Annotated in this window: 41 protein-coding genes, 2 tRNA genes and 1 pseudogene; 29 read left to right on the top strand and 15 right to left on the bottom strand. The window is 66.1% G+C overall.

Annotation, left to right across the window (positions count from 1 at the left end; all coding sequences use genetic code 11):
- The 3 genes from carB to ACFE7K_RS12095 all read left to right on the top strand — a co-directional run.
- Positions 1-1,529 (top strand): carbamoyl-phosphate synthase large subunit (carB, locus tag ACFE7K_RS12105; protein ID WP_375398448.1); only part of this gene is annotated, 1,529 nt, incomplete at its 5' end.
- 81 nt (positions 1,530-1,610) lie between these two features.
- A complete protein-coding gene (greA, locus tag ACFE7K_RS12100; RefSeq protein ID WP_375398447.1) occupies positions 1,611-2,087 on the top strand; it encodes a transcription elongation factor GreA in 477 nt (158 codons plus the stop codon).
- An 11-nt stretch (positions 2,088-2,098) separates the two neighbouring features.
- Complete coding sequence (locus ACFE7K_RS12095) at positions 2,099-2,734, top strand: rhomboid family intramembrane serine protease (protein ID WP_375398446.1); 636 nt, start codon at positions 2,099-2,101, stop codon at positions 2,732-2,734.
- Between the two features lie 41 nt (positions 2,735-2,775).
- On the opposite strand, the gene ACFE7K_RS12090 is transcribed toward ACFE7K_RS12095, so the two are convergent.
- The 5 genes from ACFE7K_RS12090 to ACFE7K_RS12070 are packed head-to-tail and all read right to left on the bottom strand — an operon-like array spanning position 2,776 to position 4,794.
- Positions 2,776-3,009 (bottom strand): DUF4170 domain-containing protein, encoded by a 234-nt coding sequence (locus ACFE7K_RS12090; protein ID WP_375398445.1) that lies wholly within the window; start codon positions 3,007-3,009, stop codon positions 2,776-2,778.
- Between the two features lie 38 nt (positions 3,010-3,047).
- Complete coding sequence (locus tag ACFE7K_RS12085) at positions 3,048-3,506, bottom strand: hypothetical protein (protein WP_375398444.1); 459 nt, start codon at positions 3,504-3,506, stop codon at positions 3,048-3,050.
- A 33-nt stretch (positions 3,507-3,539) separates the two neighbouring features.
- Positions 3,540-3,818 (bottom strand): hypothetical protein, encoded by a 279-nt coding sequence (locus ACFE7K_RS12080; RefSeq protein WP_375398443.1) that lies wholly within the window; start codon positions 3,816-3,818, stop codon positions 3,540-3,542.
- On the bottom strand, positions 3,815-4,174 hold the full coding sequence (locus ACFE7K_RS12075) for a phage holin family protein (protein WP_375398442.1): 360 nt from the start codon (positions 4,172-4,174) through the stop codon (positions 3,815-3,817). Before ACFE7K_RS12075 ends, ACFE7K_RS12080 begins: the two co-directional genes overlap by 4 nt.
- Positions 4,175-4,200: 26 nt before the next feature.
- Complete coding sequence (locus tag ACFE7K_RS12070; protein ID WP_375398441.1) at positions 4,201-4,794, bottom strand: hypothetical protein; 594 nt, start codon at positions 4,792-4,794, stop codon at positions 4,201-4,203.
- 145 nt (positions 4,795-4,939) lie between these two features.
- Here ACFE7K_RS12070 and eno point away from each other — a divergent pair, with 145 nt between their 5' ends.
- Entirely contained in the window at positions 4,940-6,217 is a 1,278-nt protein-coding gene (gene eno / locus ACFE7K_RS12065; RefSeq protein ID WP_375398440.1) for a phosphopyruvate hydratase, read from the top strand.
- 44 nt (positions 6,218-6,261) lie between these two features.
- On the top strand, positions 6,262-6,576 hold the full coding sequence (locus ACFE7K_RS12060; RefSeq protein WP_375398439.1) for a septum formation initiator family protein: 315 nt from the start codon (positions 6,262-6,264) through the stop codon (positions 6,574-6,576).
- Here ACFE7K_RS12060 and ACFE7K_RS12055 read toward each other — a convergent pair.
- Complete coding sequence (locus ACFE7K_RS12055) at positions 6,532-7,422, bottom strand: alpha/beta fold hydrolase (RefSeq protein ID WP_375398438.1); 891 nt, start codon at positions 7,420-7,422, stop codon at positions 6,532-6,534. The genes ACFE7K_RS12060 and ACFE7K_RS12055 overlap by 45 nt on opposite strands.
- A 121-nt stretch (positions 7,423-7,543) precedes the next feature.
- Here ACFE7K_RS12055 and ACFE7K_RS12050 point away from each other — a divergent pair, with 121 nt between their 5' ends.
- Positions 7,544-9,280: a DUF885 domain-containing protein gene (locus ACFE7K_RS12050; protein WP_375398451.1), complete on the top strand. Its 1,737-nt coding sequence runs from the start codon at positions 7,544-7,546 to the stop codon at positions 9,278-9,280.
- 54 nt (positions 9,281-9,334) lie between these two features.
- On the opposite strand, the gene ACFE7K_RS12045 is transcribed toward ACFE7K_RS12050, so the two are convergent.
- Positions 9,335-10,774, bottom strand: coding sequence for an MFS transporter (locus tag ACFE7K_RS12045; RefSeq protein WP_375398437.1), 1,440 nt, complete (start codon positions 10,772-10,774; stop codon positions 9,335-9,337).
- Positions 10,775-11,194 (bottom strand): cupin domain-containing protein, encoded by a 420-nt coding sequence (locus ACFE7K_RS12040; RefSeq protein ID WP_375398436.1) that lies wholly within the window; start codon positions 11,192-11,194, stop codon positions 10,775-10,777.
- A gap of 376 nt (positions 11,195-11,570) precedes the next feature.
- On the opposite strand from ACFE7K_RS12040, the gene ACFE7K_RS12035 reads away from it, so the two are divergent.
- Entirely contained in the window at positions 11,571-11,906 is a 336-nt protein-coding gene (locus ACFE7K_RS12035; protein WP_375398435.1) for a WYL domain-containing protein, read from the top strand.
- Between the two features lie 34 nt (positions 11,907-11,940).
- On the opposite strand, the gene ACFE7K_RS12030 is transcribed toward ACFE7K_RS12035, so the two are convergent.
- Positions 11,941-14,250 carry an ATP-dependent helicase gene (locus ACFE7K_RS12030; RefSeq protein WP_375398434.1) on the bottom strand — a complete coding sequence of 770 codons (2,310 nt, stop codon included), beginning with the start codon at positions 14,248-14,250 and terminating at the stop codon, positions 11,941-11,943.
- A 112-nt stretch (positions 14,251-14,362) separates the two neighbouring features.
- On the opposite strand from ACFE7K_RS12030, the gene ACFE7K_RS12025 reads away from it, so the two are divergent.
- The 9 genes from ACFE7K_RS12025 to ACFE7K_RS11985 all read left to right on the top strand — a co-directional run bounded on the left by ACFE7K_RS12025 (position 14,363) and on the right by ACFE7K_RS11985 (position 26,917).
- On the top strand, positions 14,363-15,628 hold the full coding sequence (locus tag ACFE7K_RS12025; RefSeq protein ID WP_375398433.1) for an MFS transporter: 1,266 nt from the start codon (positions 14,363-14,365) through the stop codon (positions 15,626-15,628).
- Positions 15,629-15,687: 59 nt separating this feature from the next.
- The gene (locus ACFE7K_RS12020; RefSeq protein WP_375398432.1) at positions 15,688-17,334 is read left to right on the top strand and encodes an inorganic phosphate transporter; all 1,647 of its coding nucleotides are present in this window, start codon (positions 15,688-15,690) and stop codon (positions 17,332-17,334) included.
- 93 nt (positions 17,335-17,427) lie between these two features.
- Complete coding sequence (locus ACFE7K_RS12015; RefSeq protein ID WP_375398431.1) at positions 17,428-18,063, top strand: CerR family C-terminal domain-containing protein; 636 nt, start codon at positions 17,428-17,430, stop codon at positions 18,061-18,063.
- Complete coding sequence (locus ACFE7K_RS12010) at positions 18,060-19,184, top strand: HlyD family secretion protein (RefSeq protein WP_375398430.1); 1,125 nt, start codon at positions 18,060-18,062, stop codon at positions 19,182-19,184. The genes ACFE7K_RS12015 and ACFE7K_RS12010 overlap by 4 nt, the downstream gene beginning before the upstream one ends.
- Before the next feature lies 1 nt (position 19,185).
- Positions 19,186-20,787, top strand: a complete 1,602-nt coding sequence (locus tag ACFE7K_RS12005) for a DHA2 family efflux MFS transporter permease subunit (protein ID WP_375398429.1) — start codon at positions 19,186-19,188, stop codon at positions 20,785-20,787.
- Positions 20,788-20,789: 2 nt separating this feature from the next.
- Entirely contained in the window at positions 20,790-22,283 is a 1,494-nt protein-coding gene (locus ACFE7K_RS12000) for an efflux transporter outer membrane subunit (protein WP_375398450.1), read from the top strand.
- 396 nt (positions 22,284-22,679) lie between these two features.
- Positions 22,680-23,996, top strand: coding sequence for an EAL domain-containing protein (locus tag ACFE7K_RS11995; protein WP_375398428.1), 1,317 nt, complete (start codon positions 22,680-22,682; stop codon positions 23,994-23,996).
- A gap of 44 nt (positions 23,997-24,040) precedes the next feature.
- The gene (locus ACFE7K_RS11990; RefSeq protein WP_375398427.1) at positions 24,041-26,470 is read left to right on the top strand and encodes an ATP-binding protein; all 2,430 of its coding nucleotides are present in this window, start codon (positions 24,041-24,043) and stop codon (positions 26,468-26,470) included.
- Between the two features lie 63 nt (positions 26,471-26,533).
- The gene (locus tag ACFE7K_RS11985; protein WP_375398426.1) at positions 26,534-26,917 is read left to right on the top strand and encodes a response regulator; all 384 of its coding nucleotides are present in this window, start codon (positions 26,534-26,536) and stop codon (positions 26,915-26,917) included.
- Between the two features lie 46 nt (positions 26,918-26,963).
- On the opposite strand, the gene ACFE7K_RS11980 is transcribed toward ACFE7K_RS11985, so the two are convergent.
- From ACFE7K_RS11980 to ACFE7K_RS11960, 5 genes are all read right to left on the bottom strand, one after another.
- Positions 26,964-28,337 (bottom strand): DUF3526 domain-containing protein, encoded by a 1,374-nt coding sequence (locus ACFE7K_RS11980; RefSeq protein WP_375398425.1) that lies wholly within the window; start codon positions 28,335-28,337, stop codon positions 26,964-26,966.
- Positions 28,334-29,737 (bottom strand): ABC transporter permease subunit, encoded by a 1,404-nt coding sequence (locus tag ACFE7K_RS11975; RefSeq protein ID WP_375398424.1) that lies wholly within the window; start codon positions 29,735-29,737, stop codon positions 28,334-28,336. Before ACFE7K_RS11975 ends, ACFE7K_RS11980 begins: the two co-directional genes overlap by 4 nt.
- Positions 29,734-30,474 carry an ABC transporter ATP-binding protein gene (locus ACFE7K_RS11970; protein WP_375398423.1) on the bottom strand — a complete coding sequence of 247 codons (741 nt, stop codon included), beginning with the start codon at positions 30,472-30,474 and terminating at the stop codon, positions 29,734-29,736. The genes ACFE7K_RS11975 and ACFE7K_RS11970 overlap by 4 nt, the downstream gene beginning before the upstream one ends.
- Positions 30,471-32,810, bottom strand: coding sequence for a TonB-dependent receptor (locus tag ACFE7K_RS11965; protein ID WP_375398422.1), 2,340 nt, complete (start codon positions 32,808-32,810; stop codon positions 30,471-30,473). The genes ACFE7K_RS11970 and ACFE7K_RS11965 overlap by 4 nt, the downstream gene beginning before the upstream one ends.
- Before the next feature lie 317 nt (positions 32,811-33,127).
- Positions 33,128-33,201 (bottom strand) — tRNA-Cys (locus ACFE7K_RS11960).
- 181 nt (positions 33,202-33,382) lie between these two features.
- Here ACFE7K_RS11960 and ACFE7K_RS11955 point away from each other — a divergent pair.
- The 8 genes and pseudogenes from ACFE7K_RS11955 (at position 33,383) to ACFE7K_RS11920 (ending at position 44,250) form a co-directional block, all read left to right on the top strand.
- On the top strand, positions 33,383-34,048 hold the full coding sequence (locus ACFE7K_RS11955) for a protein-L-isoaspartate O-methyltransferase (RefSeq protein ID WP_375398421.1): 666 nt from the start codon (positions 33,383-33,385) through the stop codon (positions 34,046-34,048).
- A 47-nt stretch (positions 34,049-34,095) separates the two neighbouring features.
- Positions 34,096-35,565: a TolC family outer membrane protein gene (locus ACFE7K_RS11950; RefSeq protein ID WP_375398420.1), complete on the top strand. Its 1,470-nt coding sequence runs from the start codon at positions 34,096-34,098 to the stop codon at positions 35,563-35,565.
- Between the two features lie 34 nt (positions 35,566-35,599).
- Positions 35,600-36,130 (top strand): DUF2497 domain-containing protein, encoded by a 531-nt coding sequence (locus tag ACFE7K_RS11945; protein WP_375398419.1) that lies wholly within the window; start codon positions 35,600-35,602, stop codon positions 36,128-36,130.
- A 94-nt stretch (positions 36,131-36,224) separates the two neighbouring features.
- A complete protein-coding gene (locus tag ACFE7K_RS11940) occupies positions 36,225-38,276 on the top strand; it encodes a prolyl oligopeptidase family serine peptidase (protein WP_375398418.1) in 2,052 nt (683 codons plus the stop codon).
- Between the two features lie 229 nt (positions 38,277-38,505).
- On the top strand, positions 38,506-41,202 hold the full coding sequence (locus tag ACFE7K_RS11935; protein ID WP_375398417.1) for a valine--tRNA ligase: 2,697 nt from the start codon (positions 38,506-38,508) through the stop codon (positions 41,200-41,202).
- A pseudogene (locus tag ACFE7K_RS11930) lies at positions 41,144-42,565 on the top strand (MATE family efflux transporter); the annotation flags it as partial. The gene ACFE7K_RS11935 and the pseudogene ACFE7K_RS11930, both read left to right, overlap by 59 nt.
- Positions 42,566-42,724: 159 nt before the next feature.
- Entirely contained in the window at positions 42,725-43,714 is a 990-nt protein-coding gene (gene hemB, locus ACFE7K_RS11925) for a porphobilinogen synthase (protein WP_375398449.1), read from the top strand.
- Positions 43,711-44,250, top strand: a complete 540-nt coding sequence (locus tag ACFE7K_RS11920) for a GNAT family N-acetyltransferase (protein WP_375398416.1) — start codon at positions 43,711-43,713, stop codon at positions 44,248-44,250. Before hemB ends, ACFE7K_RS11920 begins: the two co-directional genes overlap by 4 nt.
- 9 nt (positions 44,251-44,259) lie before the next feature.
- On the opposite strand, the gene ACFE7K_RS11915 is transcribed toward ACFE7K_RS11920, so the two are convergent.
- Positions 44,260-44,757 (bottom strand): hypothetical protein, encoded by a 498-nt coding sequence (locus ACFE7K_RS11915; protein WP_375398415.1) that lies wholly within the window; start codon positions 44,755-44,757, stop codon positions 44,260-44,262.
- An 83-nt stretch (positions 44,758-44,840) separates the two neighbouring features.
- Between ACFE7K_RS11915 and ACFE7K_RS11910 the strand changes: the two genes are divergently transcribed.
- From ACFE7K_RS11910 to ACFE7K_RS11890, 5 genes are all read left to right on the top strand, one after another.
- Positions 44,841-44,917: transfer RNA gene (locus tag ACFE7K_RS11910), tRNA-Arg, on the top strand.
- Positions 44,918-44,958: 41 nt separating this feature from the next.
- The gene (rpiA, locus tag ACFE7K_RS11905; protein WP_375398414.1) at positions 44,959-45,708 is read left to right on the top strand and encodes a ribose-5-phosphate isomerase RpiA; all 750 of its coding nucleotides are present in this window, start codon (positions 44,959-44,961) and stop codon (positions 45,706-45,708) included.
- Positions 45,709-45,793: 85 nt separating this feature from the next.
- Complete coding sequence (tkt, locus tag ACFE7K_RS11900) at positions 45,794-47,878, top strand: transketolase (RefSeq protein WP_375398413.1); 2,085 nt, start codon at positions 45,794-45,796, stop codon at positions 47,876-47,878.
- Positions 47,878-49,005: a transaldolase gene (gene tal, locus ACFE7K_RS11895; RefSeq protein ID WP_375398412.1), complete on the top strand. Its 1,128-nt coding sequence runs from the start codon at positions 47,878-47,880 to the stop codon at positions 49,003-49,005. Before tkt ends, tal begins: the two co-directional genes overlap by 1 nt.
- A gap of 68 nt (positions 49,006-49,073) precedes the next feature.
- The coding region (locus ACFE7K_RS11890) for an NADP-dependent phosphogluconate dehydrogenase (RefSeq protein WP_375398411.1) at positions 49,074-49,716 on the top strand (643 nt) is incomplete at its 3' end.

Raw genomic sequence — 49,716 nt, 5'->3', positions numbered from 1 at the left:
GGATCGGGCAGGGGATCGAGTTCGACTATTGCTGCTGCCACGCCTGTTTCGCGCTTCAGGACGCAGGCTATGAGACGATCATGGTCAACTGCAATCCGGAGACGGTGAGCACCGATTACGATACCTCCGACCGGCTATATTTCGAGCCGTTGACCATCGAGGACGTGCTGGAGATCCTGGCGGTCGAGCAGCAGAACGGCACGCTGGTCGGCGTGATCGTCCAGTTCGGCGGGCAGACCCCGCTCAATCTGGCGCGGGGACTCGAAAAGGCGGGTATTCCGATCCTGGGCACCAGCCCCAATTCGATCGACCTGGCCGAGGATCGCGAGCGGTTCGCGGCCCTGGTCAACCGGCTCGGCCTGCTCCAGCCGGCCAACGGCATCGCCCGCAGCTGCGACGAGGCGATCGCGGTGGCGGAGCGGATCGGTTACCCCGTGCTGATGCGCCCCAGCTACGTGCTCGGCGGGCGCGCGATGGAGATCGTCGACGGGCGCCCGCAGCTGGAGGAATATATCCAGACCGCCGTCCAGGTATCGGGCGACAGCCCCGTGCTGATCGACCGGTATCTGCGCGACGCGATCGAGGTCGATGTCGACGCGATCTGCGATGGCGCCGAGGTCGTTTTGGCGGGCGTGCTCCAGCATATCGAAGAGGCCGGGGTCCATTCGGGCGACAGTGCCTGCTCGATCCCGCCTTATTCGCTGGCGCCGGGGATCATTGCCGAGATCGAGCGCCAGACGGTGGCGCTTGCCCATGCGCTGTCGGTCGTCGGGCTCATGAACATCCAGTTTGCGGTCAAGGATGGGCTTGTCTTCCTCATCGAGGTCAACCCGCGCGCCAGCCGTACCGTACCGTTCGTCGCCAAGGCGATCGGCGCGCCGGTCGCCAAGATCGCCGCGCGCGTGATGGCCGGCGAGAAGCTGGCGAACCTGCCCGCGATCGATCGCGCGATCCGCTATTCGGCGGTCAAGGAAGCGGTATTCCCGTTCAACCGGTTCCCCGGCATCGATCCCGTGCTGTCGCCCGAGATGAAGTCGACCGGCGAGGTAATGGGGATCGACAACGACTTCACCATGGCCTTTGCCAAGGCGCAGCTTGGCGCGGGCACCATCCTGCCGCGCGGCGGCACCGTCTTCGTCAGCGTCAAGCAGGACGACAAGCCCGTGGTCCTGCCCGGCGTTCGCCTGCTCGCCGAGCATGGCTTCGCCATCGTCGCGACGGGCGGGACCGCCGACTTCCTGGCCGCCAACGATGTTCCCGTCGACCATGTCAACAAGGTCGCGCAAGGGCGTCCGCACATCGTCGACCGGATCAAGGACGGCGGGATCGACATGATCTTCAACACCACCGAGGGGTGGCAGAGCCTGAAGGATTCGCAGCCGATCCGCGCGTCGGCGCTGGCACAGAAAATTCCCTATTTTACCACGGCATCCGCCAGCGTCGCCGCGGCGCAGGCAATTATCGCGCTGACCACCCGAAGCCTTGAAGTTCGGCCGCTACAATCCTATCATTTACGCTCGCACAATTGATCCCGCGACAATCGAGCGTGTGTACGGGCGGACCTTGTGGGGCCGCGTGAGAACGAAAACTGACGAAGGACGACAGGGGTTATGGCGACCGTCGAGAAGATGCCGATGCTGCACGAGGGCTATGAAAAGCTCAATGCGGACCTGAAGCGCCTGAAAGCGGAACGCCCGATGATCGTCGACGCGATCGAGGAAGCGCGTGCGCATGGCGACTTGTCGGAAAACGCCGAATATCATGCCGCCAAGGAGCGGCAGGGCCAGATCGAGGCGTCCATCGCCGACATCGAGGACAAGCTGAGCCGTGCGCAGATCATCGACCCGACCGAATTGTCGGGCGACAAGGTCGTCTTCGGCGCGACCGTCACGCTGATCGACGAGGACGAAAAGCCGGTGACCTATCAGATCGTCGGGCAGACCGAGGCCGACGCCAAGACCGGTCGCATTAGCTACAATTCGCCGCTGGGCCGCGCCTTGATCGGCCGCAGGGTCGAAGACGAGGTGGAGGTATCGGTGCCCGCGGGCGATCGATATTATCTGGTATCCAAGATCGCCTTTATCTGAGGCGGCACGCAATGCGCTTCGACGATGCGCGCGCAACCCATGTCATCGCCGTTCTGACTTTCACCGCCTCGGCGCTGATCCTGATGCTGGGCTGGGATAATCAAGCGGCGCTGGGCGGGGGCTTCATCCCGGCGCGAGCTGGCGGTGCGATCATGCCGCCCGATTTTGGTCCCGTGGCGCCGACGTGGCTCACGCCTCTGACAGCAACGTTGATCCACGGAAACTTCATCCACCTGCTCTTCAACGGGGTGATGCTGGTCTATTGCGGCCGGGAGAGCGAACGCGCGCTGGGGCCGACCAACATCGGCATCCTGTATCTTGTCGGTGCCTATGTCGCCGCGCTCGGCCAGTGGCTGCAGGATCCGATGTCGACCGCGCCGATGATCGGGGCGAGCGGGGCAATCTCGGCGATCGTCGCCGCCTATGCCTTGCTCTATGGGCGCAGCCGGACACGGGCGATCGGGCCGGTGCCGGCCGCCTTGGTCCACGCGCTGTGGCTGGCGGCGGCCTGGACCGTCATCAACCTGCTGATCGACTTTGCCACCAGTGGCGGAGCGCGCGTCGCGATCGGCGCGCATATCGGCGGCTTCCTTGCCGGCCTGGTTCTTACCCGGCCGCTGCTGTTGTGGCGATATCGCCGGGCGTAAGCCCTGATACGGCGCGAGATGGCGGTAAAAGACCGTCCGCCCTACGAGTCGGGCATTGCCGAAGGTTGCCGGTCGGGTTCCAGCAGACGGTGCAGGTGAACGACCACATACTTCATCTCGGCATCATCGACCGTACGCTGCGCTGCGGCGCGCCATGCCTTTTCCGCCGCGCCATAATCGGGAAAGATGCCGACGACCTCGATCGCGGCGGGATCGAAGTCCAACGTCTGCGGATCGTGCACCCGACCGCCGAAGACGAGGTGAAGCTTGCTCATCGATCCCGCATAGCGCGCCGCCCGGCGGCGTTGAAGTGCTATTCGCCGCGTTTCGCCTCGATGCTCTTCATTGCCGCCTGACTGGCGACGTTGACCGCGCCGGCGACCTGGTCGAACAGCTTCGTCGCCTGCTCGCGTGCGGCGTCTCTGGTCAGCGGCAACCCGCCTAATTCGCCCTGCGCCGCGTCCCGCGCGGCAACGATCGCCCCGGTCGTGGCCGCGGTCAGCCGCTTGCCGAGCGGCGCGAGCAACTCGGTCTCCCGTTTCGACCTGGGGACCAGCGCGCCGACCACCGCGCCAAGCGCGATCCCGCCGACCAGCAGCGAGAAGGGGTTGCCCTCGATAGCATCGGCGGTGCGGCGTGCGGCGGCCCTGGCATTTTCGCGGGTCGTGTCGATCGCCTCGCCGGCGGTCTCGCGTACGCTGGTCAGCGCCTTTTCGATCCGCCCGGCCTTGGCGGTGGGCGCGGTATCGATGGCATCGGACGTATCGGTCATCGGTCGGTTCCTTTGGACAGGTCGTGAACTGAATCAGGCGTCTTCGGACTTGCGATCGAACAACCTGGCGATCGGCCGCCGCGCCAACACCGCCAGGACGAGCGCTGCGGCACCAATGGCGGGCAGCGGGTGGCGCTTCACCCGATCGACGCCGATCCGCCCGAGCTCGGCGCCCGCATCCTTGATCTCGTCGGCCGCGTCACGCGCCAGCACCGCGGGCTTCAGCCGCAGCTGGATCGCGCGCAGCGTCGCCATCAGCCGCTCCTTGGCGGCCTCCGCCTGGTGCTTGGCGATCGCCAGTTCCTTGCTCATGCCGACTTGTCCTTCGGTTCGAACACCGCGGTCGCACGGCGGAACTGGACATAACCCAACGCGGCCAGGACACCCGCCAGGACCAGCCCGCCACCGACCACGATCAGCGTGGCCCAGCCGAATCCGACCAGCTCGCGAAGCGTCAGCAGCAAGCCGACGAACCCCGACATGATCGCCGACAGCGCGACCAGCAGCGCAACGACAGCGAATACGACCGCATTGCGCGCTTCGCCCAGGCGGGCGAACAGGCGCGCCCGGTACAATTCGAATTCCGCGCGCGCGAATCCCTCGCCATCGTCGACCAGGCGCTTGAACAGCGTAGGCAAGCCTTCGTCTATCGGCAGGTCGCTGCTCACCCTCGTCCCCGATAGTTGATCGTCGATCACGCCACCTTGTCGCCGGCGGGGTCGCCGGCGGGCGCGATCCCGGACCTGATCAGGCGGGCAAGGACAAAGCCGATCGCGGCGGCGGTGCCGATCGCGATCGCCGGGCTCTTCGCGGCAAAGGCGCGCGCATCCTCGACCAGGTCGTCGACCTGCTTGGTCTTGAGCGTGTCCGAGAAATTCGACACGTACTCGGCGGCGGATCGCGCATAACGACCGTATTGATCGCCGAGCTTCTCGTCGACCGTACCTGCGGTGTCGTGCAGCAATGTCGACAGTTCGTCGAGCGCGCTGCCGGCGCGTGCCTTGCCGTCCTCGGCATAGGTCTTGGCGCGATCACCGGCAGTACGCGCGAACTTGTTGGCATTGTCGATCAACGTCTGGGCAATACCGGACGTGCCGCCCGCGCCCGCTTCCCCATCGGGCGCGCGCTCGCCTGGGCCAGGCATATCCAGCTCCGGTTCGATCGCTTCAGCGCCGGGATCGACCATCAGTGCCTCTTCATCTTCCGGCAGCAGGGACGCGGTCTTGAGAACCGCATCATCACGATCGGCATCATCGGGCCGGGACGTTTCCGTATCAGTGTCGGGCATGGCGATCGTGTCCCTTGCGTTCAGTGTGTCGACAACCCGGCGCGTACCGTCCCGGTTCCCTGCGCACGAGCGAATTGCCGTGTCCAGCACAAGCCGGTAGGAGCCCCGTGACGCCTTTAATCCAGCAATCTAGGAAGACCGTTCCATGACCGCAATCATCGATGTCCATGGCCGTCAGATCATCGATAGCCGAGGCAATCCGACGGTCGAGGTTGAAGTGATGCTGGAGGATGGCAGCTTCGGGCGCGCGGCGGTGCCGTCGGGCGCGTCGACCGGAGCGCATGAGGCGGTCGAACTGCGCGACGGCGACAAGGGCCGCTGGGCGGGCAAGGGCGTCCAGAAGGCGGTCGACGCGGTCAACGGCGAGATTGCCGAGGCGGTCTATGGCATCGATGCCGAGGACCAGGCCGATCTCGACGCGGCGATGATCACGCTGGACGGGACGAGCAACAAGGCCCGGCTGGGCGCCAATGCCATCCTGGGCGTCAGCCTGGCGGCGGCGAAGGCGGCGGCGGACGCGCGCGGCCTCCCGCTCTATCGCTATGTCGGGGGGGTTGGCGCGCACGTCCTGCCGGTGCCGATGATGAACATCATCAACGGCGGCGAGCATGCCGACAATCCGATCGACTTCCAGGAATTCATGATCATGCCGGTCGGCGCGGACTCGCTGTTCGACGCGGTGCGGTGCGGGTCCGAGATCTTCCACACGCTGAAAAAGGCGCTGCACGACAAGGGGCTGGCGACCGGGGTCGGCGACGAGGGCGGGTTTGCGCCCAACATCGCGAGCACCAGCGAGGCGTTGGACTTCATCATGAAGGCCGTGGAAACCGCCGGCTACACGCCGGGCGACAACGTGATGCTGGCGCTCGATTGCGCCGCGACCGAGTTCTTCAAGGGCGGCAGATATGAGATAGCGGGCGAAGGCAAGAGCCTGGCGAGCCACGAAATGGCCGAATACCTTGCCGATCTGACCCGGCGCTACCCGATCCTGTCGATCGAGGACGGCATGAGCGAGGACGATTTCGACGGCTGGAAGGCGCTGACCGACCTGATCGGCGACAAGGTGCAGCTGGTCGGCGACGATCTGTTCGTGACCAACCCGGTGCGGCTGAAGCAGGGCATCGCCGATGGTCTCGCCAATTCGCTGCTGGTCAAGGTCAACCAGATCGGCACGTTGACCGAGACGCTGGAGGCGGTGTCGATGGCCCAACGCGCGCGCTATACCGCGGTCATGAGCCACCGGTCGGGAGAAACCGAGGATACGATGATCGCCGACCTGGCGGTTGCCACCAATTGCGGACAGATCAAGACCGGCAGCCTGGCGCGATCCGACCGGCTGGCAAAATACAACCAGCTGATCCGAATCGAGGAGGAACTGGGTTCCGCCGCGGTTTATGCCGGACGGTCCGTATTGCGCGGATAAATCCCGCTTGATCAAGGAGTCGCCTTGCGCGAGAATAGGGTGGCATGTCCTACCGTCAGACCCCGCCGCTTTCGCTGTTGCGCAAGGCCGCTTTGCCGGCCGTCGCGGTCGTGGTCATGGCCTTTTTCGGGACGAACGCGGTGATCGGCATCAACGGCGCGCTGGCTTTTGGCGACTATCAGCATCGTCGTGCATCGGGCGAGACCCGGCTGGCGGCGCTCAAGCAGCGACAGCGGGTCCTGGCGAACCGCGTGTCGCTGCTCGATCCGCGGCGGGCCAATCCGGACATGGTCGACGAACTGGCCCGCAAGCAGCTAAATGTTGTCAATCCCGACGAGCTGGTCGTTCCCTTGAAATAACGCCTGGTTTTCGGCGCGGCCGGTGCCGAGGAACGTCAGGAGATCCTGGGTCAGGCGATCGCCGGCGGTGACGTTCAGGCCGTGGGGCTCGCCGTCATATTCGATCAGCTGCGCGCCCGTGATCCCCGCCGCCGCGGCGCGGGCGGAGGTGTCGATCGGCACGGTCTTGTCGGCGGTGCCGTGGATGATCAGCGTCGGCACATTGAACGCCGCCAGATCGGGGCGGAAATCGGTATGCGAGAAGGCCTGGGCGCAGGCCAGGGTCGGCTTCAGCCCGGCCAGCAAGGCCGTGCCGGTAGTCATCGCCAGGACATCGTCGCTGACCGGTGAACTGATCCATCCCGCGCCGAAGAATTGCGGGAAGAAGGTGTGGCGAAAGAACGCCGCGCGGTCCTGTTCGATGCCGTCGGTGATCTGGTCGAACGTTTCCTGGGGCACGCCATCGGGATTGTCGTCGGTCCGGAGCATGTACGGCACGACCGAGCTCACCAGCGCGGCGGCGACCACGCCCTTGCCCTGGTGCCGGCTCATGTAGCGCGCGACCTCGCCGCCGCCCATCGAGAAGCCGACCAGGGTCGCCTCGCTGTCGGCGCCTGTCTGCTTCATCACTTCGGCGAGATCGTCCGACAGGGTGTCGTAATCATAGCCGCTCCAGGGCTGGCTCGACCGGCCGAAGCCGCGCCGGTCATAGGCGATCGCGCGATAGCCGGCCTCGGCCAGCGCCATCGACTGCGCGTCCCAGCTGTCCGCCGACAACGGCCAGCCGTGAAGCAGGATGACGGGTCGGCCGGATCCCCAATCCTTGTAATACAGCTCGGTGCCGTCGCTGGTCGTGATGTAGGGCATGATCTGTCTCCACTCGCCAAATTGTCCCGGGAGAACGGGCGGATGTGGCCCCCCGTTCCGGCGGGCTGGCGCGAGCCGTCGCAATCTGGCAGCATCCCGTCGACGGCAGGCGGAGATGTCGATGCGGATCAGATTATTAAGCGCAAGCGCCATCCTGGCGCTGTCGGGGTGCAACGAGACCAGCGCCACCGACGTGAACGTCGCCGCGGTCGCCTCCCCCACCCCGGCCGAAAGCTGGCCAGCGTTCCGCGACGCCTTTATCGAGGGCTGGTTCAAGGTGAACCCGGCCGACGCGGTGTATCAGGGTCGCCACGATTTCGATGGCCAGATGCCCGATTGGAGCCCGGCCGGTCTGAAGGCGCAGGGCGATTTCCTGCGCAGGTCGATCGCCGGCGCAAAGGCCTATGACGGGGCCAAGCTGAACCCGGGCGACGCGTTCGAGCGCGACTATCTGGTCAAGGTCGCCGAGGGGAAGTTGTTCTGGCTGGAGGATGCCGATCAGCCGCATACCAATCCGGCTTATTATGTCGGCGGCGGGCTGGATCCCAACGTCTATATCGCCCGGCCCTATGCCGATGCGCCGACGCGGATGAAGGCGATCACCAGGTTCCTGATGCAGGTGCCCGCCGCCGCCGACAACATCCGCACCAACCTGCGCACGCCCCTGCCGCTCAGCTTCATCAACTATGGCGTTGCCGGCTTTGGCGGGCTGGCCGATTATTATGTCGGCGATGCGAAGAAGGCGTTCGCCGGGGTCAGGGACCCCGAACTGCACAAGCAGTTCGACGCGGCGGCGAAGGCGGCGGCCCTGTCGATGAAGTCGCTGGCCAATTGGCTCGACAGCCAGAAGGGCACCGCCACGCAGGGCTTCGCGCTGGGCGCCGACCGGTTCCGGCGGATGCTGGCGACGACCGAGGCGGTCGACGTCCCGCTCGACCAGCTGGAAGCCGCGGGACGCGCCGACCTGGCCAGGAACCAGGCCGCGCTGAAGGCGGCGTGCGCCACGTTCGCCGCCGGCAGGACGATCCAGCAATGCGTCGAGAAGATGAACGCCAACAAGCCGCCCGACAATGACCCCGTGGCCGAAGCGCGCAAGCAGATCCCGATGCTGCGCCGGTTCGTGGTCGACAACGACCTGGTCTCGATTCCGGGGACCGAACAGGCGCTGGTCGAGGAAAGCCCGCCCTATAATCGCCAGAACTCGGCCTATATCGACCCTCCCGGACCGTTCGATAAGGGTATCGCCTCGGTCTATTACATCTCGCCGCCCGACCCGTCCTGGTCGAAGGAGAAGCAGCTGGGCTTCGTGCCGGGCAAGATGGACCTGCTGTTCACGTCGGTCCATGAGGTGATGCCGGGGCATTTCGTCCAGTTCCTTCACGCCAACCGCTCACCGTCTTTGTTCGGGCGGCTGTTCGTCGGCTATGGCTATGCCGAGGGCTGGGCGCATTATGCCGAGGAGATGATGTGGGAGGCCGGGCTCGGCAGGGGCGACGCCGAGACGCATATCGGCGAGCTCAGCAACGCCCTGCTGCGCGACTGCCGCTTCCTGTCGGCGATCGGCATGCATGCCAAGGGCATGAGCCAGGCGGAATCGTTCACGATGTTTCGCGAGCAATGCTATCAGGGCGAAGGCAGCGCGGACCAGCAGGCGGCGCGGGGCACCTATGATCCCGCTTATCTCAACTACACGATGGGCAAGCTGATGATCCGCCGGCTGCGCGAGGACTGGACGGCGACGCGCGGCGGACGGGCGGCGTGGAAGGCGTTTCACGACCGGTTCCTGTCCTATGGGGGTCCGCCGATCCCGCTGGTCCGCGCCGCGATGATGGGCGGCGACGCAAAGGCGGTGTTCTAGGGGCTTGGCGCCCGCACCGCAAAACGCGTTCTCAGTGCGTTTTCAAACAGACTCTCAGCGCGTGGTCTTGAGCGTCGGGACCTCGTCCGCCACTTCCGTGCGATCGGGATCGCGAACCGAGGGGCGCATCCGGGCCAGGCTGCACAGCCCCGCGACAAGCGCCAGGCCGGCCGCGATCAGCGCGGGCGCGCGCCCGCCGCCGATGCCGAGCGCCAGCAGCCCGGCGAGCAGCGTCGCGCCGGTGGTCTGCCCGACCAGCCGTACGGTCGAGATCAGGCCGCCCGCCGCCGCTGCGCGATCTCGCGTGGCGCTGCCCAGGATCAGCCGGGCGTTGGGCGGCAGGAAGATGCCGAAGCCCGATCCGCACAGCGCCATCCGCCAGGCAATGTCGACATAGCCGGGATGTGCCGGCAGCAGGGCGATCAGCAGGAGCGCGCCGATGCTGATGGCCATGCCGATCCCGCCCAGGATGCCCGCCGGAATCCGGTCGGAGAGCATGCCGGACAATGGCGCCACGATCATGTTGGTCATCGGCCACGGCGCCAGGGCGGCGCCGACCGCGGCAATGCTGAAACCGAACTCCTGCGTCAGCCGGAACGGCATCGACAGCAGCAGCATCATCGAGGCGGTGAAAGCTGTAAAGGCGCCAACCGCCGACAAGGTGACCACCGGCTTGGCCAACAGATCGAGCGGGAGGATCGGATTTTCGACGTGACGCTCGCGACGGACGAAGCGGGAGCCGATCAGGAGACCGAGCAGCACGATCGCCGCGGAAACGACCGGGCTGTCGCCGTGAACGCCGCTTTCGGCGCCGCCGATGACCAGTCCGAACGTGGCCGCGCACATCACCGCGCCCGCCGCATCGAAGCGCCGGTCTTGCGCGGGCGGATCGGGCAGCGCGCCGCCCAGCAGCAAGCTGACGATGGCCAGGGGAACCGCGCAGGCGAACACCCACGGCCACGGGGCGAACGCCAGCACCAGCCCGCCGGCGGTCGGCGCGGCGGCGGCGGCGCTGGAGATGACCACGCTGTTGATGCCCAGCCCGCGACCGAGCTGCTTACTGGGATAGGTTGATCGGATCAGCGCCGACGATACGGACAGCGCGCCTGCCGCGCCGATCGCCTGTGCCGCGCGGACGATCAGCAGGAACGGCAGGCTCCTGGCGAAAAAGCACAGCAAGGTCGCGACGGTGAAGACCAGCTGCCCGCCCTGGTACATCCGCTTCAGGCCGATGCGCTCCCCGAGCCCGGCCAGCGGCAGCAGCAGCATGACCAGCATCAGCTGATAGACGGTGACGATCGACACCACCGCGCTGGGCGCGACCCGCAGGTCGCCGGCGATGCTGGGCAGCGCGACGTTGGCGATTCCGCCGTCCAGGATGATCAGCGCGCTGCCGCAGCTCAACGAGGCGATCGCGGCATAACGGCGCGGTACCGGCAGACCGTCCGTGTCGTCGGTCCGCACGGCGCGGGGCGGGTCGGCTGGGCTGGTCATTCACTCTTTCCCTGGCGGATACCAGCCGGGCGGCGCAAGCTCGAAGCCAGCAAAGTCGAAGGCCGGCACGACGACGCAGCTGACCAGCGCCCAGCCGCTGCGGGGCTCGGCCGCCTGCCAGGCGAGCGATGGCACGATCACCTGCGGATTGGCCGGGCCGAGCACATGTTCCACCACGCCGTTACTGTCAGTGCCGGTGGCGGCGATCAGCAGTGTCAGCGGATCGCCGGCATTCCAAATCCACAATTCGGCGGCGTCGACCCGGTGCCAGTGCGATCGTTCGCCAGCGTCGAGCAGGAACAGGATCGCGGTGGCAAGGCCGCGCGCGCCTTCTACCGACGGCACGCGCATCGTCTCACGGAACCACCCGCCCTCCGGATGGGGCGATAGATCGAGTCTGGCGACAAGCGGGTGGGGCATGGCATCCTGCCATGCCTCCCGCGGCAGGGCGGAGACAAGCGCCTTTGCCGGAAACCTGCCCACTGCGACGAGCTGATCTGGATCAACATGATCGGCGGGAACGGCAGTCCGGGCGGCGAGTTATGTCGCTATCGAAACGACGAGAGGAGTTGATAATGGGCAAGGGCATCCTGTTGTGGCTGATCGGTATTCCGCTACCGATCATCATCCTCCTGCTGCTGTTCTGGCATTGATGTAGGGTCGGCCGCCTTGGCAAAAGGCGGCCGGTACTTTTTGATGGCGACGTAATCGTCGCAGCGTTTTCGGCACGGCCGGTCTGACACTAGCAGCCAAGAAAACGTTTGCTGCGATGCAACACAGCCCGTACCTTGCGGATATGTACCTCACGGATGAATCGGGGCCGCGAAAGGTCGTATCCACGCCGCTGGCCTTCGAGGCGATCGTTCGCCAGCGCTGCCTGGTCGGCACGTACAATCGCCAGCGGGTGACGCTCGCACCGCATGCCTTGTTCACCCGCAATGAGGCGCTTTACCTTGTCGCGGTGACGATCGACCGCGACGGCCAGCCACCCCGCGAGGCCAAGATCGGGCTGTTCAAGCTGGACGGCTTGGCCGGTATCACCCTCATCGAGCGGCCGTTCGAACGCAGCCCTCTGTTCGAGCCCGCCGACGAGCGTTTTGCGGCGACCACGCTGATGGCGGTCGAAGGCTGAACCCGGCAACGCGCCGCGTCGATCGATCGGGCGATCAGCCCATGCTCACGAAGCTGTCCATTACCCTTTTGCGGCCCGCTGTCGCAAAGTCGATCTCCAGCTTGTTGCCTTCGATTTCGGCGATCTCGCCATAGCCGAACTTCTGGTGGAACACGCGCATTCCCACCGAAAGATCGGACCTTCCCTTGTTGCCCAGGCTCACCGCACTGGCTCGTGCCTCCACAATGCGGGGCGCTTCGCGGGTGAAGGTGCGGCTGGTGAAGCCGCCGCCGGGCTTGCTCGGATCGATCCCCGCTGCGCGCTGCCAACCGGGGCCACGGCCGGCACCGCGTGCGACATCGGCGAAGGGATCGGCGCGTTCGGACCAATTGGCGCGCCACAGGCTCTCGCCGCCCGCCATGCTGGTCTCGCTCTCAATGTGTTCGCCGGGCAGTTCGCCGACGAAGCGGCTGGGGATGCTCGACGTCCACTGGCCATAGATGCGGCGGTTGGCGGCATGGATGATGACCGCCCGCCGGCGTGCACGGGTGATCGCGACATAGGCCAGGCGGCGTTCCTCCTCCAGGCTGGCGAGCCCGCCTTCGTCAAGCGCGCGCTGGCTGGGGAACAGCCCTTCCTCCCACCCGACCAGGAACACGGTGTCGTATTCCAGGCCCTTGGCGGCATGGATCGTCATGATCGTGACCTTGGCTTCGTCGGCGGCGCCTTCGTTATCCATCACCAGGCTGACATGTTCCAGGAAGGCGCCGAGGCTGTCATATTCCTCCATTGCGCGGACGAGTTCGGTGAGGTTTTCCAGGCGGCCCGCGGCGTCGGCCGATTTCTCCGCCTGGTACATCGCGGTGTAGCCGCTCTCGTCGAGGATCCGGCGGGCAAGGTCGGGGTGGGGCAGGCTGCCCGCCAGGCTGCGCCAGCGCGCCATGTCGCCGACAAGGTTGCCGAGCGACTTGCGCGCCGCGCCGGTCAGTTCGTCGGTGTCGAGGATACGCGCGGCGGCAACGGTCAGCGGAATGCCCTGGGCGCGGGCGAGCTGGTGGACCTTGGCCACCGCCTTGTCGCCCAGACCGCGCTTTGGGACGTTGACGATGCGTTCGAAGGCGAGGTCGTCGGCGGGTTGCGCAACGACGCGCAGATAGGCGAGCGCGTCGCGAATCTCGGCACGCTCGTAGAAGCGGAACCCCCCGACGATGCGGTACGGCATCCCGACCGCGATGAAGCGGTCCTCGAACTCGCGTGTCTGGTGCTGCGCGCGGACCAGGATGGCGATGTCGTCGAGGCTCTTGCCCGAACGCCGGCATGCCTCGATCTCGTCACCGACCCGGCGCGCCTCCTCGGGGCCGTCCCACACGCCCAGCACCTTGACCTTCTCGCCGGCCTGCTCGTCGGTCCAGAGCGTCTTGCCGAGCCGGCCGCCATTGTTGGCGATGACCCCGCTGGCGGCGGCCAGGATGTGCGGGGTGGAGCGGTAATTCTGTTCGAGCCGGATGACCTTGGCGCCGGGAAAGTCCTTTTCGAACTTCAGGATGTTCTCGACCTGTGCACCGCGCCAGGAATAGATCGACTGATCGTCGTCGCCGACGCAGCACAGGTTCCTGGAGCGCTGCGCGAGCAGGCGGAGCCACAGATACTGGACGCTGTTGGTGTCCTGATACTCGTCGACCATGATGTAGCGAAAGCGCTGCTGATACTGCGCCAGCACCTCGCGATCGGTCTTCAGGACGGTCAGCATGTGGAGCAGGAGGTCGCCGAAATCGCAGGCGTTGAGCGTCTTCAGCCGATCCTGATACGCGACGTACAGCTCGCCGCCGCGGCCATTGGCATAGCGTTCCGACTCGCCGGCGCCGATGTCGCGCGGGGTCAGCCCCTTGTTCTTCCATTCGTCGATGAGCCCGCCCAGGCTGCGCGCCGGCCAGCGTTTCTCGTCCAGGTCGGCGGCCAGCACGAGCTGCTTGAGCAGCCGCAGCTGGTCGTCGGTATCGAGAATCGTGAAATTGGCGTGCAGCCCGACCAGTTCTGCGTGGCGGCGCAGCATCTTCGCCCCGATCGAATGAAAAGTGCCCAGCCACGGCATTCCCTCGACCATGTCGCCGACCAGCGCGCGAACGCGCTCGCGCATTTCCCGCGCCGCCTTGTTGGTGAAGGTGACCGACAGGATCTCCGATGGCCACGCCCTCCGGGTATGGAGCAGGTGCGCCAGCCGCGCGGTCAGCGCCGCGGTCTTGCCGGTGCCCGCGCCAGCCAGCACCAGCACCGGTCCCTCAAGGGTCAGCACCGCCTCGCGCTGCGGCGGATTGAGGCCACGGATATAGGGCGGATCATCGACGGAAGGCGCGGGAAGACTCATCGCTGAACAGGTAGGGAACGCGGCCAGCCCGGACAACCGTCTTCATTTTCCCGTTGGCGGGGCAGCATTGTCTCGATCTCGCAATTCATGGGTTTGCCCCTTAAGCGGGGCCATGAACCCGATCCGCGCGCATGCCCGCATCCTGACCGCCGCCTTGGTTGGCACCTCTGTCGAATTTTACGACTTCTATATCTATGCGACCGCCGCCGCGCTGGTGCTGGGGCCGGCTTTCTTCCCGTCGAGCGACCCGGGAGTCCAGTTGCTGTCCTCCTATGCCAGCCTGGGGCTGGCGTTCGTTGCGCGGCCGGTGGGGGCGGCGGCTTTCGGGCATTTCGGCGACCGGCTGGGGCGAAAGTCGACGTTGGTCGCCAGTTTGATGCTGATGGGTGCCTCGACCTTTCTGATCGCCTTCCTGCCGACCTATGCGCAGATCGGCTGGTGGGCGCCGCTCCTCCTGTGCCTGTTGCGCTTCGGGCAGGGCTTCGGCCTGGGCGGCGAGTGGGGCGGGGCGGCGCTGCTCGCGGTCGAGAACGCGCCGCCGTACTGGCGCGGGCGGTTCGGCACCGCGCCGCAGATGGGCGCGCCGGTCGGCTTCATCGCCGCGAACGGCCTGTTCCTGGTGCTCGGCGCGACGCTGACTCCGGCGCAGTTCGCCGCCTGGGGTTGGCGCCTGCCGTTCCTGCTGAGCGCGATCCTGGTCGCGCTGGGCCTGTGGGTACGGCTGCGGATCAGCGAGACGCCGGCCTTTGCCCGCGTTCTGGCGGAGGGGTCGCCGCCCAGCGTCCCGCTGGCCGAGATGGCGGGCGCGCACGGCGCGGCGGTGCTGCGCGGGACATTGGCGGTAGTGGCGTGCTTCGCGATCTTCTACATCGCGACCGCTTTCGCGCTTGGCTATGGCACCGCGACCTTGGGCCATTCGCGTCAGGCATTCCTGGCCGTCCAGCTGGTCGCGATCCTGTTCATGGCCGCCGGCATCCTGATCGCGGGATGGTGGAGCGACCGCGCCAGCCCCCGCCAGGTGCTGATCTGGGGTTGCCTGGGTACGATTGCCGCCGGTGCCCTGCTGGCGCCGCTGATGGCCGGGCCGCTGATGCAGGCCGGAATGTTTCTGGGCATCGCCTTGCTGGTCATGGGATCCGTCTATGGTCCGCTCGGCGCGTGGCTGCCCGCGCAATTCCCCGCGCGGGTGCGCTATACCGGCACGTCGATTGCCTTCAACGTGGGCGGCGTGATCGGCGGCGCGCTGACCCCGCTCGCCGCGCAGGCGCTGTCGCGGCACGGGCTCGGATGGGTCGGCCTGTATCTGGCGGCGGCCGGACTGCTCAGCCTGGCCGCCCTCCTGACGGGTGGCGGATCGGCGACCGAACGGACCGACTAACTACGGGTTCGACAGCGGGTGTCACGCACTTGTCATATATTGCCCGCAAGGGCGCGAGGATGGCGAGCGAATTCATTGCGGCCGGCGGAGTGGCCGAGACCGGGGTTTCGCGCGGGCCGCAACTCGATCGGGCGCATCATCCGCTGGCGCGCTGGCTGTTCCTTGCGGTGCTGGCCGGCGCCCTCGGCTATGCCGCGTTCAGCATCCTGACCGACACCCGGCAGGTCGGCGAGCAGATGGCCGGGGGCGTGTTCGCCTTCCTGATCCTCGCCTTGCTGATCGCGTTGGGATTCGAATTCGTCAACGGCTTCCACGACACCGCCAATGCCGTGGCGACGGTGATCTACACCCATTCGATGCCCGCGCCGGTGGCGGTGATCTGGTCGGGCTTCTTCAATTTCCTCGGCGTGCTATTGTCGTCGGGCGCGGTTGCCTATACCATCGTCACGCTGCTGCCGGTCGACCTGATCCTGCACGTCGGGTCCGGCGCGGGCTATGCGATGATCTTCGCCTTGTTGCTGGCGGCGGTGACCTGGAACCTCGCAACCTGGTGGGTCGGGCTGCCCAATTCTTCCAGCCATGCGCTGATCGGGTCGGTGCTGGGCGTCGGCGTCTCCAACCAGCTGCTCGCCCCGGGTGGCGAGGGGACGGCGGGGGTCGACTGGAACCAGGCATATACTGTGTTTTCCGCGCTGCTCTTCTCGCCGTTGATGGGCTTTGCCGGGGCGTTCTTGCTGCTGTGGCTGATGAAGCTGACGATCCGCGTGCCCAAGCTGTATCGCGAGCCCGATCGCGACGCGCCGCCGCCGCTCGCCATTCGCGGATTGCTGGTCCTGACGTGCACCCTGGTCAGCTTCTTTCACGGCAGCAATGACGGCCAGAAGGGCATGGGGCTGATCATGCTGATCCTGATCGGCTGCGCGCCCACCGCCTATGCGCTCAACCGCACGATGCCGGAGTCCCAGACACCGGCGTTTGTCGCGACCGCGGTCAATGCCGCGCAGATATTCTCGGCAAAGGCCGGTCCCGCCGCCAGCCGATCGGTCGACGATGCCCGCACTATTCTGACCGCCGCGTTGCAGCAGCGCGCGGTCGACGGTCCGCGGGTCGCCGGCGCGGTCGCCGCGCTGTCGATCGATCTCAGCCAGCGCATCCAATCCTATGGCGCCTTGTCGCGGGTGCCGGCGGCGGCGACGGGCAATTTGCGCAACGACATGTATCTGGTGCTCGACACGACCCGGCTGATCACCAAGCGCAAGACCACGGCGCCGGCCTTTTCACCGGCGGATCTCACGGCGATCGGTGATTATCAGAAGATGCTGGAACAGGGGACGCGCTACATTCCGTTCTGGGTGAAGGCGGCAGTGGCGATCGCGTTGGGCCTGGGCACGATGATCGGCTGGAAACGGATCGTCGTCACCGTCGGCGAGAAGATCGGCAAGACGCACCTGACCTATGGCATGGGCGCCGCCGCCGAACTGGTCGCTGCGGTCACCATCGCCTTTGCCGACCGGTTGGCGGTGCCGGTATCGACGACGCACATTCTGTCCTCCGGCGTCGCCGGCGCTAGCGTAGCCAACGGCGCCGGGCTGCAGGTGCGGACGATACGGAACATGATCCTCGCCTGGGTGCTGACGCTGCCGGCGGCGATGGTGCTGGCGGGCCTGTTATACTGGCTGCTGCTGAGTTTCGTCCGGCTGACCTGATCGCGGGATCAAAGTCGCGACCAGGTCGCTAGCCAGCATATGAATTGACGTGTTCGTTCGAACGAACTAGTGGCTCGGTCCTATGGAGGACCGATGATCCAGCAACGCCTGCTCGACGTCGCGGTGCGCGAATTCGGGGCCAAGGGTCTCGACGGCGCCTCGACCCGCAGCATTGCGGCGCAAGCGGGCGCGGCGATGTCGTCAATCACCTATCATTACGGCAGCAAGGAGGGACTTTATCTCGCTGCCGCCGATTACGTTGCCGGACAATTGGGCGGCGTGGCGGACGATGACCGGCTGGGGGCGGCGATCGAGGCAGGCGATTCGGCGGAAGCACGTCGGTGCGTTCACCTCCTGCTCGGTGGTTTACTGGCGCGCATGTTTGAAGGACAGGCGGATAATTGGGCGCTCTTCATCATGCGCGAGCAGATGAACCCCACCGAAGCCTTTGAGCGGATCTATGCCGGACCGATGGGCCGCAACGCCGACGCGCTGGTCGATCTGATCTGCGTCGTGGCCGGTACGAAGGACCGCAGGGCGGCGCAGCTGGCGGCGATCGCGCTGTTCGGCCAGGTGCTGATCGTCAAGGCGGGGCGCGCGACCTGCCACAAGATATTGGAGCGGGAGACGCTCGGCCGCGACATCATCCAATCCTATTCCGATCATGTCGCGGCCAACACCGATACCATTCTAGACCGGATGATCGCCGAGCGAGAGGAGCAGGCATGAGCGACCAGACCGGCAGCGCCGGCGACACCCAGGCCGACAAGGGCGCCGAAGGCGAAACGGACGACGCTTCAACCAAGCCGTCGATCTTCAGCAAGCCCATGTTCTGGGTGATTCTGATTGTCGTCGTCGCGGCGATCACGATCGGCGGCACTTTCTATTACCTTCATGCGCGGCAGTTTGAATCGACCGACGATGCCTTTGTCGACGCGCATATCGTGCGGCTCGCGCCCGAAATAGCGGGCACGCTAATTCAGGTCGCCGATATCGATAATCGTCATGTCAAGGCCGGCGATCTGCTTGCGGTGATCAAGCCGTCCGGTCCTGAAGCGCAACTGGCCGAAGCCAATGCCGGCGTCACCCAGGCTCAGGCGCAAGTCGATCAGGCCCGTGCCCAGGTCGCCGCCGCGATCGCGACACGCCAGCAGACCGCCGCGCAGGCGCAATCGCCGGTGGCCAACGCGATCAGGACTGCGCGCGATTTCGCCCGCTACCAACAATTGGTGCGAATCGATAGCGCGGCAGTCGCCGCGACCCAGATCGACGACGCACGTGCCAAGGCGCGGACCGCGGCGGCCGATGCCGCCGCCGCCCGGAGCCAGATCGCCAGCGCCGATGCCCAGGTCGCCGTCGCCCGGCGCCAGGTTGCAGCGGCCGAGGCCGCGATATTGGCGCGGCGCGCGCAGGTCGATCAGGCGAAGGTGACGTTGGGCAATTTGCGGCTGACCGCACCGGTATCGGGGCAGGTGGTCAATCGCCAGGTCAATCTCGGCTCGTACGTGGCGCCCGGCAGTCAGCTGATGGCGATCGTTCCCGACACGATGTGGGTCACCGCCAATTTCAAGGAGACCCAGCTGAAGAGCATGCGCATCGGCCAGGTCGTGGCGATCAAGGTGGACGCATTTCCGGACGTCAAGTTCAAGGGCCGCGTCGATTCGATCCAGCGCGGCGCAGGTCAGGCATTCGCCCTGCTGCCGCCGCAGAACGCGACGGGCAATTACGTCAAGGTCGTCCAGCGTGTTCCCGTGCGGATCACCTTCATTGTCGGCAAGGACGATCCCGATCCTCGCGACTATCCGATCGGCCCGGGCATGTCGGTGGTCCCGACGGTCAAGGTGCGCTGAGATGGCCAGCGCCGCGCCTGCGGCCGGATGGGACGGCTGGGACTCCTCACGATCCGCGGCGGGAAGGTACAATCCGTGGCTGATCGTCGGCATCATCTCGCTGCCGACCTTCATGGAGGTGCTGGACACCTCGATCGCCAATGTCAGCCTGGACCATATTGCCGGCGGCCTGTCGATCTCGACCGACCAGGCGACGTGGGTGCTGACCAGCTATCTGGTCGCCAACGCGATCATCATCCCCATTTCCGGCTGGCTGAGCGATGCGATCGGCCGCAAGCGTTATTTCATGATCTCGATCGCGCTGTTCGTGATCTCGTCGTTCGTCTGCGGCATCGCGCCCAATCTGTCGACCCTGGTCATCGCGCGGGTGTTCCAGGGCATTGGCGGCGGCGGCCTGGCGCCGGTCGAGCAATCGATGCTGATCGACACCTTTCCTCCCAAGCAGCGCGGCATGGCAATCGCGGCCTTCGCCATCGTCGTGGTGGTGGGACCGGTGCTCGGTCCGACGCTTGGCGGCTATATCACCGAGCAGGCCAGTTGGCATTGGGTGTTCCTGATCAACGTGCCGGTCGGCATCGTCGCCTTTTTCCTGACCAATCTGTTCGTCGACGAACCCGATCAGGTGAAGGCCGACCGCGCCAAGCGGATCAAGGGCGGGCTGAGGATCGACTATATCGGCGTCGTACTGGTCGCGCTGGGGCTCGGCTTCTTCGAACTCACGCTCGATCGTGGCGAGCGCGAGCAATGGTTCGCGAGCAGCTTCATCGTCGCTACGGCGACGATCTCGGCGGTGTCGCTGATCGGTCTGATATTCTGGGAATTGAACCACAAGGACCCTGTCGTCGATCTCAAGCTGCTCAAGAACCGCAATTTCGCGATCACGTTGCTGGTCATGACGCTGACCGGGCTGATCCTGTTCAGTACCACCCAGTTGATCCCGCAGATGTTGCAGCAGGTGATGGGTTACAGCTCGTTCGATGCGGGGCTGGCGCTGACCCTGGGCGGCTTGGCGACATTGGTCGCGGTGCCGTTCGCCGGTCGGATGGTCGGCAAGGTCGACGTACGATTGCTGTTGGGGGGCGCGTTGTTCGTGCAGGCAGCCGCGCTGTGGAACATGTCGCACTGGACCGCGGACATCGCCTTTGCCGACGCGGCGATCGGCCGGCTGTACCAGTCGATGGCGCTGCCGTTCCTGTTCGTGCCAATCAATGCCATCGCCTATCAGGGGCTGCCGCGCGAAGCGACCGCGCAGGCTTCCAGCCTGCTCAACGTCGCGCGCAACCTGGGCGGTTCGATCGGCATTTCCGCGGCCCAGACTTTACTGGTCGGCGCCGTACAGCGGCACCAGTCGGAACTCGTCCAAGGGCTGAACCCGCTCAATCCCATTTATACCGAGTGGCTGGGCAAAGCAGGTAACGCGTTCGGCGGCGCGGGCGCGGAGATGACGCCGCTGGCGGTGCTGTACCAGCAGGTCCAGCGGCAGGCGGCAATGCTTGGGTTCCTCGACGTGTTTCGCACGCTCATGGTGCTGATCCTGGTGACGATGCCGATCATCATCCTGATGCGATCGGGCAAGGGCGCGGGCGGAGGAATGGGACATTGACGATGCGCAAGATCCGGCTGTTCGCTTCGCCGCTGGCGATCGCGGCGATCCTGTCGGCATGCGCCGTCGTGCCAAACTATGCTCGGCCCGACATTGACGTGCCGACACGCTTCGCCGGACCGCAGCCCGCGCCGCCCGCAGGTCAGTCGGTGGATCCGGCGCGCTGGTGGGACGCGTTCGACGATTCCGTACTGACGGGGCTGATCGACCGGGCGTTGCGCGACAACCCGGATGTTGCGACCGCAGCCAGCAGGGTGCGCCAGGCACGCCTCCAGGAAATTCAGGCGCGCAGCCAGTTCAAGCCTCTGATCAACGCCAACGTGGGGGCGACCGACGTCAAATTCAGCAAAAATGCCGGATTTTCATCGCTTGCCCGTGCTTTTTCAGGCGGTTCGGGCAGCGGCACTGAGAGCGGAACGGGAAGCGGTGTCGCGCTGCCGGGGGATAGCATCCTGACCTATGCCGTCGGGTTCGACGCGAACTGGGAACTCGATCTGTTCGGCGGCGGCCGGCGCGGGGCCGAGGCCGCGGTGGCGCGGACGCGTGCCGCCGAATGGACCCAGCGCGATGCCGCGGTCACCCTCGCCGCGGAGGTCGCGGACGCCTATTTCGCGCTGCGCCTGGATCTTCAGCAAGTCACGATGCTGGACGGCGAGATCGAGCGTCAGACGCGCGCCCAGCAGATCTCGGCCAATATCGCTAGGGTCGGCCTGGTCCCGGCGATCAACGTCACGCGGCAGAACGGCAACATCACCGCGACGCGCGCGCGGCTGGAGCCGATCAAGGCCGATGCCGAAACGCGCAAGCACGCGCTGGCGATCCTGCTGGGGCAACCGCCCGAGGCGCTGGCGGACGAACTTGGCGGGACGTTGCCGCCCCTGATCGCGGCACCCGAAATTCCCCCCGGCCTCCCCTCCGATCTGCTGCGACGACGGCCCGACATCCGCGCCGCCGAGCGGCAATTGGCGGCGGCAACGGCCGATGTCGGGATCGCCGTCGCCGACCTTTATCCGAAGTTCACCCTGACCGGGATGGCGCAACTGATCTCGACTGCACTGCGTACGTTGTTCACCGGCGACAGCCTGCAACTGACGGGTAGCGGCCAGGCGACATTCCCGCTGTTCGACTGGGGCCGGCGCAAGGCGATTGTCGGACTGCGCAAGGAAGATCGCGAGCAGGCGTATCTCGCCTATCGCAAGACAGTGCTGCAGGCCTTGCGCGACGTCGAGGATCCGCTGGCGCAGATCGATGCCGAGCGTCGGCGCAATATGTTGCTCGGCCAGGCCGTGGCCGATACCGAACGTTCAGTGGCGGCGGATCTGGCGCGCTACAAGAGCGGGCTGGTGGCGCAGGACGCGGTGATCAACGGCCAGATCGATGTGCTGCGTGCACGAGAACAGCTGGCGGCAAGCGACGCGCAGCTGAGGCAGGAGACGATTGCGCTGTTCAAGGCGATTGACGGTGGATGGTCGGAAGGTCCGGCATCCGCTTCATAAACCCATCCCGCATGACCGGGAAGCAAGGGAAGGTGGTCTATCGCAAAGCGCCGCGGCCGGGTTGGCCGGATACAAGGCGACCCGCTCGCACTGGTTCGGCACCGGCAAGCGGAGCCGCATAGCGAGAACGGGTCGCAGAATACATTACCAAGGACGGATTTGCTCGTCGCCCTTGATCAGCGCAATAATGAAAGCCAGCATTCGCTTTTCCTCTGTCATGCGCCCACCCTGGGCACGCTCTTTGATTAATGCTTTGTTAACCAAGATACAAGATGGTTGTGCAAGCCTGGCGCGCACGGCATTCTTCGGATTGCCTGCTTAATCAATCCTTCAGCAACCCAGGTTAGGCGGGGCCATATGGCGCGCAACGGTGCATCCAGGCCCCCGCAAACCCCCTTGGCGGCCAAGCAGGGTACGAGCATTTCGGTCGAAGATGTCGTCGCCGCCTGGTCGCCACCCGAGCGACTGCTCGATCAAGCATGGGCATTCCAGGCATTGCTCCACGTCAGCAATCTTGCGGTGCTGCGCCGTCAGTTGGGGGTGGCCCGGGCACATTCTCTGGTGTTGGACGTCGCGGCCAGGCTGGCGGATCTGCTCCCCGCCGCCGCCATCACCACCGCGGGCCGCTGGGTGGTCGAGGTGGATGCGCGTATTTCCGGGGCCAGCGAATTGTACGATCATGTCGATGCCATCGCGGCCGCCTTTGCCGAACCGCTGCAAATCGATGGCGAAATGCATGCCGTCGACCTGGCGATCGGTGCGGTCGGCGGACCGGCGGACGTCGTCTCGCCGATCCGCCTGGCCGAAGAGGTCGAAGACGCCCTTGTGCAATCGCGGTCGGATCATGCGCCGGTCATCCGCGACCTGTCGGAGGCCGCGCCGCAAATCGACAAGCTGGCGCTCAAGCGCGAGCTGAAGGGGGCGATAGATCGCGGCGAGCTGTTCCTGCAATATCAGCCCAAGGTCCATGTTCGTCGGCAGGACATTGCCAGCGCGGAGGCGCTGGTGCGGTGGCGCCATCCCGCGCGCGGATTGATTCTGCCTGGCGACTTCATCCCGGTGGCTGAAGCGACGCGGGACATCGAGCGCTTGACGCTCTGGACGCTCGAACAGGTGATCGCCGACCAGCAGGTGTTGCGCGCGGATGGCGAAGATATCACGCTGTTCGTCAACATTTCGGGTCAGTTGCTCAGCGACCCCCGATTCGTCCAGCGGGTGTGCCGGATGGTCAGCGAGGCGGAGGTCAAGCTGGGGTTCGAGATCACCGAAACATCGGTAATCCGCGACCCGACGAGCGCGATCGCCAATTTGAACACGTTTGCCGATCACGGCATCGCTATTGCGATCGACGACTACGGCGCCGGGCTGTCGAGCCTGGCATATCTGAAGCAGCTGCCGGCCCGCGAGCTGAAGATCGACAAGATGTTCGTGATGCAGCTGACCAGCAGCAACCGCGATCCGCTGATCGTTCGCTCAACCATCGATCTCGCGCATGCGCTGGAAATGGAGGTTACCGCCGAAGGCGTCGAAACGCCGGCCGCACTGGCGCTGCTCAGTGTCATGGGGTGCGACATGATCCAGGGCTATCTGATCAGCCGCCCGATTGAATTGGGCGTGTTCCGCCAGTTCCTGCGCGATCATAAGAATGCCGCGCTGGTCGATACCGCGCGCGCGACGTTCCGTTCCGCCGCGTTCAGGCGCACCGCCGCCTGACATTTAGCGTGGCCTTAACGCGGGCAGGTCAAAGTCCGCTGGTCATGACTCGGCATCTTCTGTTCCGGCTGCTCGCGATATTCGCATTGTTGGCGACGCCCCAATTTGCGCTTGGACAGAAAGTCACCCCCAGCGGACTGCAATCGGCAATCGACGATGCCAAAGCGTCGATGCTGATCGATCCGTCCCGGACCATTGCCAAAGCCATCGCCGTTCGCCGGATGGCAAGCACGCTGTCGGGATCGCAGCGGATCGAGGGGATCGCCACCAGCCAATGGCTGGAGGCCGAGGCGCACCTGCGCCTTAACACGCCAGACATGGCCGGTCCGCTCATCGCCTCGGCGTTGGCGATGCTGGGCAAGGGTGCGCCCACCAAGCTCAAGGGCGACCTTCTGGTGTCGCGAGGCGGCTTTCACAATGCGACTGGCAGCGTCGTAAATGCACTCGCTGATTATCAGGCTGCGTTTGCCATTTATCGAGCTCTCGGCAACACCCGCAGCGAAGCTATCGCTCTGTCGAGCATTGCCGGATTATACGACGATGCCAACGATTTTCGCTCTGCCCTGAAATATTATGGCCAGGCGGTTGACGTCTACCAAGGCGACCAGAAGTTTCTGATGTCGCTGTATAATAACCGCGGTGGCGCACTGCGCCAGCTTGGGCGCTACACTGAGGCGGAAGCGCAGTTTCGGCAGGCTTTGAAAATTGCCCGAACGCTGACCAGCCCGGTGCTGGTCTCCCAGATACTCCGCAACGTTGCGCGCACCGAGCTCAACGCCGGGAAGCTTGACGACGCGGACCGAACGATCGCCGAGGGATTCAGTGAACTGCGCAAAGGCGGTGGCGACAGCATTGCACAACCGCTCTGGGCAGTGGCGGCTCAGGCTGCCTTGCAGCGCGGCCGTCTGGCGGCGGCGCGCACGATGATCGAACGCGCCTTCCAGAGCGTCGATCCGGGCAATCGATCGGCAATATTCTGGACCGCGCATAAGACGGCGTTCGAGATCTACCGCGCGCTGGGCGACGATGCGAAGGCGCTGGCGCATCTTGAGGCGATCAAGGCGATCGATGACGAAACGACTGCGCTTGCCACGTCGACCAACACCGCGTTGATGGCGGCCCGGTTCGATTACGCCAATCAGGAGTTGAAGATCACGCGGCTGCGCGCCGACGAGGCCCAGCGTCGCGCGGATACTCAATATGGGATCTTCGTTGCGTCAGGCATCACCTCGACGGTGGTCGTGGCGATGCTGGTGTTCGGCCTGGTCACGATCCGCCGCAGCCGCAACGGTGTCCGGGCTGCCAACATTGACCTCGAGGCGACCAACTCCGCGCTGAGCAAGGCATTGGCGGCCAAGACCGAGTTCCTGGCGACGACCAGCCACGAAATCCGCACGCCGCTGAACGGCATCCTCGGCATGACCCAGGTGATGCTGGCCGACCAGGGGCTCGATCCGGGCATCCGCGCTCGTATCGGGGTGGTCCATGGCGCGGGCGTGTCGATGCGTGCGCTGGTCGACGACATCCTCGACGTCGCCAAGATGGAGACCGGCAACCTGACGGTCGATCGCGCGCCGGTCGACTTGCCGGCCATGCTGCGCGACGTGTCGCGCATGTGGGTGGAACAGGCCCGGGACAAGGGCATCGACTTCGACCTGGATATCAGCGGCGCGCCGACATTGGTGGAGAGCGACCCGACAAGGCTGCGCCAGGTGATCTTCAACCTGCTGTCGAATGCGCTGAAGTTCACGGCGGCGGGGTCGATCCAGGTCAGCGCCGCGGTGCATGACATGCCGGCGGGCGAAATGTTCTCGATCGTCATCCGCGATACGGGTATCGGCATTCCGCCGGACAAGATCGATCTGATCTTCGACTCATTTCGCCAGGCCGATGCCGGCACTACCCGCCAGTTCGGCGGCACCGGACTGGGCCTCGCAATCTGTCGCAACATCGCGCGGGCGTTGGGCGGCGACGTCACGGTCGCCAGCGTGCCGGGCGAGGGATCGAGCTTCATGTTGACCCTGCCGCTGGTCCGCGTGGCTGCCGAGGAGCCGGGGCTTGCCGGTGGGGAGCAGGCAGGCGACGCGTTGCTGATCGTCGAGCGTAACCCGATCAGCCGTAGCATGGTCAGGACCCTGCTGTCACCGCACATCGCCGACATCCGGCTGGCCGGGTCCGTCGAGGAGGCGGTCGCCGCACTTGCCGCGCCAGGTATCACGCACGTGTTGATCGACGAGGCGACGATCAGCGCGGATGGCGATGCGGAGGCGGCTGCCCGCGCCTTGGCAGCGGCCGGAGGCGACGCCGCGGTGACGTTGCTGTGGACCAATCCTGGCGATGCCGACCATGTTCGCTTCGCCAAGGCGGGCGTCAGAAAAATCGTGGCCAGGCCGGTCGCCGGCGGCGCGCTGGTCAAACAGATCGTTTCGCCGGATATTGATCTAGCGAATGCGGTTGCCAGCCGCGCCGCATAGGAGGATAGATTAATCCATGATGGACCAATCATCCTGCCTGCTGGCATCGGCCGGTTCGCCGCGATGAACGTCCTGTTCATCGAGGACGACCCGATGAACAGGCGGGTCGTAAAGGACATGCTCGACGTGGCCGGGGCAACGATGGTCGAGGCGGAGAATGCCGAGATCGGGCTGCGACTGATCGACGAGCAGGATTTCGCGATGGCGCTGGTCGACCTGCGGATGCCGGGGATGGACGGCATCACCGCCATCCGCCAGGTAAGGAAGCGCGACGACGCCAAGGCGCGGCTGCCGATCATCGTCGTTACTGCCGACACCGCGATCGACCTGCGCGAGCGCTGCCTTGCCGCCGGCGCCGACGAGGTGCTGTTCAAGCCGGTGGCGATGGACGCGCTGTTCGAGGCAATCGGTCGAATCCTGGCCGGGGGCGAGGACGTCGTCGTCTAACCGGCCATTCGAAAATTCGCGTCGGGAAAGGTCCGCCAGCCGCTCGTCAACAGACTTCCTGGCGACGTATGACACTCAGGGTGGTCAGAACGGCAGGAATGATGAGGATCACGAAGAAGAATGTCAGCATGATGAGCGGCAGCGATGACGCGGATGTTGCAGGAAAACGAGGCAGGCTCTCGATCCGGGCCCGGCTCAACGGGCGACCGGCAAACTGCAGCGACGCCACGGCATCACGCCACGCGAGATAATGGCGGTTTACATCCTCCTGGAAGCGGGCTCGCGCGGCGAATCCCGTTCCGGCGATCTCGGTCATCAGCGACTGCTCGGCACCCACCGGCGAAAGGAATTGCAGCATGCTGGCGACACGATGCTGGCGGGCGAGCGTCGCGTTGAACCGCGCCAGCGCGGGAGCGACCGCGCGGTCGATCTCGAGCGAGACCGCGAAACGCGCATCGCTGCGCTGTGCGGCATCATCGGGATGGCGCGGCAGACCGGGATTGCCCGCCAGATAGCGGTCGACCAGACCGACGGCATTCGCCTGCGCGGTGATTTCGGCGGTGCGCGCAGCGATGGTCAGTTCGATGCGCGATGGCGATGGCGCGATCGCCTGCGCGGCGGCGTCGACCAGCGCGGGGACGACGAATGCCAGCATCGTCCAGGCGCTGAGCAGCACGGCCGCGCTGCGCGCCGCGCTCCAATGCCGCAAGTTGACAAGCGCGACAAGGCCCCACCAGAAGATCATTCCACCGGTCGCCAGGGCCAGCAGAGCCGATACCCGCGGCCATCCTGCCGCGCCCGATCCGGTGACCTGGATCGCGACGACGATCAGCACCAGCACCGCCAGCGCCAGCGGAACCGCGCGCGCCAGGGTGCGCGTGGCGAGCAGCGTTCCCCGACCGCAGCCGCCAAGCGCCAGTTGCCGGTCGACGCCCAGATCGCGATCGCGCGCCAGCAGGTCGTAGCCCAGCGCGATGATCAGCAAGGGCACGATCACGGCCAGCAGGAACGCCCAGTCGAACCGCCCGATCACCAGCGGCCAGGGATTGTCGGTCTGATAATCGCGGAATAGATGATAGAGCTGGTCGGTGGGGGCCGCGGTCACCGCAATCGGATCGAGCATCGCGCGGCCGCCGGCGAGGCCGAGCAGCGGCGGCGCCGGGCGAAGATAACTCGTCCTGACGGACCCGGCTTCCTCCGCCGTTGGTTTGCCCGCGGCCAGGGTCTTGAGCAGCGCCGCCTCGCCCGCGGCGGCGCTCGCGGCGTAGCGGTCGGTCACCGCCGACCATTGCCGCGTCAGCGCCTGGCCGTTAAGGGTGGCCATCAACGCGGCGAGCGCCAGCGTGACGAAGACGATCGGCAGCAGGCGCTCGCGCAGGACAATTCGTAACTCCCAGCGAAACACGCGCCAGCCCTTCATCGCGGCCGCTCCATGCGGCGGATGCCGATCCACAACGCCAGTCCCGCCAGCACCGCCCAGAGCGCCAGGATGCCGGCCGCGCCGACGAAGCTCTCGTGCAGATCCGTCAGCGCGGGAGCGCGATAGTCGAAGCGCGGCACGTCGCGCCATAGCCGCGGCCCGTTGACGTAATCGGCCCCCCGGTCGCCGCCGCGAAGGGTCTGGTCACCGTTCAAAAAGGCGATGATCCGGCGCCTCGTTGCTTCCGCTTGCGTGGCGAAATCGCGCTGGTGCGCCAGATCGGCGGCGGCAAGGCTTGCCGACAAGGCGCGGAACGCCGTCGTCGGCGAAAGCGCGCCGATCGCCAGCCGGACGCCTTCCTGCCGGTCCTGTGCTTCGGCAAGACGGCGCGCGGCCGCTTCATGGACGCGGTTGCCCGCTGCCTCGCCGCGCGTGAGCGCGACGCCGCGTCCGTTCAGCAGCCTGCCGTCGACGACTACCGTCTTGGGTCCGCCCGGAAGGCCGATCCCCGTCGCCTGACGGTCGGCATCGACGGCCTTGCGCACATCGTCGCGCATCGCCGTCGTAAACGCCTGCCCCATTGGCAGCGGCGCGATCAGCTCGGCGGCAGAGGCCGCGACACGCGGGACGATCGCGACCGAGATCACCCAGATCGCAAGGATCGTCGCCAACGCGCCGCGTACGGTCGCGCTCCGCGCCGATACGGCAAGCCCGGCCAATACGAAGATAGCGCCGTACAACGTGACGATCCCGACCCACGCGGCGGCGCGTGCCAGGGCATCGGGGAACAGCGACTGCGTCGCGGCCACGCCAGCAATCGAGGCCGCGAGCAGCGCTGTGGGAACGAGCACCATCGTCGCTTGCGCGGCCAGCTTGCCCAGCGCGAGGCTCCCCACGCCGCCAGCGCTGGTCAGTTCGAGATCGAGCGTGCCCCGCTCCCGCGCCGCCGCAAACGCGCCATGTCCGAGCAGCATCGCGATCAGCGGCAGGAGCGTTGCGAACACCCAGGCGGGTGAAATGTCGAGGCCGAAGGGCGGGGTGGCGCGGTCTTCGGCGGGGCGGAAATTGGCCGGGTTCTGCTTGTGCGCTTCCATCCACACCGCCGCGCCCTGATAGGGCGCCGCGCCGCTGTCGAGCCAGCCGAGCGGATCGGCGGGGCGCACCGCATAGCGCGAGAAATGGGCGACGGCGTGCGGATTGCGCAGCTTCTGGCTGAGGAAGGTCGCGGCATCGAGCCGCTCGGCGGCAGCCTGCGTCCGCGCCGTCGCGCTTTGCCGCTCCGCCGTGGCGATCCCTGCCGTCACCACCAAGGCCAAGGCCAGCAGGGCAAGGGCAAGTGCGACGCCGCTGCGCCACGCAATCCGAAACTCGACTCGCGCTGAAGCCAGGACGGCGCTCACGCCTGCGCTCGCATATGCGCGAGGTACAGCGCTTCGGCGGCCGATGCGCTGAGCGAACGGGCATCGACCGTCTCGACCAGCCGCCCGGCGCGCATCACGCACAGCCGGTCCGCAACGTCATGCGCGCGGAAGATGTCATGAGTCGCCATCAGCACAGCGGTTCCGTTCCGCGCGAGTGCCTTGATCCGCTCCACCAGATCGTTTGCCGCCGCCGGGTCGAGCCCCGACAACGGCTCGTCGAGCAGCAGCGCGGCCGCCTGCTTGGCCAGCGCGATCGCGAGGCCGACCTTCTGGCGCATGCCCTTGGAGTAAGTCGCGATACGCTTCGACGCCCTGTCGCCCTCGAGCCCGGCGGTGCAGAGCAGGTCGCGCGCCGCGCAGTTGGACAAGGGTGGCCGTCCAGCCAGATCGTTGAAATATTGCAGCGTCTCGATACCCGACAGCGTCGGATAGAGCGCGACGATCTCAGGGACGTAGCCGAGGTGAGCGCGTGCGGCCGGAATGTCGTCGTGCACCGACCGGCCCATGACGCGCGCCGCACCCGCGGTCGGCGAGAGGAAGCCGAGGAACAGCCCGAGCGTGGTGGTCTTGCCCGCACCGTTCCCACCGAGCAGGCAGACAACCTCGCCGGCGCTCACGCTGAGATCGAGGTCGGCGAGCGCGGGCGTCGCCCCGAATATCCGGCCGAGACCCTCCGCCTTGAGCACGGGTGTGTCGGGCAGGAGCGTTATCGTCAAAGCGTCCATCCCGCTTCGAGCAGAAAGCTGCGCTCCGGATAGGGATGGATAACAAAGTCGCGGCTGTTGGTGATGTTGTCCACGCCCGCGCTGATCCGCATATGCTCGTTCAGGCGAAAGTTCACCTTGGCATCGAGCGCGAACAGTTCGGAGATATAGCCATAAGTATGGCCGCGTTGGAGCCCGAGGATATCCGTATTGGGCCGGCTGGCGTAACGCACGCCGAGCACGCCCTGCACGCGCGGTGTAATGTCGTAGCGCAGATTCCCGTTGAACCGCCAGCGCGGGATGCGCTGGAAGAACACGCCGTTCGATGCCGGCAGTGCCGAATTGCGAACGATGCGGCTGTCCAGCCATGCCCCGTTGGCATCCACGGACAGGCCATCGATCAGAAAATTTCGTGCTTCGGCGAGCAGCTCGACGCCGTATTGCCGGGTGACGTCGATGCTCTTGAACGAGGTGGTGATGACCCCGAACTGGTTCAGGCCCTGGAACGAGAATAGCGAGTTCTTCACGCGCTGGTAGAAAACCGACCCGGTCAGACGCAACTTGCCGAAATCACGGGCCAGCAACAGGTTCGCGTCGTTGCTTCGCTCAGGCGGCAGATTTGGATCGAAGCTGTTGATGTTGAAGGTGCCGTCACTGTTGAGCGCGCCCTGAAACAACTCGCCGACGGTCGGGAAGCGCGTCGCCATCGCCAGGCTGAGCTGCACCTTGGTTCGGGGATCGAGCGCAAGCTCGGCGGACAAGGTAGGACTGACCGCATTGTTCGTTCGCGTCGCGTAGCTGTTATAAATGATCGCGCCCGCCGTGCCGACGCGTCCCAATCCGCCGCTGAACGCACGCCAGTCATCATAGCGCAGCCCGGCGGTGATCGACAGCGCATCGGTCAGTTCGAGGCGGTCCTCGCCCCATAACGAGAGCTGGCGCGTCTTGCCGAAATTGCGGGTCACGAACACCGGGGCCGTGTGCGCCAGCCAGTCGCTCGTATTGTAACGCGTTTGGTCGGTCTTGTAGAGGCTGGCCGTCGCGCCGAAGGCAAACAGGTTGCGATCCGCCTTGTACTCCAGCGTGAGATCCCCGGTATACCAGCCGGTCGGGCCATTGTCGGTAAAGGTGCCGGCGCCGCGATTAATGCCGGCGACATAGCCGTTCGAGGTTTCGGTTTGCATCTTGGCCGTCTGGAAGGTCGATGCCACGAGCTTGACGGCGAACGGTCCGACCGGCGCGGCCACCTTGATGCCGGCGAGATATTCCTCCCGCACATTGCGCGACAGGTTCGCGCCCGCCGCGGTCCAGTTGCGGCCCAATGTGGTCACCCGGCCTTCGCACACGCGATTGTTCTGGGCATCGCGCAGATAGCAATCGACCTCGTTCAGCTGCTCGAGATTGTGCCAATAGGCAAACAGGCCCTCCGCCTTGATCGTGCCGTCGTCATAGCCGAGGCGCAGCTTACCCTGCAATTGCGTCACCAGGGCGCGGCCTTGCGAGGCGAAGATCGGCGCCGGATCGTTTGCGAGCACCGTGCCGCTCGGGCGGGTGGTTGTTGTCGGCACGCCGTTTGCCGTGGCGACGCGGGTCAGCGTGTCGGGATCAATCACCGCGCCGGTCACCGCGGTGCCGGCCGCAGCGCCCGTGGCGGGAAGCAGGAACAGGAAATTGGGCGGCTGTCCCTCGGACCGAAGATAGTGCCCCGATACCCGCACCGACCACGGGCCGTCCTTCTGCCTGAGCCCGAAGCCGCCATCCGCCGCGCCTCCGGCATAGGTTGCATCCGTGCCATATTGGTCGAACGGCTGCGCGAAGCCCTGGACCGACAGGAAGCCCTCCGTGCGTTCGACGTCGTTGGTCGTGATGTTGACGATGCCGCCCATCGAGTTGCCGACATAGCGCGACGAATAGGGGCCGTAGACGATGTCGAACTGGCGAACCTCCTGTGGCCCGACCAGATCGAACTTGGGTGAATTGCCGATGCCGTTGCTGAGGAAGTTGGAAACGACGAAGCCGTCGATCATTACCAATGTGCGCGCCGCCTGCTGCCCGCTGGTGCCGCGAAAGCCAGGACCGGCATTGGAGTCGCCGATATACCTTCGCCGGATGAAGAAGTTCGGTGCATATTTGATGAGATCGGAGACGTTGACCGCGTTGGTGCCGGCAAACTGCTCCTGGCCCAGCGACACGGCAAGGCCGCGCGGCGCGATCTCGATCGGCCGCTCGCGTTGCCCGACTACCAGGATGTCATCGGCGACGGCATTTGCCGGCGCATCGCCGGTGCGGGACTTGGCCTGGCCGGTCGAAGCAGGCGCCTCCGCCGCGTCGGGTTGCTTGCGGTTCATGGCGGACGGTCCGATCGACGGCTCCGCCGCAGCCGGAACCGCGCAGGCGAGCCATGCGGCCGACGCCAAGAGAATGCCCGTTGTTTTCATCGCAAAGCCCCCGTGCCCGCCACCCCCGGGGCATGACGGGCGGCTCTTCACACGGGACAAACCGACGAGTCAATGAAACATTATATCATCTCACGCTGGCTTGCACCATGCGCTGAGTGGCACCTGCGTGGTCGCGCCCAAGTTTCAGGCCGGGAACGTCTAACCTTGGACGGGGGGTTGGACACGCAATTGGTCAAGGGGTTGAAATGTCAGATGATGCAAAAAGGTGGAGGCCCGACCGGGAATCGAACCCGGGTGCAAGGATTTGCAGTCCTCTGCGTCACCACTCCGCCATCGGGCCCCGATGCCGAGCAAGGCCGCGGGCATTGCGCGGGCCGGTGTGCCAAGTCAACCGCTGGCGGCTGGGCAACACCGGCAACAAATTGCCGTCTCCGGCTTGGCGATGGTTGCCTGGCGCGATAGACAAGCGCCACACGGTTAGTGTATTGCTATAGTAAAACAGTTATGCGATAGGGCGGGGAATGAGCGATCCGGTAGCCGACATTACGAGCTTCGAGGCAATGCGCCACATGATGGTGCAGAGCCAGTTGCGCGCGAATGCGGTCAACGATCCGCGCGTGGTCACGGCAATGGATCGGGTGGCGCGCGAGCATTTCGTGCCGGCGGCGATGCAGCGCCTGGCCTATCGCGACACGGCGGTCCCGATCGGTAACGGGCGATCCATGAACCTGCCCGTCGCCACCGGCAAGCTGCTGACCGCGGCTGAGGTCCGCGCCACCGACCATGTCCTGCTGATCGGTGCGTGCGGCGGCTATACCGCGGCGGTGCTGGCCGAACTGGCGACGTCGGTCGTGGCGGTGGAAAGCGACCCCGATCTGGTGGCGCATGCCCGCGCCGCGCTGGCGCAGGGCAAAATCGAGTTGATCGAAGGTCCGCTCGACAAGGGTCATGCCGCCGGCGCTCCTTATGACCTGCTGGTCATCGACGGCGCGATCGAGGCGCTGCCTGAAACGCTGGCGAGCCAGGTCATCCCCGGCGGCCGGGTCGTCACCGGGCTGGTCGAACGCGGCGTCACCAGGCTCGCCTCGGGCCATGTCATTTCGGGCGGGTTCGGGTTGACCGCCTTTGCCGACGTCGATTGTGTCCGCTTGCCTGGATTTGTTCGGCCACGGGGGTTTTCGTTTTGAGGGTGACAGGTCCGGTACGCGCGTTGCTTCTCGCGGGCGCGGCTTCGATGACGGCGCTGGCGGCGATACCGGCGGCGGCCGATACGCTGCGCGACGCGCTGGTGGCCGCCTATAAGACCAATCCCGCCTTGGCGGCCGACCGCGCGGGGGTTCGCGCGCTTGACGAGAATGTGCCGATCGCGCGGTCGGGTGGCCTCCCGTCGGTTCGCGCCACGGGCAATTATACCGAGAACGTGCTGTCGTCGGGCGATTCGCTGTTCGCGCCGGCGCGTGAGGCGCAGGCCGGCACGCAACTGGTGGTGCCGGTCTATACCGGCGGGCGCGTGACCGGATCGGTGCGCGCCGCCGAAACGCGGGTCGATGCCGGGCGGGCACAACTGCGCGGCAGCGAATCCGACCTCTTCGTGGGAGTGGTCGGCGCCTATATGGACGTCATCCGCGACGAGGCGATCGTCGCGCTCAATCAGGAAAACGTGAAGGTCCTGAATACCAATCTGGAGGCGACGCGCGACCGCTTTCAGGTCGGCGACCTGACACGGACCGACGTCGCCCAGTCGGAAGCGCGGCTGAGCATCGCGCGCGCGACGCTCGACCAGTCGCGGTCGCAGCTGATCGCCAGCCGCGAAAATTATGTCAGGCTGGTCGGCAACCCGCCGGGCACGCTGGAGACCCCGCCCGCCTTGCCGAACCTGCCCGCAGCCTCCGATGACGCCGTCGACCTGGCGCTCAAGAACAATCCGGCGCTGATCGGCGCCCGCCGCGCGGCAGACGCCACGCGGTTCGACGTCGACGTCGCCAAATCGGCACGACTGCCCCAGATATCGGGGGTCGCCGGCGGCAGCTATTACAATTATCTCGGCTCCTATGGCGCGGGCACCGGCGTGCGGCCGGACCAGTCGGGCACGGCCGGCACGGTCGGTGTCCAGCTGACGCTGCCGCTGTTCCAGGCCGGACTTCCCGCCGCGCAGATCCGCCAGGCGCAGGAGCGTCGCGTCCAGGCGATCGACCAGGCGACGGACGTCGAGCGCGGCGTGATCGCGCAGACGCGGTCGGCCTATGCGATGTGGAAGTCGGCGTTGCAGGTGATCACCTCGTCCGAGGCGGCGGTGTCGGCCAACAAGCTGAGCCTGGAAGGCGTGCGCGCCGAGAACAGCGTCGGCAACCGCACGATCCTGGACATCCTCAATGCCGAGCAGGAATTGCTCAACAGCCAGGTGACCCTGGTCAGTGCGCGGCGCGACGCCTATGTCGCGGGTTTCGCGCTGCTGGCGGCGATGGGCCTGGCGGAGGCGCGCGACCTGGGCCTGGACGGCGGCGTGCTGTACGATCCCACGATCAACTTCAACCGCGTGCGCAACAGGATCGGTGACTGGAGCACCGGTCCCGTGCCGCAGGCGGGCGGAACCAGCACTGTGGGCACGGCGCCACAGGACGCGACCGTTACGCGCCCGCTGGATCCCGAACTTAACCAACCTGTTGACACGACGACGCCGAATCCCGCAGGTGTTGGCAAATAGCCGTCCTGTACGGCGATTGTGGGACGGCCTTGGCATGGGTGATGTGAGCGCGGAACCGTCGATGGAGGACATCCTATCCTCCATCAAGCGCATCATCGCCGAGGACGGCGATCCCGCGTCGCGGCCCCGCCGTCGGATGGGCAGCGCGCGTTCCTCGCTGGACGACCCGGCCGACGATGTCCTCGTCCTCAGTGATCCGGCGCCGGAACCGGCGATGACGCCGGTTTCGACCGTGGAGCCCGCGGCGTCCAGCCCGGCCATCGGCCAGCCAGTTGCGGAACGGGCGATGCGGGAGTTGGCGCCCGGCGCGCCGGAACCCGTGTCGTTTTCACCGGCGGCGGCCGAGACGATCGTCTCGCCGGGTACCGCCGAAGCGAGCCGTTCCACGCTGGACACGTTGTCGCGGCTGATCGTGCGGCCGGAAGTGACCGGCAGCGACACGCTGGAGGGCATGGTGCGTGACATGCTGCGTCCCATCCTGCGCGAATGGCTCGACGCCAACCTGCCCGACATGGTCGAACGGATGGTCGCGCGCGAGATATCCCGGATCACCGGCCAGCGCTGACGGGCACCCGTCGGCGAGGACAGGCGGAGGGCGTTGCGGCGAAGCTCAAGGACGCGGTTGCCGTGCCCCGCAAACGTGCCCTATCGTCGTCGGTATGAAGAATCTTCTGTTCGCGGGCATCGCGCTCGCCGTCATCGCCTTTCCCGCCACCGCCCGCCAGCTGACGATCGAGGATGTCACGATGCTCAGCCGGGTGTCGTCGCCCGCGGTTTCCGCCGACGGCCGATGGCTCGTCTGGCAGCAGCGCGAGACCGATCTGGCCGCCGACAAGGGCCGGTTCGATCTGTGGCGCCTCGACCTGGCGACCAGGGGCGCCAAGCCCGAGCCGCTGGCGGCGGAGGCAGATGTCGACGAAACCGCGCCGCAATTCTCGGCCGATGGCCGGACGGTCTATTTCGCGTCGGATAGGGGCGGCGAGGCGAACGTCTGGTCGATCCCGATCACCGGCGGCGGCGTGACGCAGGTCACCAGCCTGAAGGGCGGGTTCGGCGGGTTCAAGGTCGCGCCGACCGGCGACAAGCTGCTGATCTGGGCCGATCGCCTGCCCCGCGCGCCGACCAGCGAGCCGGCGACGGTCAAGAAGCCCGCCGATGCCGGCAACGGCCGGACGTTTGACCGCCTGTTCGTCCGCCATTGGGCAAGCTGGGCCGACGGCACGCGGTCGCAGCTGTTCGTGCTGCCGCTGGCCGACGGCAAGGCCGCCGGATTCGGCACGGCGATCGGGGGCGCCTTGGTCGGCGATACGCCGTCCAGGCCGTTCGGCGGCGGCGAGGAGGTGGCGTGGTCCGCCGACGGCAAGACCGTCTATTTCGCGCTGCGCGAGGCGGGGCGGATCGAAGCGCTGTCGACCAACCTCGATATCTTTGCCGCGCCCGCCGACGGATCGGCCGCGCCGGTCAATCTCACCGACGCCAATGACGCCACCGACACCCAGCCCAGTGTCTCGCCCGACGGGAAGTACCTCGCCTATCTGGCAATGAAACGACCCGGTTATGAAAGCGACCGGACGGTACTGATGCTGCGCGATCTCGCCACCGGCGGGACGCGCGCCGTGACCGAAAACTGGGATAGGTCGGTCGGGTCGATCGCCTGGGCGCTGGATTCAAGGCATATCCTCGTCACCGCCGAAGACGTGCAGGAAAACCCGATCTGGTCGGTCGACCCGGCAACCGGCAAGGTGGCGCGGCTCACCGGCGACGGCAATGTCTCTGCGGTGGTGCCGACCGCGAAGGGTCTGGTGTTCGCGATGAACAGCCTGACCGCGCCGGACGACTTCTACATGCTGTCGGGCGCCGGCAGGAGCGGAGGCAAGCCAGTCCGGCTGACCAATGTCAACGCCGACAAGCTCGCCGGCATCGACATGCCGGCGGTGACGCGATTCAGCTTCAAGGGTGCCAATGACGACACCGTCTGGGGCTATGCTGTGAAGCCCTATGGCAGCACGGGCAAGGTGCCGGTCGCCTTCATGGTCCATGGCGGGCCGCAAGGGTCGAGCAACAACAGCTGGTCGTACCGCTGGAACCCGGCCTTGTTCGCCGGCGCGGGCTATGGCCTGGTCGCGATCGATTTCCACGGGTCGACCGGGTACGGGCAGGCATTCACCGACGCGATCCGCAACAATTGGGGCGGCTGGCCGCTCGAGGACCTGAAGAAGGGGCTCAAGGCCGCGACCGATAAATTCGCGTGGCTCGATGCCGACAACGCCTGCGCGCTCGGCGCGTCCTATGGCGGCTATATGATGAACTGGATCGAAGGCAATTGGCCCGATCGCTTCAAGTGTATCGTCCAGCATGACGGCGTGTTCGACGCGCGCGCGATGGCGTACGAGACCGAGGAACTGTGGTTCGACGAATGGGAACATGGCGGCAAGCCCTATTACGAAGACGCCGCGGCCTATGAGAAATGGAACCCGGTCAATCTGGTCGACCGATGGCAGACGCCGATGCTCGTCATCACCAGCGACGGCGATTATCGCATTCCCAATACCCAGGGCATCGCCGCGTTCACCGCGCTCCAGCGCCGCGACGTGCCCTCGCGCCTGATCGCCTTTCCCGGCGGCAGTCACTGGGTGCTGGCGCCCAAGGAAAGCCGGCAATGGTATCGCGAGGTGCTCGGCTGGATGGGGAAATATACCGGGAGGGAATAGTATCTCTTGCGTTCGTCCCTTCCTATCTTGGTCCCGGAGGATGTTATGGGCAAGCTAAAGCAAATCCGCCCGAGCGACCTGGCAACAAAGCGGGTTCTGGCACCAGACGGTTTTGCCGGGACGACCTGCCACCCGATCTTTTTACCGCGTTGAGCGAGGGTCACCTGCGGTTGCCGACGGACATAGCCGACTTGGAGTGATGGGGTTGGACCGCTAAGGCCGTCCCACCATGACCGAACTCCCCAAGACCTTCGACCCCGCCGAGATCGAGGCGCGCTGGTATGCGCATTGGGAGACGAACGGCCTGTTCCGCCCCGACCGCCCGGGTGCGGAGCCGTGGACGATCGTCAACCCGCCGCCCAACGTCACCGGCTCGCTCCACATCGGCCATGCGCTCGACAACACGTTGCAGGACATCCTGACGCGCCATGCGCGGCTGAAGGGCAGGGACGCGCTGTGGGTGGTCGGCACCGACCATGCCGGCATCGCCACGCAGATGGTGGTCGAGCGCCAGATGGCGTTGCACCAGCAGAAGCGCACCGACTTCACGCGCGAGCAATTCGTCGAGAAGATATGGGCGTGGAAGGCCGAAAGCGGCGGCGAGATCACGCGGCAGCTGCGCCGGCTCGGCTGCTCGATGGACTGGGCAAACGAGCGCTTCACGATGGACCCGGCCTTTTCCCGGGCCGTGCTCAAGGTGTTCGTCGATCTCTACAACCAGGGCTTGCTGTACCGTGACAAGCGGCTGGTGAACTGGGATCCCGGCCTAGGCACCGCGATCAGCGACCTGGAGGTCGAGACGCGCGAGATCAACGGCAAGTTCTGGACGCTGCGCTATCCGCTGGCTAACGGGGGCGGGTTCATCGAGGTCGCCACGACACGGCCCGAAACGATGCTCGCCGACATGGCGGTGGCGGTGAACCCGGCCGACGAGCGCTATACCGCGCTGATCGGTAGACAGGTGCGGCTGCCGATCACCGGGCGGCTGATCCCGATCGTCGCCGACCAGCATGCCGATCCCGAACTCGGCTCGGGCGCGGTGAAGATCACGCCGGGGCATGATTTCAACGATTTCGAGGTCGGCAGGCGCGCCGGGATCGAGGCGCGCGACATGCTCAACATGCTCGATGCCAAGGCCGCGGTCACCGATTGCGGCGGCGTCCCTGCGTCGCTGGTCGGCCTGGACCGGTTCGCGGCGCGTGGGCGGATCGTCGCGATGCTGGAGGAAGAGGGCGCGCTGGTCCGCGTCGAGGACCGGGTGATCCAGACGCCGTATGGCGACCGTTCGGGCGTGGTCATCGAACCATGGCTGACCGACCAATGGTATGTCGACGCCGCGACATTGGCGAAGCCAGCGATCGCGGCGGTGCGCGATGGGCGCATCAATATTGTGCCGAAGACGTGGGAAAAGACCTTCTACAACTGGATGGAGAACATCCAGCCTTGGTGCGTGAGCCGGCAATTGTGGTGGGGGCATCGGATACCGGCCTGGTTTGGCAACGACGGCAAGATCCATGTCGCGCTGAACGAGGGCGAGGCTCGGACGCAAGCCGGGCCGGATGTACGGTTGGAACAGGATCCCGACGTCCTCGACACCTGGTTCTCCTCCGCCTTGTGGCCGTTCGCCACGCTGGGCTGGCTGGACGAAAATCCTCCCCGTTCCGGGGGGGATTTGAGCTTGGGCGGCCGCTATCCCAACGACGTCCTCGTCTCCGGCTTCGACATCCTGTTCTTCTGGGGCGCGCGGATGATGATGCAGGGGCTGCACTTCATGAACGAGGTGCCGTTCCGCACGCTCTACCTCCACGGCCTGGTTCGCGCCGCCGACGGTGCCAAGATGGCGAAGTCCAAGGGCAATACCGTCAATCCGCTCGGGCTGATCGACCGGTACGGCGCCGACGCGCTGCGTTTCTTCATGGCGGCGATGGAAAGCCAGGGCCGCGACATCAAGATGGACGAGAAACGGGTCGAGGGATACCGCAACTTCGCGACCAAGCTATGGAATGCGGCGCGTTTCTGCCAGGCCAACGGCATCGGCGGGGCGGCAACGCCCGAAGCGCCGGAGGCGATCCTCGCCGTCAACAAATGGATCATCGGCGAGACGATCCGGACGGTCCAGGCGGTCGACCTGGCGCTGGCCGACTATCGCTTCGACGGGGCGGCCAATGCGGTGTACCAGTTCGTGTGGAGCCGCTTTTGCGACTGGTATGTCGAGCTGATCAAGGGCGCGATCGATGACGAAACCCGCACGGTTGCCGGCTGGGTGCTCGACCAGATACTGGTCCTGCTCCACCCGTTCATGCCGTTCATTACCGAGGAGCTCTGGTCGAAGCTCGCGGTGCGCGAGCATGACCTGATCGTTGCGCGCTGGCCGATGGCCGACGCGCGGGCGATCGATTCCGGGGCAGCGCGCGAGATCGACTGGCTGATCCGCCTGGTCGGTGAAATCAGGACAACCCGCACCGAACTCAACGTGCCGCCGGGTGGGCGCCTGCCGCTCAACGTGTACGATGCCGACGATATCCTGAAGCAAAGGCTTGCCGATCAGGACGGAGCGCTCCGGCGGCTGGCGCGGATTGCGGATATCACGATCATGGGCTCCGACTATTTCCTCGAAGTGGCGGGCGAGCCGACCGACCTCAATCTTCTTGCGGAAGCCCGGCTTGGGTCGGCCCAGATCGTGATTGACCAGGCGACTTTCGTCTTGCCGCTCGACGGCGTCATCGACCTCGGCGCCGAGCGTGCGCGGCTGGCCAAGGCGATCGCCGCGGCGGCAAAGGAGCGCGATGCGCTGGCCGGTCGCCTGGCCAATCCCAGCTTCGTCGAGCGTGCCAGGCCCGAAGCGGTCGACAAGGCCCGCGCCGACCATGCCGAGAAATCGGCCGAGGCCGAGCGGCTGTCGGCGGCGCTGGCGCGGCTGGGATGAGTGGTTTTCCGACATCGTCATGTCTGACATCGTCTGCGCGGTGCGGGCCGGGATTATTTTTGGCCGGGGCAACGGCGTAGCGATGGCGACCCCCCCGCAAACTCGTCCCGCCGAACGCGATCTCACCAGCGGACCGATCGGCCGGACACTGCTGGTCTTCGCGCTGCCGACTCTGGCCTCCAACGTTCTGCAATCGCTTAATGGCTCGATCAACGCGATCTGGGTCGGGCGCTTCCTTGGCGAAGGCGCGCTGGCCGCGACCAACAACGCCAATATCATCATGTTCCTGACGTTCGGCGCCGTGTTCGGGTTCGGCATGGCCGCGACGATCCTGATCGGCCAGTCGGTCGGCCGCCACGATATCGACGGCGCGCGGCGGGCATTCGGGTCGGCGTTCGGCCTGGTGGTCGGCGGCGCGGCGGTGATCGCGGTGCTGGGCTGGCTGTTCGCGCCGCAGATCCTCGACCTGCTGGCGACCCCCGGCGCGGCACGTCCGATGGCGCTGGCCTATCTTCGCGTCATCTTCCTCGGCCTGCCGCTGTCGATGCTGGGCGTGCTGGTCCAGATGAGCCTGCGCGGAACGGGCGACGCGCTGACGCCGCTCTGGTTCATGGTGCTCAGCGTCGTGATCGACAGCGGTTTCAACCCGTTGCTGATCGAGGGCATCGGGCCGTTCCCCAGGATGGGGATCGCCGGCTCGGCGACCGCGACGTTGCTGGCGTCGATGGTGTCGGCGACCGGACTGGTGATCTACGTCTATGCTCGCGACCTGCCGATCCGGCTGCGCGGCGCGGAACTGCGCTATTTGTGGCCGGCGCCCGCGCTGGTCCGCACGATCGCTGCCAAGGGCTTGCCGATCGGCGCGCAGATGCTGGTGATGTCTACCGCCGCGCTCACGATGGTCGGGTTGGTCAATCGGCTGGGCGTAGACACCGCCGCCGCCTATGCGGTGTCGCAACAGCTCTGGACATATATCCAAATGCCCGCAATCGCGATGGGCGCCGCGGTAAGCGCGATGGCCGCGCAGAATATCGGCGCGGGTCGGTGGGACCGGGTCAACGACATCACCCGCGCGGGGATCACCTATAATACCGCGATCACGCTGATCGTGATCGTCGCGATCCTGTTGTTCGATCGACCGGTCATGGCGTTGTTCATCGGCAGCGACAGTCCCGCCATCCCGATCGCGCGCCACATCCAGCTGGTGTCGAGCTGGACGTTCGTGATGTTCGGGGCGACGATGGTACTGTTCTCGACCGTCAGGGGAAACGGCGCGACGGTGCCGCCGCTGCTTATCCTGATTGTCGCGCTCTATCCGGTGCGGATCGGCTTTGCGCTGTTCGCGCGGCCATGGATCGGGGCGGACGCCTTGTGGTGGTCGTTTCCGATCGGGTCGCTGGCGTCGCTGGCCATGGCGATCCTGTATTACCGCTATGGCAAGTGGCGCGTAGGCCCGCGGGCCGGCTGCATCCGACCGGCTAGGCGACTTGCGTCGGCGGGTCGGCGGGATCAGAAGCCCCAAATGAGCCGATATCCAGCCCTTCGCCTGCGTCGCACCCGTGCCACCGCGTGGAGCAGGCGGCTGCATGCGGAAACCGTGCTGACCCCCGCCGATCTGATCTGGCCGCTGTTTATATGCGAAGGCCAGGGCGTCGAGGAGCCGATCACGGCGCTGCCCGGCGTGTCGCGTTGGTCGGTGGACACTATCGTCGCGCGTGCCAGGGAAGCGCGCGACCTGGGCATTGCCTGCATCGCGCTGTTCCCCAACACGCCGCCCACGCTGCGCACCGATGACGGGCGGGAGGCGCTGAACGCCGACAATCTGGTGTGCCGCGCGATCCGCGCGCTGAAGGCGGCGGTGCCGGACATCGGCGTGCTGACCGACGTCGCGCTCGATCCCTATACGATCCACGGCCATGACGGCCTGCTCGACCCGGCCGGCTATGTCGTCAACGATGCGACGGCCGACATGCTGGTGCGTCAGGCGCTCAACCAGGCGGCGGCCGGCGCCGACATCATCGCGCCCAGCGACATGATGGACGGCCGCGTCGGCCTGATCCGAGCGGCGCTGGAGGCGGCGGGCCATGTCAACGTCCAGGTCATGGCCTACGCCGCCAAATATGCCAGCGGCTTTTACGGCCCGTTCCGCGACGCCGTCGGCAGCCGCGGCCTGCTGAAGGGCGACAAGCAGACCTATCAGATGGATCCGGCCAATGCCGAGGAGGCGCTGCGCGAGGTCGCCCTCGACCTGGCCGAGGGCGCCGACAGCGTGATGGTCAAGCCCGGCCTGCCTTATCTCGACATCGTCGTGCGGGTGAAGGCGGCGTTCCAGGTGCCGGTCTTTGCGTACCAGGTGTCGGGCGAATATGCGATGATCGAGGCAGCGGTCGCGGCCGGCGCGGCGGAGCGCGACACGATGGTGCTGGAGACTCTGATGGCGTTCAAGCGCGCCGGGTGTTCGGGGGTGCTGACCTATCACGCGCTGCACGCGGCAAAGCTGCTCGCCAGATGATCGCTACGCCCCGCCTGGTTCTCCGCCCCTGGCGTGAGGACGACAAGCCGGCGTTCGCCGAGATCATTAACACGCCGGCGATGATGGAGCATTTCGGGGGCATGACTGTTCGCGAAGCGCTCGACGCCCTGATCGATATGCAGGTCGCCAAACAGGCACGCGACGGCCATTGCATGTGGGCGGTCGAGGATCGCGGCGATGGTGCGCTGATCGGTATTTGCGGCGTGCGGATCGCCGACCATTACATCGATCTGCCGATCAGCGGCGACCTGGAAATAGGCTGGCGCGTCGCCGAACCGTTCTGGGGCAAGGGCATCGCGCGTGAGGCGGCACAGGCGAGCATCGCCTGGGGCTGGGCCAACACGGCCGCGCCACGAATCGCGGCCTGGACGACGATCGAGAATACGCGCTCGTGGGGGCTGATGGAGCGGCTGGGCATGAAGCGCCGGGTCGATCTGGACTTCGTCCATCCGCGGTTCGAACCCGATGATCCGTTCGGCGCGATGATCGTCTATGCAATCGATCGGCCGGCATGAGCGGTCGTGCTATTTCTGGCCGAGCAGCGCCTTGATCGCCGCGATCCGGGCGGTTTCGCCTTCGAGCTGCGCCTGCGCCTGGGCGCGTGCGGAATCGAGTCGCGGATACGGCGCCGTGCCGGCCTCGCCGCGATCAGTGACCAGCCGTTCCAGGTCGGTGACCGTCGACAGCGTCTCGCCGCGCGCCGTCTCCAGGTCGGCCAGCGCGGCTTGCGCCCCCACCCAGGCGTCGCTGCCGACGATCTGGCTTTGCGGTCGGCGCGCAGCGGATTCGGCACTTGCCGCTTCGCCGGCGAAGGTCTTGTCGTTCGCTGCGAGGAGCGCGACCATGGAGGCAAGCCTTGCATCGAGCGCCGCGTCCGCCGTCACAGCGACCGGCGCCGTCACCGGCTCCGCATCGCCGCGCGTTTCGATCGCGCGCGGCGCCAGGCTGGGATAACGTGTAGTGCTGGCAGCGCAGGCGGTGACGGCCAGCAGGCCGATCGAGGCGAACGCGGTACGTTTCATGGCGGTGGATCTAGAACGCGGCGATGGCGCGCGCAACGTACTTGCGCTCGTCCGGCAACCTCTCTAAGCCCCGCCTCTCCCGCGCACCCGTAGCTCAGCTGGATAGAGCATCAGACTACGAATCTGAGGGTCGGGCGTTCGAATCGCTCCGGGTGCGCCAGTTTTCTTTCCGCCTATCCCCTCCGCCTGAAGGTGCTTTGCATGGACGATCCGCAAGGCCCGGACGGCGGCGGGCGGGGCGTTGGCCTAGTGAGCCAGGACGCCGACAAGCACGCCGCCGCCGCCGCCGCAGTCGCCGAGGTGCGTGACGGGATGATCGTCGGCCTTGGGACCGGCTCGACCGCCGCGCACGCGATCCGCCTGCTCGGCGAGCGTGTTCGCGACCAGGGATTGCGGATCAGGGGCGTTGCGACCTCGACCGAAAGCGAGGTTCTCGCGCGGCAATGGCAGATCCCGCATCACGACCTGCGGTTCGACGGCCGGGTCGATCTCGCGATCGACGGCGCCGACGAGATTGACGACCGGTTGTTCGCGATCAAGGGCGCAGGCGGGGCGATGCTGCGCGAAAAGGTCGTCGCGAGCGCCGCCGACCGGATGATCGCGATCATCGACGGCACCAAGCGCGTGACGCGGATCGGCGCGGCACGCGTGCCGGTCGAATATTGGAGCGCCGCGCGCGGGTTCGTCGAGCGCGCGCTGGGCGCGCTGGGCGCGGATCCTGTCCGGCGGATGAAGCAGGACGGCGATCCCTATCGGACCGATCTCGGCAACGACGTGTTCGACTGCGGCTTTGCCGGCATCGACGATCCGGCCGCGCTCGACCGCGCGCTGTCGGCCATTCCCGGTGTGTTCGGCCACGGCCTGTTCCTGACCCAGATCGACGTCGCCTATATCGCGACCGGCGGCGTCGTTACGAAGATGGAACGCGAGCCGCCAAGCGGGGTGGCATGAGCGTCCGGCGGCGCCTATAGCTGCCCGACGGGCGCAACCTCCATGCCGTGCCTGCGTTCAACCCGACGCTGCTGGAGCTGATGACATGGCCGACACCGAAACCATTGCGCATGACGTCGATCAGGTGCGCGAGGATGGCTCGCCCGATCGCCTGGCGATCGACACCATCCGGACGCTGGCGATGGATGCGGTGCAAAAGGCCAATTCGGGCCATCCGGGGACGCCAATGGCGCTGGCCCCTGTCGGCTATACCATATGGACGAGGTTCCTGAAGATTGACCCCGACAAGCCGGACTGGCCCAATCGCGATCGGTTCGTGCTGTCGGTCGGGCATGCGTCGATGCTGCTCTATGCGCTGCTCCACCTTGCCGGCGTGAAGGAGGTTGACGGGGACGGCAAGCCGACCGGCAAGCCGGCGGTCGGCATCGACGACATCAAGGCGTTCCGCCAGCTTGGGTCGAAAACGCCCGGCCATCCCGAATATCGTCACACCACCGGCGTCGAGACGACCACCGGCCCGCTCGGCCAGGGCTGCGGCAATTCCGTGGGCATGGCGATCGCCGAGCGCTGGCTGGCGGCGCGCTACAACAAGCCCGGCTTCGATCTGTTCGATTATGATGTCTACACGCTGTGCGGCGACGGCGACATGATGGAAGGGGTCAGCGCCGAGGCGGCAAGCCTTGCCGGTCACCTCAAGCTGGCCAACCTGTGCTGGATCTACGACAGCAACCACATTTCGATCGAGGGCAGCACCGCGCTGGCCTTTGACGAGGATGTCGGCAAGCGCTTTGAAGGCTATGGCTGGAACGTCATCCATGTCGATAACGCCAACGACCTCGATGCGCTTACCGCTGCCTTCGAGACCTTCCGCCGCACCGACGACCGCCCGACGTTCATCGTCGTCCACTCCGTCATCGGCTGGGGATCGCCCCGCGCCGGCAGCGAGAAGGCGCATGGCGAGGCGCTGGGCGAAGAAAACGTCAAGCAGACCAAGCAGGCCTATGGTTGGCCGGACGACAAGTTCTTCTATGTCCCCGATGGGGTGAAGCCGGCATTCGAGCAGGCAGTCGCCGATCGCGGCCGGCCCCGGCGCGAGGCATGGGAGGCGATGATCGAGCGCTATCGCGCCGACGAACCCGCGCTGGCCGCCGAGATCGACGCGATGCTGGCGGACACGCTGCCCGATGGATGGGACGCCGACATCCCGGTGTTCGAGCCCGATGAGAAAGGCATCGCCAGCCGTGAATCCAGCGGCAAGGTGCTCAACGCCATCGCCCCCAAGCTGCCCTGGCTGATCGGCGGCGCGGCTGATCTATCGCCATCGACCAAGACCGACGTCAAGGGCGCGCCTTCGTTCGAGGCCGCCGATTATGGCGGACGGAACTTCCATTTCGGGGTGCGCGAACACGGCATGGGCGCGGTGGTCAACGGCATGGCGCTGTCGCACCTGCGCTCCTATGGCAGCACGTTCTTCGTCTTTCTCGATTACATGCGCGCGCCCGTGCGATTGTCGGCGATCATGGAGTTGGGCGCGTTGTGGATCTACACTCACGATTCGATCGGCGTCGGAGAAGACGGGCCGACCCATCAGCCGATCGAGCATCTGGCGACGATTCGGGCGATCCCCGGGCTGGACACGATCCGTCCGGGCGATGCCAACGAGGTCGCCGAGGCGTGGCGCTGCGCGCTGCGCGACAGCGACCACCCGACCGCGCTGGTGCTGTCGCGCCAGGCGCTGCCGACGCTCGATCGCACTAAATATGCCGCCGTTAGCGGACTTGAAAAAGGCGCCTATGTCCTCGCGGACAGCGACAATCCGCAGGTCATCCTGATCGGGACGGGCAGCGAGCTCAGTCTGGCGGTCAAGGCGCACGAGCAGCTGAAAAGCGAAGGCGTGGCGAGCCGCATCGTTTCGATGCCGAGCTGGTTCCGCTATGAGCGCCAGTCGGACGACTATAAGGAAAGCGTGCTGCCCAAGGCGATCAAGGCGCGCGTCGCGATCGAAATGGCCGGCGAGCTGGGCTGGGATCGTTATGTCGGCCTGGAGGGTCGGGCGATCAGCATGGCGACTTTCGGCGCGTCGGCACCGCTCGCCAAGCTGCAGGACAAGTTCGGGTTCACCGTCGACAAGATCGTCGCGGCGGCTCGCCAGGTGATGGAGACCAAGTGATGGGCCGGCTCAACGACCTCGAACGGCAGGGCCAGGCGATCTGGCTCGACTTCGTCGACCGCAAGTTCCTGGCCGAGGGCGGCCTCCAGAAGCTGGTCGACGAGGACGGATTGACCGGTGTTACGTCGAATCCCTCGATCTTCGAAAAGGCGATGGGTCACGGCAACGCTTATGATCCTGAGCTGGCCGAGTTCAACAAGACGCATCCCGGCGCGTCCGCGATGGCGCGGTACGAATATCTGGCGATCCAGGATATTCAGGCGGCGGCGGACACGCTGCGGCCGGTCTATGACCGGCTGGACGGCAAGGACGGCTATGTCAGCCTGGAAGTGTCGCCCTACCTCGCCAACGATACCGACGCGACGATCGCCGAGGCGGCGCGGCTGTGGCAATTGGTCGACCGACCCAATCTGATGATCAAGATCCCGGGCACCCCCGGCGGCGTCCCGGCGATTGCGGCGACGATTGCGGCGGGGATCAACGTCAACGTGACGCTGCTGTTCGCGATCGACGCCTATAAGGCAGTCGCCACGGCGTTCGTCGAGGGCCTGGAGATGCGCGTCGCGCGCGGCGATCCGATCGACCGCATCGCCAGCGTCGCAAGCTTCTTCGTCAGCCGTATCGACAGCAAGATCGACGTCCGGATCGAGGCGCTGGAAAAGACCAGCGAGGACGAGGCCGACGCGCTCGCCACGCTGAAGGGCAAGGTCGCCATCGCCAATGCCAAGCTGGCTTATGCCTGGTACCGGGAATTCGTCGCCTCGGACCGCTGGCGAGCGCTGGCGGCCGAGGGCGCGATGCCGCAGCGGCTGCTCTGGGCATCCACCGGCACCAAGAACGCCGCATATTCGGACGTCCTGTACCTCGAAACGCTGATCGGGCCCGATACTGTCAACACCGTGCCGCCCAAGACGATGGACGCCTTTCGCGACCACGGCATGGCCGCGGCGACGCTGACCGCCGATGTCGATGAGGCGCGGCACGTGCTGGCCGAGGCGGAGCGGCTGGGCCTCGACCTGGCCGGCGTGACCACATCGCTGGTCGAGGAAAGCGTGGCCTCGTTCGCCAAGTCGTTCGACGATTTGCTCGGCGCGATCGCCGCCAAGCATCTGGTCGAGGCGAACTGATCGATCACCCGCGCCATTATTGCTGGCTGACGGCTTCCTGCTTTGCGAGGCCCATCTGAGGAGCGTCCATGAAAATCGGAATCATCGGGCTGGGCCGCATGGGTGGCAATATCGCCCGGCGGCTGATGCGCTGCGGGCATGAAACGGTTGTCTATGATCACGGCGCCGACGCGGTGAAGCAGGTCGTTGCCGATGGCGGCATCGGCGCCGACTCGCTGACGGACATGGCGGGCAAGCTCGATTCGCCCCGCATCTTCTGGGTAATGCTTCCCGCCGGCGAACCGACGGAGAGCACGATCGACGCACTCGCCGCCGGTCCCGCGCAGCGGGGCGACATCATCATCGACGGCGGCAATACCTTCTACCGCGACGACATACGGCGTGCGCGGGCACTGGCCGAAAAAGGCATCGAATATGTCGATGTCGGTACGTCGGGCGGCGTGTGGGGTCTGGAACGCGGCTTCTGCATGATGATCGGCGGCCAGAAACAGACCGTCGCGCTGATCGATCCGATCCTCGATGCCCTGGCGCCTGGGCTGGGCACGATTCCCCGCACGCCCGGTCGTACTGCGGAAGCGGGCGAGGATCCGCGCGCCGAAAAAGGCTATATCCATGCCGGTCCCGCCGGCGCCGGTCATTTCGTCAAGATGGTTCATAACGGCATCGAATACGGCCTGATGCAGGCCTATGCCGAGGGCTTCGACATCCTGA

Source organism: uncultured Sphingomonas sp., assembly GCF_964244265.1.
In the GTDB taxonomy this organism is placed as follows: domain Bacteria; phylum Pseudomonadota; class Alphaproteobacteria; order Sphingomonadales; family Sphingomonadaceae; genus Sphingomonas.
This window is presented reverse-complemented; position numbering and strand designations above follow the sequence as displayed.

What these genes read in the sequence shown, in the direction of transcription:
- eno (WP_375398440.1), top strand. Translation starts at nt 4,940, where the DNA reads ATGACCGCAATCATCGATGTCCATGGCCGTCAGATCATCGATAGCCGA.
- ACFE7K_RS11965 (WP_375398422.1), bottom strand. Translation starts at nt 32,810, where the DNA reads ATGAACCGCAAGCAACCCGACGCGGCGGAGGCGCCTGCTTCGACCGGC.
- ACFE7K_RS12040 (WP_375398436.1), bottom strand. Translation starts at nt 11,194, where the DNA reads ATGCCCCACCCGCTTGTCGCCAGACTCGATCTATCGCCCCATCCGGAG.
- ACFE7K_RS12045 (WP_375398437.1), bottom strand. Translation starts at nt 10,774, where the DNA reads ATGACCAGCCCAGCCGACCCGCCCCGCGCCGTGCGGACCGACGACACG.
- ACFE7K_RS11950 (WP_375398420.1), top strand. Translation starts at nt 34,096, where the DNA reads ATGACGGCGCTGGCGGCGATACCGGCGGCGGCCGATACGCTGCGCGAC.
- ACFE7K_RS11945 (WP_375398419.1), top strand. Translation starts at nt 35,600, where the DNA reads ATGGGTGATGTGAGCGCGGAACCGTCGATGGAGGACATCCTATCCTCC.
- ACFE7K_RS12010 (WP_375398430.1), top strand. Translation starts at nt 18,060, where the DNA reads ATGAGCGACCAGACCGGCAGCGCCGGCGACACCCAGGCCGACAAGGGC.
- ACFE7K_RS12000 (WP_375398450.1), top strand. Translation starts at nt 20,790, where the DNA reads ATGCGCAAGATCCGGCTGTTCGCTTCGCCGCTGGCGATCGCGGCGATC.
- tal (WP_375398412.1), top strand. Translation starts at nt 47,878, where the DNA reads ATGGGCCGGCTCAACGACCTCGAACGGCAGGGCCAGGCGATCTGGCTC.
- tkt (WP_375398413.1), top strand. Translation starts at nt 45,794, where the DNA reads ATGGCCGACACCGAAACCATTGCGCATGACGTCGATCAGGTGCGCGAG.
- ACFE7K_RS12095 (WP_375398446.1), top strand. Translation starts at nt 2,099, where the DNA reads ATGCGCTTCGACGATGCGCGCGCAACCCATGTCATCGCCGTTCTGACT.
- ACFE7K_RS12085 (WP_375398444.1), bottom strand. Translation starts at nt 3,506, where the DNA reads ATGACCGATACGTCCGATGCCATCGATACCGCGCCCACCGCCAAGGCC.
- ACFE7K_RS11985 (WP_375398426.1), top strand. Translation starts at nt 26,534, where the DNA reads ATGAACGTCCTGTTCATCGAGGACGACCCGATGAACAGGCGGGTCGTA.
- ACFE7K_RS12080 (WP_375398443.1), bottom strand. Translation starts at nt 3,818, where the DNA reads ATGAGCAAGGAACTGGCGATCGCCAAGCACCAGGCGGAGGCCGCCAAG.
- ACFE7K_RS12005 (WP_375398429.1), top strand. Translation starts at nt 19,186, where the DNA reads ATGGCCAGCGCCGCGCCTGCGGCCGGATGGGACGGCTGGGACTCCTCA.
- ACFE7K_RS11915 (WP_375398415.1), bottom strand. Translation starts at nt 44,757, where the DNA reads ATGAAACGTACCGCGTTCGCCTCGATCGGCCTGCTGGCCGTCACCGCC.
- greA (WP_375398447.1), top strand. Translation starts at nt 1,611, where the DNA reads ATGGCGACCGTCGAGAAGATGCCGATGCTGCACGAGGGCTATGAAAAG.
- ACFE7K_RS11920 (WP_375398416.1), top strand. Translation starts at nt 43,711, where the DNA reads ATGATCGCTACGCCCCGCCTGGTTCTCCGCCCCTGGCGTGAGGACGAC.
- ACFE7K_RS12090 (WP_375398445.1), bottom strand. Translation starts at nt 3,009, where the DNA reads ATGAGCAAGCTTCACCTCGTCTTCGGCGGTCGGGTGCACGATCCGCAG.
- ACFE7K_RS11980 (WP_375398425.1), bottom strand. Translation starts at nt 28,337, where the DNA reads ATGAAGGGCTGGCGCGTGTTTCGCTGGGAGTTACGAATTGTCCTGCGC.
- ACFE7K_RS12070 (WP_375398441.1), bottom strand. Translation starts at nt 4,794, where the DNA reads ATGCCCGACACTGATACGGAAACGTCCCGGCCCGATGATGCCGATCGT.
- rpiA (WP_375398414.1), top strand. Translation starts at nt 44,959, where the DNA reads ATGGACGATCCGCAAGGCCCGGACGGCGGCGGGCGGGGCGTTGGCCTA.
- hemB (WP_375398449.1), top strand. Translation starts at nt 42,725, where the DNA reads ATGAGCCGATATCCAGCCCTTCGCCTGCGTCGCACCCGTGCCACCGCG.
- ACFE7K_RS11935 (WP_375398417.1), top strand. Translation starts at nt 38,506, where the DNA reads ATGACCGAACTCCCCAAGACCTTCGACCCCGCCGAGATCGAGGCGCGC.
- ACFE7K_RS12020 (WP_375398432.1), top strand. Translation starts at nt 15,688, where the DNA reads ATGGCGAGCGAATTCATTGCGGCCGGCGGAGTGGCCGAGACCGGGGTT.
- ACFE7K_RS12015 (WP_375398431.1), top strand. Translation starts at nt 17,428, where the DNA reads ATGATCCAGCAACGCCTGCTCGACGTCGCGGTGCGCGAATTCGGGGCC.
- ACFE7K_RS12025 (WP_375398433.1), top strand. Translation starts at nt 14,363, where the DNA reads ATGAACCCGATCCGCGCGCATGCCCGCATCCTGACCGCCGCCTTGGTT.
- ACFE7K_RS12035 (WP_375398435.1), top strand. Translation starts at nt 11,571, where the DNA reads ATGTACCTCACGGATGAATCGGGGCCGCGAAAGGTCGTATCCACGCCG.
- ACFE7K_RS12030 (WP_375398434.1), bottom strand. Translation starts at nt 14,250, where the DNA reads ATGAGTCTTCCCGCGCCTTCCGTCGATGATCCGCCCTATATCCGTGGC.
- ACFE7K_RS12060 (WP_375398439.1), top strand. Translation starts at nt 6,262, where the DNA reads ATGTCCTACCGTCAGACCCCGCCGCTTTCGCTGTTGCGCAAGGCCGCT.
- ACFE7K_RS11940 (WP_375398418.1), top strand. Translation starts at nt 36,225, where the DNA reads ATGAAGAATCTTCTGTTCGCGGGCATCGCGCTCGCCGTCATCGCCTTT.
- ACFE7K_RS11955 (WP_375398421.1), top strand. Translation starts at nt 33,383, where the DNA reads ATGAGCGATCCGGTAGCCGACATTACGAGCTTCGAGGCAATGCGCCAC.
- ACFE7K_RS11990 (WP_375398427.1), top strand. Translation starts at nt 24,041, where the DNA reads ATGACTCGGCATCTTCTGTTCCGGCTGCTCGCGATATTCGCATTGTTG.
- ACFE7K_RS12055 (WP_375398438.1), bottom strand. Translation starts at nt 7,422, where the DNA reads ATGCCCTACATCACGACCAGCGACGGCACCGAGCTGTATTACAAGGAT.
- ACFE7K_RS12050 (WP_375398451.1), top strand. Translation starts at nt 7,544, where the DNA reads ATGCGGATCAGATTATTAAGCGCAAGCGCCATCCTGGCGCTGTCGGGG.